Source organism: Mesorhizobium sp. 131-2-1, assembly GCF_016756535.1.
In the GTDB taxonomy this organism is placed as follows: Bacteria; Pseudomonadota; Alphaproteobacteria; order Rhizobiales; family Rhizobiaceae; genus Mesorhizobium.
The window spans coordinates 5557424-5614534 of the sequence record NZ_AP023247.1; the positions used below are offsets into that span (position 1 = coordinate 5557424).

Here is a 57111-nt window from a genome sequence, read left to right on the forward strand (position 1 = left end):
CCGACGATCGCAGCCGCAGGCTGCTTCGCTTCGAACTGGAGCTGGGCGACGTGCTCTACGCCGCGCAAGGCTACGTGACGGGCGAAGGCAGCGCCGCATATCAGCGGGCCATAGCACTGAGCGGAAAGCTCGGCGAACCGGAATCGACGATCAGGGCGCTCGACGGGCTTTTCGGAACCCATTTCAACTCGGGCCAGTTTGGCGAGGCCCTTGCAGCCAGTGATGAGTTGATACGGGTTGGCGAGGATGGCGGCTACCTGAACGCGCTCGTCATAGGTTTGCAGTTCAAGGGGATGACTCTGTTCTGTCAGGGCGAGTTGGTGGCGGCCCGGCAATATCTCGAGCGCGCTCTCAGCCACAAGGACAGCGCGGACAAGGTCGGCAGCGACTTTCCGAGCATGGCCATGATCTACCTTTCCTGGACCTTGCATATCCTGGGATATCGCCGTCAGGCGCTGAAACTCTACCTCGAGGCGGAAGCGACCGTTCGGCAGCAGTCTCCGTATCGCTTGGCCGCCTGTCTGGGAAACGGGTGCGTGTTGTTCGCTTTCCGCGAAGAGAGCAGTTTGATCGCTCGACTGGCGGACGAACTCCTGCCGCTGGCGCAGGAGAACGGCTTCAATCTCTGGGCAAGGGTGGCGCGCTTTTTTGGCGGCCTGGCTGCATCGGCCCTCGATGACAATCTGGCGGGAAGCCACATGATGGCATTGACCGAAAATGACCTTGAAGATCAGGAGGTCGACAAGTCGTGTTATTTAGGTCTGCTCGCCAAGGCTTTCATGAACTCCGGGCAATTCGACATAGCGGCAGAGACCGTTGAGAAAGGTCTTCGCGAGGCCGAAAAGATCGGCGAGCATTATTTTACAGCTGCCTTGCTTCGCATTCGCGGTGAGATCGAACTTGCAAATGGAACAGGAGACAGAGCGGCGGAGGCTTCTTTCCGCGAGGCGATTGCCTTTGCGCGGCGGCAGAACGCCAGGAGTTGGGAGCTGCAGGCGACCAATAGCCTGGCGAAGCTATTGCGGTCACAGGGTAGGTTCGAAGAGGCCCGTGCGGAATCGCGGGAGGTCAACGATTGGTTCGTCGCAGCAGACGTGGCGTAATCAACGTTTTGTGCCGGATACAATCGGCCTGCGGGCCGCGTGCCGTTCCGAGCCTCCTGGACAGACTGTCGGACAACCGGTGAATCCAATCCATTCGCATCGCGCTGGTTTTTTAGTAGGCTGTCGCGAGACAAGGTTGAGGATCCGTCGTGACGGCAGTCAACGATCGTCTTCTCGAAAGCAAGATGACCAAGGTGGAGCAGTCGCGAGCCTGGAGCCCGCGTGTCATCTCGAAATTCGAGACGCTGATCAGGAGCGCCGACGACCACTCCCTCTATCGCGTTAATCCGCTGACCTTTGCTCGCGACCGCGCAATCGCCGAGCCTGAAGCAATCGACCTCTTCCTTCATGCCGCCCACTGTGGCTTGTTCGACATGAGCTGGGATGTGCTGTGTCCCCAGTCCGGGATGGTGCTCGATAGTTTCGGCGCCCTGCGCACGCTGAAGACCCACTACGTCTGTGGCCTGTGCGATGTATCGGGCGATACCGACCTCGACGACTTCATCGAGGTCAGTTTCTCGATATCGCCGAAGTTGCGGCGCCTGCCGTACCACGATCCCGAGACGCTCGCTGTCGAGGATTTTCACTGGAAGCTCCACTTCGGACATGACGGGCGGCTACCGGGGCAAGACGTTCGCTTTCTTGACGTTCTGCGCGGCTTCGTTCGGGGCATGACGTTTCTGCCGCCCGGCACCACCACAGTGCTCCGCGCCGACCTGGGACCGGGCGCCCTTGCGGGCGTCAACGTGCAGACGCAGGCCGCATTCGCCGTGCCGATATCAGGCGATCCGGTGTCGGCGCCGACACTTCTGAAGATCGACTATGACGGCAAACGCTTCTTGCCGGCGTTGCCCGCCGTGCCACCCGGTCCGATTGTCATCGAGGTCGCGAACAGGGGACCGGTGAGAGGTTCGCTGCTTGCCATCAACTGGCCGCCCGAGCTTGTCGCGCTGACCACCAAGCCGGCCCTCGATTTCGAGCCATATGTTTCCGGTGGAGCGCTGCTTGCGCGGCAAACCTTCCGCCAGCTCTTCCGGTCCGAACGCGTCGACGAGAAGGAGGGGCTCGGCATCCGGCAGATCACCTTCCTGTTCACGGACCTCAAGGGTTCGACCGCCATGTATGAGCGCCTTGGCGACCTCAACGCCTATGCCTTGGTCCGCGAGCATTTCGCTCTGGTCAACGCGGCGGTCCGGCAACATTCCGGAGCGGTAGTCAAGACGATCGGCGATGCGGTGATGGCGGTATTCTCGCAGCCATCGGATGCGATCTCGGCTGCACTCCACATCTTTGAAGACATCGATCGCTTCAACGGCGACCATGACGGGCCGGGGATCATCCTCAAGATCGGTGCCCACTGCGGACCGTCGATCGCCGTGACGCTCAACGACAATCTCGACTATTTCGGCCAGACCGTGAATGTCGCCGCGCGCGTGCAGTCCCTGGCAGAAGCCGGGCAGGTCTGCATTTCCGAGGCGCTCCATTCCGCGCCCGGGGTTAGCGAAATGCTTGCCGGCCATCGTGTCGTGGCTTTTGACGCGCCGCTTCGAGGTGTGGAGGGTGAGGCAACTGTCTATCGCATTGTGCGGGGATAGACACGATTGGGTGCCAACTCCCCTTTCGCACCGCTCTGGAATCGGAGCTTATGGTGCCCGTCTGGTCCCGCAGTTTGTTCACCGAAGCACCGCGTTCCGCTTTCGACAAGGTCGATTGATAGGCGAATGGCCGCATTTGCCAATCCTGCCAAGGTCGAAACTCCGACCCGCTGGCCGCTCCAGGCCTTGACGAAAATCGGTGCGCCTGTTTGAGACCGGGGGCAATCGGGACTTTGCTGCATGGGGAGTCGAACCGGCGGTGGGCAAGCTGTGAAGCGCGTTTTTCGATTGCTTGCCGCGGTGACAATGGCATCCGGGGTGACCGGTTGCACAAGCATTTCCTACTACGCGCAGTCATTGGAGGGCCATGTGCAGATCATGGCGGCGCGCGAAAATGTCGGAAAACTGATCCATGATCCTTCGACGCCTGAGGCATTGCGCGCCAAGTTGACGTCGGCAAGCACCATAAGACGGTTTGCGACAGACGAACTGGCACTGCCCGAAAACAACAGCTACCGCAGCTATGTCGACATCCATCGGGACGCTGTGACCTGGGCCGTTTTCGCCGCGCCGCAATTCTCGCTTGCGCCACGAACATGGTGCTTTCCGGTTTTCGGCTGCGTTCCGTACCGGGGTTACTTTGCCCGGAAATCAGCGGCTGAAAGCGCCGTCGAACTTCATCGGCAGGGGCTGGACGTCTATGTCACGGGCATCACCGCATATTCCACACTGGGCTGGTCCAGTGACCCGCTGCTAAGCACGATGCTCGGTCAGGACGACACGTATCTTGCCAGCCTTATTTTTCATGAACTGGCGCATCAGCGCCTCTATGTGAATGACGACTCCGCCTTCAATGAGGCTTTCGCGGTTGCCGTCGAAACCAGCGGCGTGAGGAAATGGCTCCGCGCAACTGGCAATCGCGCCGGATTGCGCCGCTACGAAGCCGATCGCAAGCGCAGGGCCGATTTTCTTGAACTGCTATCGAAAACCCGGGACGAATTGGGCCACGTCTACGAAGGTTCCCTTAGCTCGGAGCAGAAGGCGCCTGCCAAGGCAGCCGCGATCGACGGGCTGCGGATGCGCTACCGGCAAATGCGCGACAAGCGCTGGGCCGGATACCGGGGATACGACGCCTGGTTCGATGCTCCGATCAACAACGCAAAGCTCGCCGCGACTGCCGTCTACGGCGAACAGGTTCCGGCGTTTCTTCGCTTGTTCGACCTATGCTCCGGCGACTATCCAAGGTTCTACGCTTCCGTTCGACGCATCGCGGATCTGCCCAAACCTTCCCGCGCCGAAGCGCTTGAGGCCGCTGCTACGTGTGATTGACTTGAACAAGCATAGAGGTCCGCAGCGGTGCTGTCGCTGATCGGCCGGGGAAGCGGATGTGGGTGGTGGTCCGGACCTGTCAGAAACGTTGACCTGCTAAAAGGCGATCACGGCCTTGATAAGCCCCGACTTCTGATATGCCCAACGAGGAATATCGCGCGGGCTGTCCTGAACGGTGGTGTGGTGCGTTATGAGCTTGCCTACGGGTATGGCGCCATCGTGCATTGCCGTCATGACGTGGTCGAAGTCGACGCGAAGCGCGTTGCGGCTGCCGATCATCATCATCTCGCGTTTGTGAAATTCGGGGTCGGAGAAGCTGATCTCGTCCTTGACGACGCTTACCATTATCAAGGCGCCGCCATGGGCCACGTAACCGAACGCGGCTTGGATCGAGGCCTTGCTGCCGGTCGCATCGAAGACGAGGTCAAAACAATCACCACCGGTTCGCTCCCGCACCAGATCGACAGGTGAAACCGAAGCACTGTCGATGACGGGAAACCCGAGTTGGCTTTCGGCGAAGTCGAGCCGTTCCCTGCTGGTGTCCATGATCGTCACCGCCTGGCCAGCAATGCGCGCAAACAGTGCCGTACCCAGTCCGATAGGCCCGGCGCCGATGACCAGCGTACGTGCGCCCTCAGCAAGCCTGGAGCGTCTCACGGCATGAGCGCCGATCGCCAGGAACTCGACAGCAGCCGCGTGAACGAGCGGCAGCCCTGCGACCGGGTAGAGGTTGCCGGCAGGCACCAGCAATTCCTCACACATGCCGCCGTCGCGATGAACGCCCAACACCTCGATCGATACGCAGCAATTCGGCTTGCCGTGACGGCACGCAATGCATTTGCCGCAGGCAAAATAGGGATTTACGACGACCCGCTCACCGACCTCGATGGTGACGCCTTCGCCTACCGCGGTCACGGTGCCAGCGAGTTCATGCCCCATGATACGTGGATAGGCCAGGTAGGGATGCTTGCCCTCAAAAATGTGGTAATCGGTGCCACAGATGCCGACATGGCTGACGCTGACCAGCACCCATCCGGCGCCAGGCGGGCCGGGCGCCGGGCGATCCTCGAAGATCAATTCGCCAGGCTTTCGGCATACGAGCGCTTTCATGCGAATTATCTTCCTGAAATGATCCAAAAAGAACCCGGCGGCGGGAGATCACCGCCGGGCCAAGGTGTGGAGCCTATTCGAAGTCTTTGACGTTCTGCAGCGTCACCAGTCCTGCACCGGTATCCACATTGGCTTCGACGGGTTCCCCGCGGATCGCCTTGACGACGGTATCGATGCCAAGCTCGCCCATTTTTGCCGGAAATTGCGCAACGCTGGCATCTTCCGCTCCGGACTTGATCGCTTCGATTTCACCACAGCAGGCGTCGAAGCCGACCAGGATGATCTTGTCGTTGGCGATCCCCGCATTGCTGATCGACTTGACGGCTCCCGGGATTGGCGGTCCGCAGGCTGCGTAGATCGCCTTGAGATCGGGATTGGCGGTCAGGATGTCTTCGGTCACCGACGTGCCAAGTTCGAGCGTGCAATTGGTCGCGCCCTTGCCGACCACCTCGACCTTGACGTCGCCGAGGCCCTCCATCATGCCGGTGACCCGGTCGTCCAGCGCCGGCACTCCGGGGACGCCTTGCAGAATGCCGATCTTGTCGCCGCTCTTGAGCACGGTCTTCAGGTACTCTCCGGCGATCTTGCCGCCGTTGAGGTTGTTGGTCGAAACCAATGCCGTCTGGCCTTTCCAGCCAGGGATGCTGTTGTCGACCAAAACCACCTTGATGCCGGCAGCGACCGCCTTGTCGAGCGACGGCGCGACCGTAGGATCGACCGGGGTGATCGCCAGTCCCTTGACGCCTTGCGTGATCATGGACTCGATGAGCGCAATCTGGCCCTCGATGTCGGTTGCCGCCTGGCCCTGGCCGGTGACCAGTTCGACTTCAGGATGAGCGGCCGCGTATTTCTTGGCGGCATCCTCCATGGTTGAGTAGAACGGCACCGGGAATTTCGTAATCAGGCCGACCTTGATCTTGTCGGCGGCCGAAGCCGGCATCGCACACGCAACGGCGAGCGCCAGCCCAGCGAACAGTTTTCGGTTCATTGGCATTCCATTCCTCCCTTGGAATTGAGGCGGCTTCCGACGGAAGTCGCTTCAGTCATTTGCGGACCGTAACGGTCCCCAAATCTCGAACGGATCAGGCTCCAACGATCAAGGAGACCAGCTCCTGCTTGTTGTCCTTGGTCGGCACCAGTTCGCCGACCTTGCGGCCCTGGCGAAGCACCACGGCGCGATCGGCAAGCTCGACGACATGCTCCATGTTGTGGGTTATCAGGATGACGGCGTTTCCCTGGTCGCGCAGGGCAGCGACCAGGTTGAGCACTTGTCGCGATTCACGCAGCCCAAGTGCGGCGGTCGGCTCGTCCAGGATCACGACCTTGCGGGCAAATACGGTCGAACGGGCCACTGCAATGGCTTGCCTCTGTCCGCCCGACATCATGGCAACGACGGCGTCCAGCCTTGGCAAGGTGACTTTCAAATTGGCGAGCAGAATGCGCGTTTCGGCATCCATCCTGCGCTGTTGAAGAAATCGCATGCCGCGAGGAAGCCATTGCGGCCACGCCAACTCGCGACCGGCAAAGAAGTTCTGTCCCGGCGTCAGATTGTCGAACAACGCCAGATCCTGGTAGACGGTCTCGATGCCGGCGAAGCGCGCATCCGCAGGGGAGCGTATCTGCGTTGGCGCACCGTCCAGAAGGATCGCGCCGGCATCGAGTTGGTGCACCCCACTGATGCATTTGGTCAGCGTCGACTTGCCAGCGCCGTTGTCGCCAAGAAGCCCCAGGATCTCGCCGCGTCGGACCTCGATGCTGACGTCGTCCAGCGCCACAACCGAGCCGAAACGCTTGGTCGCACCGCGTACCGCAAGGACAGGATATTCCGCGGTGCCTGCATGATCGACGCTTGCAGGAACGGCACTCACGACTGTCTCCCGGCCTGCATGACGCGCACGCGCCCTTCGAGATAGTTGCGCAGCACGTCGGACTCGACCGCTATGACGATGACCACGCCGATAACGATGAGCTGGAAGAAGACGTTGACGTTGAGCAGGTTGAGCGCGTTGCGGATGACGCCGATCATGATGGCGCCGATCAAGGCATGGCCCAGATGGCCGCGGCCGCCGAGAAAACTGGCACCGCCGATGATCACCGCCGCGATCGTATCCAGTTCCAGCAGATTGCCGAACAGGGGTGAGCCGGCGTCAGTGCGGCCGGCAAGGATTACCGCACCGATGCCGGCGCACAGCCCCGAGATCACATAGACCGAAACCAGGACCCAGGAGACGGGAATGCCCATGCGCACGGCCGCGTCGGGCCGGCCGCCGACGGCATAGATCCAGCGGCCCCAGACCATCGTCTTGGCCATGACGAAAATTGCCGCGGCAACGCCCGCGACCACAAAGACCGATCCCGGCAGACCCCAGACCGCCTCGCGGCCAAGCGCGTCGATGGCATCCGGCATTCCGGGGATGGCCCGCCCGTCAGCCAGTTGGAGCGCCAACCCCTTGGCGATGCTCAATGTCGCCAGCGTGATGATGAACGGATGCGGCAACCGGCCGAAGACGTAGAAGAGCCCGTTGATGGCGCCGACCGCCGCACCGCAGCCCACCATGACCGCGATGACCACGGCGGCGGGAGCGCCGGCATGGAAGCTGAGCGCGCCGACGACCGAAGCCAGTGCCACGTTCGAGCCAACGGAGAGATCGATCCCGCGTGTCAAGATGACCAGATGCTGGCCCATCGCCACAACCGAGATGACGGCAGTCTGGGCGAGGATGTTGCTGAGGTTGCGCCCCGTCAAGAAATAGGGTGACAGAAAACTGAGAACGACAATCAGCAACGCCAGGATGACAACCGGACCAGCACTCAGCAGGGCCAAGCCGAGCGCAAGGCCGGGAACGGCGTCTTGCTTCCTTGGTGCTCGCAATGCGGCCTCGCCGACAGTGGTGCCGGTGTCTCCCGTTTCAGGCAAGTTCCCCTCCCCGCCGGGGCCTGCGTAAGCCTCGTCGTCAAAAAACTTATGCTGTATTTTAGCTTCCTCTTATCGATAAAAAACAACCGGCATCACTTGGTCAAGTTGTTTTTTATGGATAAAGTTCACGCTGGAAAGAACAAGGTGTTGCTTTGAGGTAGATCCGATGCGAACCGACACTGTCTACAAGAAGGCTTTCAACCGCGTCGCCAGTATGCTGCGCGACGGACAATTGAGCGGCGAGCTTCCTTCCGAGAATGAGCTTCGACGGCGAATGGGAGGCAGCCGCACGACTGTCCGAAAGGTCCTGAGAGAACTTGCCCAGCGCGAACTTATCGCCGAGCGCAGCGGCGTCAGGACGGCAGGCCGTGCGGTCGAGGAGAGCGATTACTATCCCGACGCCGAAACCACGTCACGGGCCAAGCACGTGGAACAGCAGTTCATGGAGTGGATGCTGCGCGGTGACACCAGACCCGGCACCAGCATCAACGAGCTCGAGCTCGCACGGCAGTTCGGTGTCGCAACCAACGGAATTCGCGAGTTCCTGATCCGCTTCAGCCGGTTTGGGCTGCTCGAAAAAAGGCCGAACACGGGTTGGCTTTTCAAGGGCTTTACGGAAGATTTCGCACTTGAGCTGTTCGAGATCCGGGTGATGTTCGAGCTGCGGTCGGCGCATCTGTTTTCACGACAGCCCGACACTTCTCCCCTGTGGGAGAAGCTGGCCGTGCTCAAGATTGCCCACACCGAACTGCTGAAGCGGATTGAAAGCCGATTTCACGACTTCTCGGGCCTCGACAACCGGTTTCATCGGCTCATAAACGAGGCTTCGCCGAACCGCTTCATCGACGATTTCTACGATATCATCAGCTTCATTTTCCACTACCACTATCAGTGGAACAAGCATGATGAAAAACAGCGCAATCAGGCGGCGATCCTGGAGCATCTCGCCTATATCGATGCGCTCGAAAGCCGTGATTCAGAGCGCATCAAACGGGCCTGCCAGGCGCATCTCGCTTCGGCAAGAGCAACGCTGATGCGTTCGCTGACCTGGACCTGACGAATGACGGAAGTTGGACGCCGTGGGGAGCCCGACGCATCCCCTCAGGAATGCGTCGAGGCAAAGTTTCAGGCGTGGCGGATTTCCGTTCCCAGCACCTTCAGGCATTCACGGATGAACGCCGCAAGCGCGGTCCAGCCTTTGGCCGAAACCATCGTCCCATCGACATAGGCATCGGTGGGAGACAGGTCGATGTAAGTGCCGCCAGCCAGCGTCACCTCCGGTTCGCAAGCCGCGAGCGCGCCGACCTTCTTGCCGCGAACGACGCCGTCGACCGCAATCAGGATCTGGACGCCATGGCAGATCGTGAAGATCGGCTTTTTGGCCTCGTGAAAATGACGCACCATCGCCTGCACGCGCTTGTCGGTGCGGATGTATTCCGGGCCACGACCGCCGGCGCAGTAGACGGCGTCGTACTGGCTCAGCTGCTTCTCGGCGTCGGAAAAGGTCTTGTTGATCAGCGCATTGTGACCGGGCTTTTCGGTGTAGGTCTGATCCCCCTCAAAATCGTGTAGCGATGTCTTGATCACGTCGCCGGCTTTCTTGTCGGGGCAGACGACATGAACAGTATGGCCGACGGCCTCCATCGCCTGCTGGTAGACGAAGATTTCATATTCCTCGGTGAATTCACCGGTCAGCATCAGTATCTTTTTGCCTGGCATGGTCTTCCTCTCGGTTTGTGGCAGGGCGAGGTGCACTTGGCGCCTCGCCAGGAGATCGCGATGGCTACTCGAACGCAGGCAGGAGCCGGTCCCGCGAATTCTCGATGTGCACACGCATGGCTTTTTCGGCGGCTTCCGGATCGCCCGCGGAGAAGGCAGCGAGAATGGCCTCGTGCTCGTCGAGCGCCTCTTCGGTCACCCGCGAGTGATACATCAAGCGGAAGATGTGGAAGTGGGTATGCTGGTGATTCAGCGTCTCGCGAATGAGCTCATTCTGGGCGAACTCGACGATCTTGTCGTGGAAGATCGCGTCCTGACGGGCGAAGTTCGAATAACGCAGGCGCTCGTCTTTCCCCACCCGCCGGGCCATGACGCCAGCTGCTTCCCGCAGCACGGTCAGGCGCTCGCTATCCAGAGTAGCGGTGGCTTTGGCCGCGGCAGCAGGTTCAAGCAGTAGGCGCAGCTCGTAGAGCTCGTCAAAGCGGCGGCGGGTGATTTGCGGGGCGGCCCGATAGCCGATCAGGTGGGTCTTCACCACCAGGCCCTCCCCCTCCAACCGGCCAAGCGCTTCGCGAATGGGCGTATGCGAGACGTTGAATTCCTTCACGAGATTGTCGACCGTGATGCGCGACCCCGGAGCAATTCTCAAAGACATCAGCTGCGCGAAGATTGCCTCGTAAACGTCGCCAGCCAGGCTGTTGGCGCGCTGGATACGGCCGGTCGGGCGGGCTTCATTTTCAGCGGTCAGGTCCGGATGCTGCATAGCTTTGCCTCTTGACAGAAGCGCTCACTAACACGATGCTCCGCGCAATTCAATCCTATATCCTATACGATTTCCTGGAGGATATCGCATGAGAATGACCCGGAGCGTCGGGGCTGGTCTCTTGGATGAAGCCAATTCTCTTGGCTCCCGAGCCGCCTTCGAAGGGTCCTGTGCATGACCTTGTTTGCAGCGGCGCGCCTGCCACGCGAGATCCTGTTTGGCAAAGGCCAGCGCCAAGTACTGCCTGCCGTTGCCGCCAAATTCGGCCGGCGCGCGTTCGTCTGCACCGACGAGCGTTTCGCGGCGACATCGCAGTTCGCCGAAATTCTTGCTGGCTTGCGCAATGCCGCGATAGAGACGCTGGTCTACGACCGAACGCTGCCCGATGTGCCTCGCGACAGCGTCGCCGCCTGCATTGCGCAGGCGAAGGATTTCAAGCCGGACATGGTGATCGGAATGGGCGGAGGCAGTTGCCTCGATATGGCCAAGAGCGCTGCACTTCTGCTCAGCCACGGCGGCGAGCTTCAGGACTACTATGGCGAGTTCAAGGTGCCCGGCCCTACCCTTCCCGTGATCGCAGTGCCGACCACGGCCGGTACAGGCTCGGAGGTGACCCCCGTCGCCGTGATCTCCGACCCGGATCGGACGTTGAAAGTGGGGATCGCCAGTCCCCATCTCATCGCCGCTGTGGCGCTTTGCGACCCGGATCTGACGGCGACATGTCCACCCTCGCTGACGGCGATCGCCGGCGCCGACGCGCTGACCCACGCAATCGAGGCCTTCACAGCGGGGAAACGCAGCGCTGATCCGAATTTGCCGCAGCAGCATGTCTTCGTCGGCAAGAGCGCTCTGACCGACCATTTCGCGCTTCTGGCCATCAGGCTGCTCGGTCGCAGTCTCGAAAATGCATATCGCGACGGATCGGATGAGCATGCGCGCGCCGACGTCATGATGGGAGCGATGGCCGCAGGCTGCGCCTTCGGCACTGCAGGAACCGCCGCGGCGCATGCGGTGCAATATCCCGTCGGAGCGCTTACCCATACTCCGCATGGTCTGGGCGTGGCCACCATGCTGCCGTATGTGATGACCTACAACCTCCCCGCCGCTGCCGCGGAGATTGCCGAAGTCGGCGCCGCTCTCGGACTTTCCCAGCAGGGCGGCGACGATGCCGATGCACTGGCGCATGCCACCATAAGAGAGGTGCGCCGGTTGTTCGGTGCCATCGGCATCACACCGACATTGGCTGAACTTGGTCTTCCGGAGGACAAGATCGACTGGACGGCCGAGCAGGCACTCGGCATCGACCGACTGATCAAGAACAATCCGCGCCCGTTCGACCTCGCCCAGATGCGACGGCTGGTCAGGGGTGCCTATGACGGCGACATGTCCGCCACCATGATGTGATCGACCAGGAGCTCATCCCATGAATATCGCCGCAGCCATATCCGACGAGGATCAGGACATGTTCGACTACGCCACGGTCTCGCACGGTCTCTACATCGGCGGGCGCTGGCAGCCTGCGTCGGAGGGCCGTGTGATCGAAGTGGTCGATCCATCAACCGAAGCCGTGATCGCGGCTGTTCCCGACGCCACGCTTGCCGACGCCGCCTCGGCCGTCGACGCAGCCGCGAAGGCAGCCGTTGGTTGGCGCGAAACCCCACCGCGCAGGCGTTCGGAAATCCTGCGGCGCTGCTTCGAACTGATGACCGAACGGGCGGAGATATTGGCTGCGCTGATCTCGCTGGAGAACGGCAAGGCGCTACGCGATGCGCGCAGTGAGGTCGCCTACGCAGCTGAGTTTTTCCGCTGGAACGCCGAGGAGGCGGTCCGCATCAGCGGCGAGTTCGGCCATGCACCCTCGGGCGCGAACCGGATCATCGTCGACTACCAGCCCATCGGCATTTGCGTGCTGATCACGCCATGGAATTTTCCGGCCGCCATGGCGACACGCAAAATCGCGCCGGCGCTGGCGGCCGGCTGCACCGTCATCCTGAAGCCCGCCAGTGAGACGCCGCTGACCGCCTATGCGCTTGCAGCGCTCTACGAGGAAGCCGGCGTGCCCCCCGGCGTCGTCAACGTCTTGACGACCTCGACCCCCGGGCCGGTGACGGCTGCCATGCTGGCCGATCCACGCGTGCGAAAACTGTCCTTCACCGGCTCGACCGGTATCGGCCGCGCGCTCCTTGCCGAAGCCGCAAAACACGTCATCTCCTGTTCGATGGAACTTGGCGGCAATGCTCCGTTCATTGTCTTCGACGACGCCGACCTGGAAGCAGCGCTCGACGGTGCGATGGTTGCCAAGATGCGCAACGCCGGCGAAGCCTGCACGGCTGCCAACAGGCTTTACGTGCAGGCCGGCATCCATGATGCCTTCGCGGATGGACTGCGCAAACGCATGGCTGCCCTCACTGTAGGTCCTGGCACAGACGCGGAAACCGAATGCGGCCCGATGATCACCAGGAAGGCCACAGACAAGATCGACCGGCTCGTCCAGGACGCGGTCGCCCGTGGTGCCAAGGTTCTGTGCGGCGGAGCGATCGCCGAGGGCAAAGGCTACTTCTACCCGCCGACGGTGCTTCGCGACGTTTCCGCTGACGCCGCGATGGTCCATGAGGAGATCTTCGGTCCGGTGGCCCCGATCATGCGCTTCGACAGCGAGGCGGACGCCATCGCGAAGGCCAACGACACCGAATACGGTCTCGCTGCCTATATCTACACGCGTGACCTGGCCCGGGGGATGCGCGTGGCATCGAAGATCGAGTCCGGGATGATCGCCCTGAACCGTGGCCTGATGTCGGACCCGGCGGCTCCTTTCGGCGGGGTCAAGCAGAGCGGACTGGGCCGCGAAGGTGGTCAAAAGCACGGCGTTGCCGAGTTCATGGAGGCGAAGTACATCGCCGTGACCCTATGAGCGGACACGCCAAAGATCCGTTTCGCATTCGCGATCATGTGGTCGAGTTCGACGACATCGTCGCCGAGATCGTGCGCAGAAGCGAGGATACCAGGACGAATGTTCCAATGGTCGCCGATGTCGCCTACGGAGATGACGCCACCGAGACCATCGACCTGTTCTTTCCCGAGGGCAAACGGGACCGCCTGCCGGTGCATATGTTCATCCACGGCGGCTATTGGCGCATGTTCTCCAAGCGTGATTATTCCTATGTCGCCGAGACCGTTACGAGCGCAGGAGCGATCGCGGTCATTGTCGACTATGCGCTGATGCCGGCAGTCAGGATGGCCAGGATCGTCGACCAGGTGCGGCGCGCCAAAAGATGGGTGCTTGACCATATCGCAGACCATGGCGGCAATCCCGGGCTGCTGACAGTTAGCGGCCATTCCGCCGGCGCGCATCTGGCAACGATGCTTTTCGACGGCGACAACCGGCCTTCCGGCATCAAAGCTGCGCTGCTGCTCGGTGGCCTCTACGACCTGAAGCCATTGCAGATGTCATTCCTTGCCGCCGAGATTGCGATCACCGATGAAGAAACCCGCCGGTTCTCGCCGATCAACCACAGCTTCGATCCATCCGTGACTGTAGAGATCTCGGTCGGCGCCGATGAAACGCCGCCCTTCCAGAGCCAGGCCGCGATCTTCACGCACCAGTTGGAAAAACAAGGGCTGGCTGTCTCGCGCACAACTCTGGCGGCGGCCAATCACATGAGCAGCGTCCGCGACCTTGGCGTGGCGGGCACCGACGCCGCGTCACTGTTGGCTCGCGTCGTGGCCGGTCGTTCCTTTTAGAGCGCGATCATGAGCCCAGTGAGCTGTCTGGGCTCGCGCCAGCGTCGGAGGTGCCATGAGTGGACCACTGTTCCACAAGATCGATTGCGTGATGCTCAAGGTGGCGGACCTGGACGCCGCCCTGGGGTTCTACTCCAAAACCCTTGGGCATCCGCTCCTCTGGCGATCGCCAGCTGCAGCCGGGCTGGGAATGCCGGGAACGGACACGGAGCTGGTCCTGCACACCGAGCTTGGTCCCGAGGTGGATCTGCTTGTGGACAGTGTCGACGCCGCGCTGGAGCGTTTTGTCGACGCGGGTGGCGCGATTATCAAGAAGCCGTTCGACATCCCGATCGGCCGTTGCGCGGTCGTGCGCGATCCGTTTGGCAATACCCTGGTGATGCTTGACCAAACCAAGGGCAGCTTCGTCACCGATGGAACCGGGCGGGTGCTGCGCGTCGAGCCGTCCTGACGGCAGAAGTCGGCGGATGCTCCGAAAAACAGCGTCGATGCCCGCTGCTTCGAGCCGACCCCTACCATCCCGAACGGCACCCTGAGCCTAGTAGCCGTAGTAGAGGCCCAGGCCGCGCTGCAGGGCCGACGCCAGATGCGCCTGCATCGCCGCCGCTGCTGCCTCCGGGTCGCGTGCCTTGCATGCCAGGATGACCTGCATGTGCTCGCGCAGGGATTGCAGCACTAGAGGCACGGTGACTTTTCTGTCCAACCGGATCAGCCGGACGTAATTGTGAAGCCGCTTGTAGGAACTGTCGATCAATGGATTGTTCAGGCTGGCTATGATGGAGTGATGCAGCAAGGTCTCGAGTTGCTCGAGGTCGGCTCTGACCTGGTCAGTGAGCCCGCTGCGCTCGATCTCTTCGATGACCGCCAGGTGCCGTCGTTCCAGTTCCGCCAGGTCCGCCTCTTCGGCGGTTTGCGCGTAAACCCCTGTCGCCGCCCGCTCCAGAATGCTGCGAAACTGGTAGGTCGACCTGGTCAGTTCGAACCCGGGCTTGACGAACTGGATGCCCGAGCGCGAATGGATGATGACGATCCCCTCCGCCTCGAGCAGCTTGAGCGCATCGCGCAGCGGCGCAACAGGGATTTGCAGCATTTCGACAAGATCGCCTTGCGACAGAAAGGCCCCCGCGGGGATCTTCCGCTCAAACAGCGTCTCGAGAATTCGCGTGTAGGCACGATCGCCAAGGCGTTGGCCCGCTGCTGCTCCGGCGGCCGCGTCGGGCTGATCTTCGTGCTGAGCCACTTTTCTTGCCTCCGCATCTGAAATATCTAAACAGGATTCTGAAACATTACCTGTCGTGCACATCCTAGAATATCGCATTGCCGGTTATCAATTCACTCGTGCCGGATATGGCTGACCGGGGCTCATCGCGCAGCGCGCAACCGGTATCCTGAGCTGTTTGGAGTTCGTCGCTCTGCACAGATCTCTTGCCCCACCTCCCAGAACGCTTGGTGAATTCGCGCACAAGCCCGGTCGACAAAGGCATTGCCCGCTGTACTGGCGTGCTGTGGGCCGTCGTTTTGTGCCTAGCCGCTTGCCTCTTTCCCAAATCTGAAATATCTAAATCGCCTTCTGACATATCAGAGACCCAGTATGCGCATCGCAGACTATCGCATTACCCGCTATCAATTCGCTCGTGACCGGACCATCGGTGACAGTCAGGTTCGCATCGATACGGCACACGTGGCCGCGCTTGAGCTCGTTGCCGAGAATGGCCTGGTCGGGCTGGGCTTTATCCAGAGCTTGTTTCACCCCCTGCCGGACCAGGCGGAGATCGTTCGGGTTTTTGACGAGGAAGCCTGGCCCGGTCTTGTCGGGCAATCGCCTTTGGCGCTTGTGCATCGGGTCCAGCGGCCTCGCGGCGGAAACCGGCGCGCCTTCGGCTTGCCTTTCGAGGAAGCCCTCCAGGTTGCGTTGTGGGATCTAGGCGCAAAGCTGGTCGGCCTGCCGTTGCACGAGCTGCTGGGAAGCCGGCGCAAGCGCGTGAAAGCCTACGCATCCGGTCTCGATTTCCACCTCAGCGACGATGAATTCCAGGCGTTCTTTGCCCATGCCGATGCCCTTGGTTACCGCGCGTTCAAGATCAAGGTGGGGCATCCCGATTTCGACCGGGATCTGTCCCGGCTGGAACTGTTGAGAAAGACAGTGCGGCCCGGCTCGTCGATCATGATTGATGCCAACGAGGCTTGGGGAGCCAAAGAGGCATCGGTAAAACTGCAGAAAATTCATAGCCTTGGCTATGATCTGCTATGGGTCGAGGACCCTATCCTGCGCCATGACTTCGACGGTCTTCGCAACCTCAAGGCGGCGACGCCCTGGACGATGATCAATTCAGGCGAATACCTCGATGCGGCCGGCAAGCGCCTGTTGATGCAGGCCGGGGCGACCGACATGCTGAATGTCCATGGGCAGGTGACAGATGTGATGCGGATCGGCTGGCTGGCAGCCGAACTTGGCGTTCCGGTGACGCTTGGCAATACGTTTCTCGAAATCGGCGTCCACATGGCCTGTGCGCTGCCCGAAGTGGAGTGGCTCGAGTACTCGTTCCAGAACTTCGATCACCTGGTCGAGCAGACAATCGAAATTCATGACGGCTGGGTTCATGCGCCCGATCGACCGGGCCATGGGCTGGTTTTGTCGGAAACTGCCCGTCTGGATTGGACGCGCCCCGAAATCCTGTCGCGCGAAGAACTTGGTGATGCGCCGGTCAACCCGCGGGTTGATGGGCGTGCCAACCTCGCGGCGAGCGCTGGATGAAGCGAAAGCTTGTTAGACAACAAAGGGAGGAATGACGTGCAGAGACTGAAGATATTGACCGCTATTGCAACCATGATGGTGGCCTCGCCCGTGCTGGCACAGGAGATCACCGTATGGGACGTCAACGTGGACGATGCCGCCCACGCGACGTACTACGATCATGCGAAGGCCGCATTCGAGGCCGCGCACCCGGGAGCAACTCTCAACCTCCTGTCTCAGCCGGACGCCGAGTACTATACGCTGCTGGGCACGGCGCTCGCTTCGAAGGCCGGCCCCGACGTCATCTGGGCCAATGGTGGCGCCCAGGCCAAGGCCCTGGTCGGCGGGCTGATCCCGCTCGACGACAAGCTGCCCGAACTGGTCTCGAAGCTCGTTGGAAAGTCGGCGTTCACCGGACCTGACGGCAAGCTGTACTTCATCCCGACGACGCTGCAGGGTCACGTCGTCTATTACAACAAGGCGCTTTACAAGGCCGCGGGGCTCGATCCGGAGAAGCCGCCGACGAGTTGGGCCGAACTGAGCAAGGTCTGCGACGCCTTCAAGGCGCAGGGTAAACCCGCCTGCTTCATGATGGCCAACAAGGAGGGCTACAACGCTGAATTCTTCCTGTCGGAAGCCGCGAACCAGTCACTGACCGCAAAGCAGCAGGCCGACTGGCTGGCGGGCAAGCTCCACTGGTCGGATCCGCCGATCAAGGCGATCCTGCAGGCCTGGGTCGATACCGCCAAGAATGGCTGGTATCAGGAGGGCGGTAACTCGCAGACCATGTTCATGGATGAGTTCGCCCTTTTCGAGCAGGGCGTCGGGGCCAACGTGATGGGTCTGCTCTCCAACGTCGCGCATTGGAAGCAGTTCGAGACCAACATGGGCGTCGACAAGGTCGGGGTCTATCCCATGCCCTCGCCGACCGTTGCCGCCGACCAGCATGAAGGTGCTCCCGGCGTTCCGCTTGATGGCGGCGTTGGCTACGGCGTGAACAAGGACTCTGCGAACATCGATCTCGCCGTCGACGCGGTGCGAATCCTCGCTTCGCCGGAAGTCCTGTCATACCTGGTCAACGACACCGGTTCGGTGCCGGCAAACACCGAAGTCAATACATCCGGCATCGACAGCCCTGGCCTCAAGCAGATCATGGGCTGGCTTGCGACCAGAGCCGTTCCGACCACGCATGCCAATTCTTCGGCGGCCGAGCTCGATGAATGGCACCACCAGAGCCAGCTTCTGTTCAACGGTGAAACCACCGTGGACCAGGCCGCGGCTGCTCTGGACAAGGTCCAGGCGGAAGCCAAGCCGCAATAGCAATCTTCCCACGGACAGGGGGCGCTACGACGCGCTCCCCGTCCCCGCATCCAGTGACGTGCCCATGAGTGCCAATTCGCTACACCAGACAGGCCAGGCCGCGCGGCCCCGTACCCGCCCAGGTCGGAGCCGCCGAGCAGAGGCGCGCGTTGCGGTGCTGTTCCTGCTTCCAGCCATCCTGCTCGTTCTGGTGTTCCGCATCTTCCCACTGTTCTGGGGGTTTGGCATCTCCCTGACCAGTGCGACTTCGACCGATCCGGGCCAGTTCATTGGCGCCGGCAACTATCTGCGCGCGCTGGACGACCCGAATTTCCGCTCCGCCATGGCCAACGCCGTCGTGGTGCTGCTATCGGTGCCGATCTTTGTGACCATCCCGATGCTGCTGGCCATCCTGATCCACCAGGGCGTGCCGGGACGCACGTTTTTCCGCTCCGTCTATTTCTTTCCCGCCATTCTCTCGAGCGTCATCATCGGTTCTATTTTCAGCGTGGTGCTGAGCTTCAATGGCAATCTGAACGCGTTGCTAAACCTCGCGGGGATCAGCGGTGTGGACTGGCTGGGGCACTCGGCGACCGCACTTCCGGTGACACTGGCGATCCAATGCTGGTCGACCTTCGGCATGGGCGTGCTGATCTTCCTTGCCGGTCTGTCGACCGTTTCCAAGGAAATGGTCGAAGCGGCACGTCTCGACGGCGCCAAGATGTGGCAGATCTGGTGGCATGTCATCATCCCGGAGCTTCGCCCGATCATCGAGTTCTCGACGGTGATCACGACCATCGGCCTGCTGACTTCGATGTTCGGCCTGATCTACGTGCTGACCGGCGGCGGGCCCGGCACGGCGACGACGGTGCCCGAATATCTGATCTGGGCGGCACAGGGCAAGCTCAACCGACCCGCCTACGCCGCGGCCATCTCGATGGTCCTGTTTGTCATGACGAGCATTCTCGCCTGGCTGCAGATTCGCATCATGTCACGCAACGCGAATATCTGAGGGGGGCGTCGTGTCAGGAGCAGGAAAACGACAGCGGCTGACCCTCAGGATCGCGGCGATCCCGATGGGGTTGCTGGCCGTGAGCTGCCTTTACCCGATCTTTTTCGCGGTCAACAACGCACTCAAGACACGTCACGATTACATGCTCGACCGCTTCGGGCTGGCCATGCAGCCCACGCTCGACAACTTCGTGCAGGCCTGGACCCGCGCGCACCTCGATGAGTACTTCCTCAATTCCGTGATTGCGACGCTCGGGGCGGTCATCCTGTTGATGGTCGTGTCTTCCATGGCCGGCTTCGCCCTCGCCTCGCTGCGCTTTCCCTATCGGCGCTTCCTGTTTGCGGTAATCCTGTCGTCGCTGATGATCCCCGTGCAGGTCGTGCTCGTGCCCTTCATGCGCACGATGCTTGCCCTCAACCTCGTCAACACGCACATCGGGCTCATCCTGTCATACACGGCATTTTTCCTGCCTTTCTCGGTCTACATGATGACGGCTTTCTACTCGGGGCTGCCGCGCGAGCTGATCGAAGCGGCGCGGATCGACGGGGCCACGCTGCTGCAGGTCTGGTGGCACGTGATGCTGCCCCTGGGGACGCCGGCATTGGTGACGCTGGCTATCCTCAACACCCTGAGCTGCTGGAACGACATTCTGATTTCCCTGCTGGTCATGCAGAAGCACCGCACCCTTATGGTGGGGATTTCCGCGCTCAAGGGCCAGTACTCGGACCAGATACCCCTGTTTACCGCCGGCATCGTCATCGCTGCGGCTCCGATCGTGGTTCTCTACATCCTGTTCCAGCGGCGAATTGTTTCGGGCATCGCCGTGGGCGCAGTGAAAGGTTAGTCGATGGCGCGTGTCGAACTGAAACAGGTCAGCAAGAGCTTTGGATCGACGGACGTTATCCGCGATGTCTCGCTTTCGATCGAGGAGGGCGAGTTCGCAGTATTCGTGGGCCCGTCGGGCTGCGGAAAATCCACCCTGCTGCGCATGATTGCCGGGCTCGAAGAGACGAGCGGGGGCGAGATCTTCATCGGCGGTGACGACGTGACCGATGCCGAGCCTGCCGACCGGGGCGTGGCGATGGTGTTCCAGTCCTATGCGCTCTATCCGCACATGACGGTGGCGGACAACATGAGCTTCGGCCTGCGGATGGCGCACCGCCCGAAGGAGGAAATCGCCAACAAGGTCGGGCGCGCGGCCAAGGTCCTGCAGCTCGAAGACTATTTGCAGCGCAAGCCGGCTCAGCTCTCGGGAGGACAGCGCCAGCGGGTCGCAATAGGACGCGCGATCGTGCGCGACCCGAAGGTGTTTCTCTTCGATGAGCCGCTTAGTAATCTGGATGCCGAGCTGCGGGTGCAGATGCGCGTGGAACTGGCCAAGCTCCACCGGGTGCTTGGCAACACCATGATCTATGTGACGCACGACCAGACTGAAGCCCTGACCATGGCCGATCGGATCGTCGTGCTGCGAAGTGGGCGCATCGAGCAGATCGGCACACCGCAAAACCTCTATCAAGATCCCGACAACGCGTTCGTCGCGGGCTTCATCGGCTCTCCCCGGATGAACTTTCTGACCGCCATTGTGCAGCCGGGGGGCCGTCTGGCGTTTGGAGGCCGGGAGATGGACAGTCCGGCACAGACCACGCTTGAGCCCGGACGGAAACTGCAGCTGGGTTTGAGGCCCGAGCATCTCGACCAGGACAAGGGCATCGACCTCGAGGCGAACGTGGAATTCGTCGAAGCGATGGGCTCCACGTCCTATGTCCATGCCACGCTGGCGACCGGCGAGACCATCATCGCGGAGCGGCGGTCGTCGCAACCAAGGACCGGCGACAAGATCATCCTGCATTTTGCGCCCGCATCGGCGCGGCTCTTCGGCGAAGACGGAGAACGCATCCGGTGAGCGTTACATATTCTTCAACAATCTTGCGGTTACGCCCCGGCGCGGCCCGCTCCCCATCTGCACCGGCAGGCAGCGTGATTGATCGAGCAGATGAGCGACGGGCCTGATGAACCAAGGCGGCTCATCACCGTTCAAGGCAGGGCTTTCGCCGGAAATCTAAGCAGCACGCTACCGCACTTTTGTTGCCACTTTCCCGACATCCGGCAACTCTGACACGGTCTTGCCCAGAATCCATAACTTTGTCGGCTTTGGCAGTATATGCGCCAGCCGAATTAACCAGCGCATGACAAAGGGAAAAAGGTAGTCGGCCTTCTCTTTCCTGAGCGCGTACATGATGTGGTCGACAGCCTTTTCAGTGGAGATTTCCAGTGGCGCCGGCATGCCATCGTTGGAGGTTGCTTCGGTGGCTACGAAACCCGGGTATACCGTGATGAACTTGATGCCATAACGGGCGAATTCGATGCGGCAGGTGTCGATCAGAAGCATCGCCGCGCCCTTGGCCGCCGAATAGGGACCTTGAAGTGGCACGCCGAGAAACCCGGCCAGCGAATTGGTGTGTGCCACATAGCCACCGCCCTGCTGCATCATCTGCTTCGAAACCGGGAATAGGTAGTTGACGACCACGTCGTAGTTCGAACGCATGTAGGCATTGACGTCGCTGGCGTTCATCACCCGCATGTCGAGAGCCGGAGCGCCGCCTGCATTGAGATAAACCATATCGATGCGGCCATAGTGCTCCACCACCTTTTTCACGACATCTGCGGCGGCGGCGGCTTCGGTCGCGTCGGCCGCTATTGGCATGCATTGGCCGCCTGCTTTGCGGATTTCCTCAGCCAATTTGATTAGCATCGGTTCGCGCCGCGCCGTGACGATGACCTGGGCGCCCTCGCCGGCCAGCCTCTTTGCCAGAACCCGGCCCATGCCGCTGGAGGCGCCAACGATCAAAATAATCTTTCCCGAAAATTGCACGATTGATCCTCTGTGCTTGGTCAAGCCGCCTTAGCTCGATGTTGTTCCGCCCAATTGCCATACTGGTCTGCCATCCGGACGCTCGCCGTCTTGTTGGCGCTTCCCAGAACATCGCGGGTGCCTTCCGGGAGGGTCAACCGCCCCCGGTTGTTCAGTATCCGGCCTTCATGATCGACCGCTCGCCCCGAAGATGGTGTGCAGCGGCATCCTTCTGATCTTTCTTAAGACGTCCGTTGGCGATGAACTTGATTAGCCACGGAATGTGCTTGACGTTGACCGTGGCACTTTGCGCGAGAACGAAGCATTCCGCGCATTTTTCGAGGATTTCAATATTGAGCAGCAGGCGCTCTAGGCCCATGCCGAAGCACAGGGCCATGTCATCGAGACAATAGGCGTTAGCACCGTTTGACAGGGCTGCTATCAGTCCATCCGTCGACCGCATTCCAACCCCTTTCGCCTCAACGCCGAGATGGCGAACTTGCTCATCGAAGACCGGCGGGAGGGACATGTCCAGCCGCGCCAATAGCGATGTCCAGGTAAGCCCGCCGGCGGCGATAGCTCCGACATCAGGGCGGGACAGATAGATCCGGTGATGCAATTCCCTGGGCGTCCCGGAAAGGCTCGTCCATTCGAAGACGTCGGGAACATCTTGCCTTGCATCGATCCGGACACTGACGAAGGCATCTTGTTCCGGGATACGCTGGGAAAGTGTATCCCCTGGCTTCAGAAGCCCTTTTTTGGCGGCGAGCCTCGCTGCTGCCAGGCCGAGGGCCTCCTCGATCTGTGAGTTGTCGACTTTCACCAGCATGTCACACCAGACGGAACACAGCTTCAAAACGTTCAAGCGCATCGTCGATCACGTCGTCGGTGTCAGCCATGCTGGTGTAAATGCGACTGCCTGCGAGCGTGAGAATGCCATGGGCGAGATAGGCGGCGCCCATTTCCTCCATCAGGTGTTTGCGTGCGTTGGCCTCCCGCATCAGCTTGATGGGGTTGCGCATGCTCATCAGAAGCACGGCCGAGGTTTGGAGATGCACGATGGAACCCATGTTGTAGACGACATACGGCAGGCCGAGCCGGTTGAGGATTTCCTTCAATCCCTTGGCAAGTCGGTCTCCGGCCCGGCCGGCAAGAACAGGTGCATTCGTGCGTGCCATTTCCTCGATCGCATAATAGCCAGCGACGCAGGAGAGTGGGTTCGCAGAGAGAGTACCGCCGACGAAAGCACGTTTGCTCGACGTGCCGATGCCGCCGACCAGCGTCATCATGATTTCCTTCCGGCCACCGATGCCGCCCGCCATCAGATAGCCACCCGTGAGGCACTTGCCAAACACGGTGATGTCGGGATTCACGTTGAAATAGCCTTGGGCGCCACCCATGCCGACGCGGAAACCGGTAACGACCTCGTCGAAGATCAACAATGCGCCAAATTCATCGCAAAGCTTTCGGACTTCACGGTTGTATTCGGGAGTTACAGGCCGCGTACCGCTTTCTGGCCCTAGAGGTTCCACGATGACAGCGGCTGTCCCACCGCGAATACGGTTCAGCATCAGCTTTCGGCGCAGCGTGCCAAGCTCGTTGGGGAAGACTTCTTGCGTATAGGCTGTGGCGCCTTTCGGAATACCCGTGGCTTCGCGCCGACCGGTGCCGGGCACACGCATGCCGTAGACCATCTGATCGCTCCAGCCGTGATAATCGCCGCCGACCTTGATCACCCACTTCTTGCCGGTATAGACCCGCGCGAGGCGGATCGCGCCCATGCACGCCTCGGTGCCAGACCCGAGCATGCGGAACATCTCGATGCCCGGCATGTATTGCCGAATGATCTCGGCGAGCTTGAATTCGTATTCGTGCAGAAGGCCGGTAACCGGGCCGCATTCGTCGATCAACTGATGGGCCTTCTCGCGCACTGGCCGGTAGTTGGAACCAAGGAGTGTCGGTCCGCCCGCCTGCAGAAAATCGATGTAGCGGTTGCCATCTGCGTCCCACATATGGGCGCCGTCGACCTTGGCGGCGGCGATCGGGAACGGATAGTTGAAGGCGAGGTTATGCTGGACCCCACCGGGGATAACCTCGTTCGCCCGCTTGGCCCAAGCCTTGGAGGTCGAGCATTTCTTTTCGAAGTAGTCGATCACCTTTGCCATGTTGGCCTTGGAAATTCCGCGCAGCGGCTGCTTGAGCAGGGCGTTCAAACGATCCATGAGGTCTTTGTTGTCTGGCCAGGCGCTGATGCTATAGGAAGGCTCCTGGGTACGAGCTGCCATGTCCATTTCAGGCTCCCTTGATCTCGGCTTTGTCCAGGGTGTTCAGAATGAACGCCTGAAGTTGCTTGTCGAGCTTGACGCGTTTCTTGATGCGATCGCGAAGATGAACGGCGGACGCCGATTCGATCTTGCGGATCATGCTGGTTGCGGCCTTGAGATCGACCCCGGCGCAGATGACGCCGTGACTTGCCAGAAGATACGCAAAGATGTCTGGCCGCAGGGCCTTCGCGAAAGCCTTGGCCAACATTCCTGTGCCGGAAGGCCTGTACGGAATGAGGGCGACATGGGGACCCAGAGTCGTAAGGTCGCTTCCCTTCGGCCAGGGCAGAATTTCGTGCAGCAGCGCTACCGCGCTTGCGATCGGTTGGTGGGTATGAACGCTGGCATTGCGACCGGGATGGGTCCTGAGCAACCGCGCATGCAGACCCTTTTCGATGGTGGGTGTCCTGTCACCTTCCACAACCTCGAGCGTGTCGATGTTGAGGATCACCACGTCTTCTGCCCGCACGGAGTAGTAGTCCGTGGCCGAGGGCGTGGCCGCCATCAGCTTGTGGTCGACGCGAACGCCGATATTTCCACCCGTTCCGGCAAAATAGCCTTTATCCGCGAAGTAGCGGCACATATCGGCAATCTCCTGCCGCTGCGCCATGAATCTAGCCATGAACCTTTCCCTTCGAACTGTTCAGACGTCGATAAAGCGGCGCCAGGCGCCGGTGGAGTTCTGTGAAAATCCCGAAACGTTCGTCGTAGAGCCGGCGCACGGCCGTGTCTGGCTCATAGACCCTGTCGATAACGACGTGACGCGCAGCCTCCTCGAGCCGGATCAGGCCGAGACCGGCCGCACCGATAAAAGCCGCACCGCGCGCATTCGCCTTCATCGGATCACGCGGTCGGCGGATCCGAACCCCCAGAACATCGGCGAAGATTTGGCACCAGGAATGCGACATCGCGCCGCCGCCGATCATCGTGATCTCTTCCGGCCTGCGTCCCAGGAAGCGGCTCACCGGTTTCATCATCCACCGGGTGTTGAGCGCAACGCCTTCGAATACGGCCCTGACCAGCGTCTCCCGATTGTGCTCGATGCTCATGTTGAAGATGCCAGCCCGAAGCGTTGGATCGTCTACCGGGCAGCGCTCGCCGAAAAGCCAGGGCAGATACATCATGCCGTCGGCACCTGCCGGCGTGCGCGCCGCGATCTCATCGAGAATCCTGTAGGTGTCAGGCGTCGGCTCGGAGTCGATCAGCCCGTCGTCGTGGAAGACGATCCGATCCTTCAGGAACGCGATGTTGCTCGCTCCGCTCGATTGCATGGCGATCATGAGATACTTCGCCGGAACCGGACAAGGGACAGACGTGATCTGATCCATCACGCTGGTCTTCTTGAAGGGTACATGCGTAGATATCCACGACGATGAGCCCATGTAGAGATGGGTGTCGTAATCGGCGAGCGTCCCCGCCCCGATCGCGGCCGCCGAATTGTCGATCGCGCCAGCGACGACCGGCGTCTTCGGCGAGAGACCAAGCAACGCTGCAACGGAAGGAAGCAGGGTTCCCACCACGTCCGTACAGCGCACCAGGTCCGGAAACTTTGCCTTGTCGATGCCGCTTGCGGCAATCAGGCCATCGTCATACCGGATACGGTCGACATCGCGGTTGTCTGTCACCCACGAGGTAAGGATCGAATCCTGGGTGGCGCAGAACCGGCCAGTGAGCCGCAGGTTGAAGAAATCGAGAACGTTGAGGAATTTGTAGGTTTTCTCATAAATCTCCGGGAACGCATCGCGGATCAGGAGCATGTGGCCCGCGGGGTCCTTGCCCGACAAAGCCGGCGCCCCGCCGCAGAGCCTCAACCATTTCTGCAGCTTGATCGCATCATATCCCGCTACCTTTAGCGCGCCGCGCATCTCCTTTTTCAGGTAGCGCGCGCCGCGCATGTCGAGCCAGATAACTGCATTCATCAGTACATTGCCGTCGCGATCAACGGCAATGGTGCCCTCGCCCTGAGTTGACGAGCAGACCGCGACGATATTCGCGCGTGGCACAGTATTCTGGCCAAGCACTTCCCGAGATGCTTCGATGAAAGCTGTCCACCATTGAAATGGGTCCTGCTCGGCCCCTATCGTGTCTACCACCAGCAACGGAACCGGCCGAAATGCCCAGGCAACCACCTCCCCGGTGATCGAAACCAGCCCGACTTTGCAGCCGCTGGTGCCGAGATCAATCGACAGGACGTATTGGTCGGACCTGGCCATTTATTGCTGTGCACCAACCCGGCATCGATCGCCGGGCCGCTCCCCATTGTTATTGGATGCTGTGCCAACGATAGTTGAAGCCCGCGTATTACGCGTAGCGGCAAAGCTGTCCTTTTAGGGGTCTATTTCGGCCAAACAGTAGACAAATCGGCTCGCAGCGCGCCAGGCGTCGCGCCTGTCCACCGGCGAAAGGCACGCCGGAAATTATGGGGGTCCGAGAAGCCGACGGCAAATGCGATCTGCTCGACCGACATGTTCTGGTTGGCAAGCAGTTCGAGCGCTCGGTTCTTTCTCAGCCCATCGAGAAGCGATTGAAAGGAGACCCCGCTTTCAGCAAGCCTGCGACGCAGCGTTCGCTCGCTCATACCAAGCGCCCGCGCGACCTGAGAAATATGATTGCGGCCGTGGAGCTTTTGCCTCAACACCCTTTCGACAGACGCGATAATTTCGGCCGCCTCCCGGGTCCGCGCGCGATTATAGGCCAGGAATTCGAGGATCTGACGGTGGCTGAAAGGATCGGCCGTTACCAGCGGGCGCTTGTACCAAGCGGGATCATAGACGAAGGCGTTTTCCATCTGGCCGAACCGCACCGCGCAGCCGAACACTCTTTGGTAAACCTCTGCATGGGCGGGTGCCGGATAAGCAAGGTCAACACGTGACGGCTTGAACTCCGCGCCGACAAGGCCGGTGGCGATCCCCATGAAGCTCGCGAAAGCCTCCTCCACCAGGAAAACATATATATCGGGGTCGTGAAACCGGCTTGCAGCGGTGACGACAACACCTTCCGGGCTGACCCTGGCGTCGAATTCCAGCATGCTGCCCGTATCTTTCTGTAGATCAAGGCCGAGTTTGACCGCATCGCCAACGGTGCTCGCTGTCAGCATCGCATGGCCGACAAGGCCAACGGACGTGATCTTCTCGCGAATCCCGGTTTCGAGCCCCAGCGCCTTGCCCTTGGTCATCTTCATTGCGCGCAGGATCGCTTCACGCCCCTGGCGAAAGGAAACCCGGCAGGCTGGATCCGCGAGATCCTCCATCGTGATGCCGAGGCCAACGGTCAATCGGGAGGCGTTCAGACCGAAATCGCTGAGCGTCGCGACAAGGCTTCGAATGAGAAAGGCGGGAATGTTGGCGGTGACGTAGCGCGCATCGACTGTCTTCATATGACCCCTTTATGGGCGACCTTCCTTTCGCCCTTCTCCGCCGCGCCCCTGCCCTTCCGCCGTGCATCGTGACAATGGTGGAACAACTGCGGGCATTTGAAAAGCAGCCCTGATCGCACGCATCGCCCGCCGGCCCGGCGCCGGCACCGGCTGGTCGCTCGGGCTGGCATGACGCCCGATCAGTCGAAGAACCCGGCGTCCTCTTCCAGCAGATATTTCTTGGCACCCTGGGCGTCGATGTCGAGGCCGAGCCCGGGAGCTTCGAGCAGATCGATCATCGAATCCTTGACCACCTGCTTGGGCAGGCCGATGACGATGTCGTTCCACCAGGGGTCCGAGGCGCTGGGATATTCGAATGCCACGTAATTGGCGGGCAAGGTGGCGCAGACATTGATCAGCGCGCCGAGGCCGAGCAGGCCGTTCGCGGTGCCGTGCGGCGCCATCAGGATCGAGTGCATATAGGCGTGCTCGGCGACCCATTTGAGCTCGGCAATGCCGCCAATATCGGCCGGATCGGGGCCGATGACGCGCACCGCCTGCGTCTCGATCAGCTCCTTGAAATTGTGCCGCAGGTAGATCTGCTCGCCGGTATGGATTGGCGTCGAGGTGGAGGTCGTCAGTTCCCGATAGGCCTGCGGATTGACCCACGGCACATAGTCGCCGGTCAGCATGTCCTCGAGCCACATCAAATTGTACTTCTCGACCGCGCGAGCGAACTTGATCGCATCGGGCAGCATCCAGCCCGGGCCGCAGTCGAGCGCCAGGCTGACCGTGTCGCCCAGCACTTCCTTCATCGCGATCACGCAGTCGAGCATGTGATTGAAACCGCGCTCGCTGATCACTCCCTGATCCATGGCGCCGTGGTAGCCGGCCTTCTTCTGCATCACGCCGTAATGGAAGCCCTCGACGGTGTCCTTCATGTTGGAGTGGAACGAGATTCCCTGCTTGATCATGAAGAAGTTCTGCGGTTGCTCCATCATCCATTTGACGTCGGCGGCGTAATCCTCCGGCCGGTCGCCGGCGCGCTTCTGACGGATCGAGCCGTTGTAGACGCGCACCTTGTCGCGCACCTTGCCGCCGAGCAGCTTATAGACCGGAACGCCGGCCGCCTTGCCGGCAATGTCCCACAAAGCATGCTCGATGGCGGAGACGGCGGCGCCATAGGGCTTGAACGAGCCGCGCTGGCGGATCTTCAGCATCACGCGCTCGACATCGGTCGGGTCCTCGCCGATCAGTGCCTCGCGGAAATGCAGCACAAAGGGCTTGAGGTAGGTCTTGGTGAACTCGACTTCCCCAAGGCCATAAAGGCCCTCGTCGGTCACGATGCGGACGATCGGGTGCTTGCCGATCACAGCGCAGCGCAGGTCGGTGATCTTCATGGCGCAGTCCTATTTCACAGACGAAAAAGCTGTCGGCGTGAGCATCTGGCTGCTGATATTGGCAATGATCTGCCCGTCGCGCTCAGACTCGTCCCGGGCCCCGTGCCATGCTGGATCGGTGACGAAAGCCGCCCATTTCGCCTCACGCTCGGCCAGCGATTCCCAGGCGATGAAATAGGTGAGGCGATTGCTGTTTTCGCCGATCGCCGTGGTGAAAAACCCGGCTTGGCGGATGCCATGCCTCTCCCAGATGGCCAGCGTTTGGTCGGAAAAGCGCTTGAGCAAAGCCGGCAGCCTGCCCGGCAGGCAGTCATAGATACGCAGTTCGTAGATCATGGTTTCGTCCGCTTCTTTCTTCGCCTCTCCCTTGGGAGAGGTCGACACGAATGGTCGGTCGTTGGCCCTGTGAGCCTGGGGGAATGAGGGAAGAGGGTCTGGGCTAACTCCAGGTCCGGTCCCAGCTATATTCATTGTCCCAATGCTCGGTGGATTGCCATATCCCCGTGACACCCGGTTGCAGGTGCCGCGAGATTACCTCGTCCACCACGTCGTCAATCCCCAGGCCCGGCTTGTCCGGAACAGTGATAAAGCCGTCCTTGACGAGCGGCTTGGGCAGGCCGGTGACGATATCGTCCCACCAGTCGACATCGGCGGAGTGGTATTCGAGCGCCATGAAGTTTTCGGTCGCGGTCGCAACATGCGCGGCGGCCATCGCGGCGATCGGGCTTTCTGCCATGTGGATGGCCATGGCGACGCCGTGGTCCTGCGCCATGTCGCCGATCTTCTTGGTCTCGAGGATGCCGCCGCTGGTGAGCAGGTCCGGGTGGATGACCGAGAGGCCGCCGCTCTTCAGCAAAGGCTCGAAAGCTTCCTTGAGGTAGATGTCCTCGCCGGTGCAGATCGGCACCGTGGTGGCCTCCTGCAATTGTCGGTACTGCTCGGTGTACTGCCACGGAATCACGTCCTCGAGCCAGGCCGGAACGTATTTCTCGATACGGCGCGACAGGCGTATGCCGTCCTGCAGCGAGATGTGGCCGACATGGTCGATGGCGAGCGGGATCTCGTATCCGATCACCTCGCGAACCTCGTGGATATATTGCTCGAGCAGGTCGATCCCTTTTTCGGTGAAATGCAGGCCAGTGAACGGGTGCTGCACGTTCTGCGCGTCGTAGGCAAGATTGCGCGCCTTGCGCTCCTCGAGCGCGCCGCCACGGCCGCGTGGATTGGCGTGAAACCCTTCGAGCGCGCCGGCGGGTGCGTTCACGGCGCCCGGGACATGGGCGACCTGCATCAAGCCCAGGTCCATCTTGAGGAAGGTGAAACCGCGGTCCATGCGCTGCTTGAGGCGCTTTCCGGTTTCGGTGCCGCTCGGTTTCTCGGCGTCGGTATCGCAATAGACGCGCACGTGATCGCGAAACTTGCCGCCGAGCATCTGGTAGATCGGCACGCCATAAGCCTTGCCGGCGAGATCCCAGAGCGCGATCTCGACCGCCGAGACGCCGCCACCTTGCCGACCGTGACCGCCGAACTGCTTGATGCGGCGAAACAGCCGATCGATGTCGCAAGGGTTCTCGCCAAGCAGCCGGCTTTTCAGCATCAGCGCGTAGGTGGCACTGGCGCCGTCGCGCACCTCGCCAAGCCCGACGATCCCCTGATTGGTGTAGATCTTGAGCAGCGACGAGGTGAACGGCGCGCCGACAATTTCGGCCACCCGCATGTCGGTGATGCGAAGGTCGGATGGTTTGGAGTTCGCGTTGACCCGATTGAGAGCCTCATCGGCTCCACCCGTCTTTGGCATGACTTGTCCTCGTTCTGGTCGGGGGCTTGCCGCGCCAAACGCCGGCCGGCACGGAGCATTGCTAACTCAGCTCAATCTCGTGCGCCTGCAGGTAATCGCGGTTCATCTCGACGCCGAGACCGGGCTTCGACGTCAGCTTGAGGCTGCCCTTCGAAACGTCGAGGGGTCTGTCGATGAGGTGATCGTACTTGCCCAGGTTCCACTCCGACGTTTCGAGTTTGTAGAAGTTGGGAACGGTCATCATCACCTGCGCTCCCGCAACCACGTTGATCGGCCCCGCGGCATCATGTGGCGAGACCGGGATGTAGTAGGCTTCGCACAGGGCGGAAATCTTCTTGAGCTCGGTAATGCCGCCGGTCCAGGTAACGTCCGGCATGATGTAGTCAGCGAGCTTGTTCTCGAGCACCGGCACGAAATCCCATTTCGTGTGGCCACGCTCGCCCCACGAGATGGCGGCGCTGACCTTCTCGCGCACCTGTTTGAGGGCGTTAAGGCTTTCCGGCGGACAGGGTTCCTCGAACCAGTCGATCTGGCCGGCCTCTTCGAGGCTTCGGCAGAGGCGAATGGCGGTGGGAACGTCGAAGCGGCCATGCGCATCGATGAGGATGTCGACATCAGGGCCAGCCGTTTCGCGGATCAGAGCTGTGAGTTCGGCCGCTTCGCGCTCGTCCTTGCGCGTCATGCTGCCGTCGAGGTAACCGTCCCGCTGTTCGCGCGACTGCCCATCGGGGCTGCGGCCCTGGTGCGGGAAGGGGTCGAACTTCAGCCCTGTGTGCCCGGATTCGACGATATCGCGAATTTCGCGGACCACAGCCTCCTTGCTGGTAAACTTGGCCTGGTTGGGATGGGTGTAGAGCGCGATTTCATCGCGTACCGGTCCGCCCAACAGCTCGTAGATCGGCTTGCCAAGGACTTTGCCGCGGATGTCCCAGAGGGCTATGTCGATGGCGCTCACGCATTCGACGGCGGCGCCGCGGCTACCCATGTAGGTGAAGCTGCGGAAAATCTTGTGCCACAGGTGCTCGATGCGCGCTGGATCCTCGCCGGTCACGGCGATGCCGATCTGCCGAAGGATCGTGCAGAGCGCGCGGTTGGCGAGCCTTGTCGTGGTGGTGATCTCTCCCCAGCCACTCACGCCTTCGTCGGTCGTCACTTCGACGAACAGATACTCTCCCCAATAAGAAGCATCGGACTTGATCAGCCACGGCCGGATGCTCGTGATTTTCATCTCAACTGCCTTTGTCTGAAGTGGTCGGGACGATGTTCCAGACCGGAAATTCTACCCTGCCCGAGCGGCGTTGCGCGCGCGCATGTGTTCGAGGACATGCCGCCCGGAGCCCTCGACATGGCGTGCAATGAGTTCGGCTGCCTCGTCGGCATTTCCCGCCTTTACATGCGCGATGAGCTCGCGGTGCTCGCGCAGGATCGCGGCACGCCGGGCGAGCGTGAAATTGAAACGCCGGCTCACGGCGCGCAGCACTTCGCGATGCTTCCACCAAAGCTCGGCGGCATGGCGGTTGTAGTGCCTCTGGTACATCACGGTGTGGAAGGCGGTATCCAGCTCGCTGTGCCTGAACGTGTCGGCAAAGTTGTTCTCTTCGATCAGGCCCTGGATACGTTCGAGTTCGGCAATGTCCTCGACGGTAGCCATATTCACGAACCATCGCGTCAGTGCCGGCTCGATCAGGACTCCGATCTCGTAGATATCCCGGACAAAATCCTGGTCTATAGGCCGGACGCGCGCGCCTCGGTTGGGAACGAAGGTGACAAAGCCCTCGCCGCGCAACAGCTGCAGAGCTTCGCGCACGGGGTTGGTCGAGGTGCCGTGACGCCGGGCGAGATCGGTGACCACAAGGCGTTCGTTGGCCGCGAGCCGTCCTTCGATGATGTCTTCCCTGATCAGTTGATAAAGCGAGGCGCCCTCGCTGGAGGCCCCGAGAGCGTCAATCCCTTCGGGTGGTTCCGCTTTGAAATCGCTTGTTTCTGCCAAGGCCCGCTCCCCATTCAATACACATTTTGACCGATATCACGCACGGTTCCGATAAACAATGTATGATTTATCGCGTTGACAGACAATCCGCGATCTGAAAACGTACAAAATGCTCGAAGGGATACATTTGAACGAGATATCCCATGGCCGACGAGCAAAGACCGCTCGCCTCGATGCTGAGCGGCATGGGAGAGAAACCTGGAGGATACCTATGACGAGGATTACACTCGGCGGTGCCGTCCTGCGCGGCACTGTCTCCATTGCACTAGTGGCATCGTTGATGTCCGCGCCGGCGCTCGGTGCGGCGCCGGTCGATCTGAGCAAGTGGTCGCCGGAATATGTGCGCTCCATTGCGGGCACACAGGAATTTGACACCGCGGCCGATTGCGGCAAGGTCACCCCGCTCGACTACAAGGGGCGACTGACGTTCTGGTATCAGGGCGTGTTCGAGGGCGACCCCGATCTCCTGCGCCAGTACTACAAGGATTTCTTCGAGACCTTCCGCAAGACCTATCCGAACATCCAGCTCGAGGAACAAGCCCTCACCTATAACGATCTCCTGGACAAGTTCCGCACGGCGCTCCTTGGCAATGCGGCGCCGATGGCGGTCCGCCTGCAAATCCTGGGTGGCACCGAGTTCGCATCGAAGGGCTATCTGCAGCCGCTCAAGCCTGAGGATGTCGGGTATTCGACCGAGGATTTCTGGCCCGGCGCGATGAAGGCCGTGACCTGGGACGGCGTGACCTACGGCATCCCAACCAACAATGAAACGATGGCGTTCATCTGGAATGCCGACATCTTCAAGCGCGCAGGTCTCGATCCGGACAAGGCTCCGGCAACCTGGGACGACGTCGTGAAGTACTCCAAGCAAATTCACGACAAGCTCGGCATTGCCGGTTATGGCCTCGTGGCTCGCAAGAATGCCGGCAATACCCCGTACCGCTTCATGCCTCAATTGTGGGCCTATGGCGGCGGCGTCTTCGACGAAGCCACGGCGAACCCGACCTATAAGGAGATCGAGCTCGCCAGCCCGCAGAGCAAGGCGGCGCTGCAAGCCTCTTACGACATGTATGTCCGCGACAAGTCGGTTCCGGTTTCGGCGCTCACCAACCAGCAGGCCGACAACCAGCCGCTGTTCCTCGCCGGCCAGCTCGGCATGATGATCTCGCACCCGTCCGACTACAACGTCATGCTCGACCTGCAGAAGAAGGCGACCGGCACCGACAAGGACAAGGCGCAGACCGTCATCGACAACATGCGCTACGGCCTGATTCCGACCGGCCCCGACGGCAAGCGCGCCGTCGTGTTCGGCGGCTCGAACATCCACATCCTGAAGCCCGAATATGTCGAGGGCGGCAAGGTGGATGAGCCGGCTGCGAAGGCCATCATCTGCATGTGGACCAGCCCTGAATGGTCGCTGAAGATGGCCTACGCCGGCTCGAACCCGGGCAACCTCAACGGCTTCAAGACCAAATGGATGAAGGAGCGTCTGGACAGCATCAAGTTCCTCGACGTCACCACCTCGATGCTGCCATACGGTATCCCGTTCCCGGCGCTGCCGCAGTCCCCCGAGATCATGAACATCATCGTCCCGGACATGCTGCAGAACGCACTGACCGGAGCAATGACCGTCGACCAGGCAGCGGACGACGCGGCCAAGAAGGTGAAAGACCTGATGGGCGGCGGACTCTAGCCGAAGCCTGACCCGATCTTGCCGGCTGCGCCGAGAGCGCAGCCGGCTCGTTCCGAAAAACAAGGGCACGCCAAAGTGACGATCGTGGCCGGCAAGACCGGGGCTCGGCAGAGATTGCGACCCCTGCTGCGGAAGGTTTGGGAGCATCGCGCTGACTATGCGTACGTGCTTCCTGCGATTGCCGTGATGCTCATCGTCATCGCCTATCCAATCTATTACACGATCGAGCTGTCGTTCTTCAACACGCCGCCTGGCCTGCAGCTCCGCGACAAGATCTTCGTCGGCTTCGGCAACTACACTTCCATCCTCACCAGCCCGGTGTTCTGGAAGGTCACCTCCAACACCCTTATCTGGACACTGGCATCCACCTTCATCTCCTTCGTCCTGGGATTTGCCTGCGCGCTGGCGCTCCATCGCGAGTTTGTCGGCCGGGGCGTGCTGCGCGCCATCCTGATCATTCCCTGGGTCATCAGCGCGGTCGCCGCATCCTATATCTGGAAGTGGATCTACCATTCGGACTTTGGGATCATCGGCGCGGTGCTGGTCGGCCTCGGATTGGCCGACCGGCCGCCGAATTTCATCGACAGCGTCAGCACGGTGCTGCCCTCCCTGATCGTCGTCAATATCTGGCGGGAGTTTCCGTTCGCCATGATCATGATGATGGCCGGTCTTCAGACAGTCCCCGAGCAGTTGTTGCGCGCCGCAAAAGTCGACGGGGCCAATGCATGGCAGCGCTTCTGGCACGTCACCTTCCCGCATTTGAGAAACGTCTCTACGGTGACGATCCTGTTGCTGGCGGTGGCCAACTTCAACTCCTTCATCATCCCCTGGATCATGACCGGCGGCGGGCCGTCGAACGCATCGCACATCTGGATCACCCACATCTATGAGCTCGCTTTCGGCCGGCAGCGCTGGGGGGTGGCATCGGCCTATTCGGTGCTTCTTTTCCTCATCCTGATGACGCTCGGCTACTTCTACGTCCGTGCGCTAAGCGGCAACGAACGGAAGGATGCAAGCGCATGAGCACGATTGCCGAGATAGCCCCTCGCAGCCAGATCCGTCGACGTGCGCGCATCGACGGATGGCGGTGGGGCGGGCGCATCTTCCTTGTATTCATGCTGCTTTACACCGCGTTGCCGATGGTCTGGATGCTAATCACCTCAATCAAGTCGGGCTTTGCCGCGATGCAATTCCCGCCGCAATGGTGGCCGGACGAGCCTACCCTCGCCAGCTACCAGAAGCTGCTCGATCCGCAGAACAGTGTCGGCCAGGACTTCCTCCGCTTCTTCTGGAACAGCCTTTACGTCTCCACTGCCACCACTATCCTTTCCGTGATCGTGGCGGTTCCCGCGGCCTACGCGTTTTCGCGATTCACCTTCCCGGGCCGGAACTTCCTGTTCTTCGCCGTCTTGCTTCGCAACATGTTCCCGGCGGTGATCTTTCTGGTGCCGCTCTTCATCCTGATGCGCGCGATCGGGCTGGTGAACACGCATGGCTCGCTCATTCTCACCTACCTCACATTCGGCCTGCCGCTGGCAATCTGGCTGCTCAAGGGCTTCTACGACAACATCCCGGTGCAGCTCGAACAGGCGGCGCGTATCGACGGGGCGACGCGGTTCCAGGCCTTTATCCTGATCGTGATGCCGCTCTCGGCGCCAGGCATCATCGCCACGGCGATCTATTCCTTCATCGGCGCGTGGAACGAGTACATCTACGCATACACCTTCCTCTCCAAGAACGAGCAGCTGACCTTGCCGGTCGGCATCCAGCGCTTCTTCTCGGAAAACACGACGGACTTTCCAGGTCTGATGGCGGCCAGCTTCATGATGAGCGTGCCGGTCGTGGTGCTGTTCCTCGTCCTGCAACGATACTTCGTACGCGCCCTTACAGAAGGCGCGGTCAAGCACTAGGGAGCTGCCGATGGCCCACGTGGTCCTCAAAGATTTGATCAAGACCTATGGCAGCTTCAAAGCCGTCAACGAGGTTTCGCTGACGGTCAATGACGGCGAGTTCGTTGCGCTTGTCGGCCCTTCAGGCTGCGGCAAGACAACAACACTCAACCTCATCGCGGGCCTGATCCCGGTTACATCGGGCGACATCCGCATCGGCGACCGGGTGGTCAACGACCTCGATCCCAAGGACCGGGACATCGCAATGGTGTTCCAGAACTATGCGCTCTATCCGCAAAAGTCGGTCTATATGAACCTCGCCTTCCCGCTGCAAATGCGCAAGCTGCCCAAGAGCGAGATCGACAGGAAGGTCAGGGAAGCGGCGCGAGTGCTCGACATGACGCAGCTGCTCGAGCGCAAGCCGCGCGAACTTTCAGGCGGGCAACAGCAGCGCGTGGCCCTGGGCCGCGCCCTCGTTCGAGATCCGGCGGTGTTCCTGATGGACGAACCGCTCTCCAATCTCGACGCAAAGCTGCGCGTGCAGATGCGGTCCGAAATCAAGCGCTTCCATCAGGACCTCAAGGCGACGATCGTCTATGTGACGCACGACCAGCTGGAGGCCGTCACCATGGCAGACAGGATGGCTGTGATGAACGGCGGCTTCCTGCAGCAATACGATTCTCCGGCGCAAGTTTTTGCGCATCCCGCCAACATGTTCGTCGCGAGCTTCGTTGGCAGTCCGGCGATGAGCCTTATCCCGCTACAGGCATCGACGGCCAACGGCGGCAATGTGTTGACGAGTGCGGAGGGTTGGAGCCTCGCACTGTCGCAACCCAATGCGCGCAAGGTCCAACGAGCGACCTCCAGGAAGGTCGTGCTCGGTGCGCGACATTCGACGATCAAGCTGCACAAGAGCGCCGTTCCCGGCGCCATTCCGGCCAAGGCCTATACGGTGGAACCAACCGGAGACGTCACCTTCGTGCAGGCGTTTCTTTCCGGTGCCATCGTCAACATCAGCGTGTCGCCCAACATCGCCGTCACACCCGACGAGCAGATCTGGCTCGAGTTCGACCAGGAACGCATCCACCTGTTCGACGGCGAGACGGAGATGGCCCTCGAGGCCAACTGAGACAGGGCGGATACGCGTGGAACGAGTGTGAATGATCACGAAACTCAAGATCACGGCGATCAAGCCCTATCCAGTGTGGGTGGGGACTCGCAACCAGATGCTCGTCAAGATCGAGACCGATCAGGGCATCTTTGGTTGGGGCGAGAGCGGCTTGAGCGGTCGCGAGAAGGCCGTGGCCGGCGCCATCGAGCACTATCGCGAGTTCCTTGTCGGCCACGACCCGATGCAGATCGGCCGGATCTGGCAAGAGGTCTATCGCAGCCAGTACTTTGAAGGCGGGCGCGTTCTGCAGGCGGCGATTTCAGCCATCGACATCGCCCTTCACGACATCAAGGGCAAGGCGCTGGGGGTGCCGGTCTACGAGCTGCTGGGTGGCAAGCAGCGCGACCGCATCCCCACCTTCGCCTCGACCGGAGACGAGGCCGAGGGGGATGCTGCCATCGAACGAGCCCGCGAACTGCGCGCGCAGGGATGGCAGGCGATCCGCTTCTTCCCCGCCGGGCAAAGCAGCAGGGACTTCTTCGAGCCGCGCGAGTCGATCGGCGCTACCGCAAGGATGCTAAACAAAGCACGCGAGATGCTGGGCGACGAGGTGGTCCTCGGCATCGACTATCATCATCGGCTGTCGGTGGCCGAGGCGGCGAGCTTCTGCAACAAGCTCGGCCGCGGCGTGCTCGATTTTCTCGAGGAGCCGATACGCGACGAGACACCGGAGGCCTACGAGTCGCTGCGAACGATGACCGACATCCCATTCGCCATCGGCGAGGAATTTGCCAGCAAGTGGCAGTTCCTGCCCTATATCGAGCGCGGCATCCACCAGTTCAACCGGATCGATGTCTGCAATGTCGGCGGGCTCACCGAAGCGATGAAAGTCGCTGGCTGGAGCGAGGCGCACTATGTGGACCTGATGCCGCACAATCCCCTTGGTCCGGTGTGCACGGCAGCGACCGTCCATCTCGCCGCCGCTGTAGCGAACTTCGCGTGGCTCGAGACCAGGGTGCCGGAAAGAAAGCTGGGCTTCGACAGTTCGGAGTTCTTCCCGGTGCAACCACAGCTCGACGGCCCCGATTATCCGGTCAGCGATCTGCCGGGGCTCGGCGTCGAGATCAACGAGGCGGCGATCCAGGCGCAGAGTTTCCGTTTCTGGGAAGCGCCCCACCTCAAGCGCCGCGATGGTTCTGTCACGAACTGGTAGCTCGATTTCAACCGGAGTCCACCATGACGCATACCCCCGATATCACCCGGCCGTCCAAGGACCTGATCGACGCGCTAAAGGAGATCGGCGCCGCGACGGTTGCCGGCACGCTTGGCCACATGGGCTTCCGCAATCCGCATATGGTCGGTCCGGTGGCGCAGAACCACGGCAAATCGATCGTCGGGCCGGCGCTGACGCTGCAGTTCCTGCCGCAGCGGCCCGACCTCTTCAACGAGGGAGAATATGCCGATCCAGAGACACAACTGCACCGGCACGTGCTCTACCACGCTCAGGAGGGCGATGTGGTCGTGGTCGACGCGCGCGGTGACATGAGTTCGGGTGTCTTCGGCGATATGATGTCGACCTATTTCAAGGGCAGAGGCGGCGCGGGCATCGTCATCGATGGATGCATGCGCGACCGGCCTAATGTCGAAAAGCTCGATCTGCCGCTATGGCTGCGCGGCTGGACGCCCAACTACCATGTGCAGACCAGCATCTATCCCAATGCCATCAATGTTCCGATTGCCTGCGGTGGTGTCACGGTGATCCCCGGCGACATCATCGTTGCCGACGATGACGGGGCGGTGGTGGTCCCCGTCACAATGGCCCCGAAGGTCATCGAAGAGGCGCAGAAGCATCACGATTGGGAGGAATTCTCGCGAGAAAAGCTCATGCAGGGCGGGTCGTTGCAACGCTATTATCCGCTGCATGACGATGCCCGCGGGGAATACGAGGAGTGGCGAAAGGCCAAATCTTGATAGACGGGGCGCTGGCTGTTTCTTGCTACACGTGTAGTTTTTGAACGGACAAGTAAGCGAGGCTCATTCCGACTTTGCCAGCCTTGGTGTCAGATCGGAAGATTGCGGCGTTGTGGACCAAAAACGGTAGCGGAGGCGATGTCCTTGAACCGTCTCAGCGGCTCGTCTGAACGCTCCACTTTCATGCGCAGGATCGCGCCTTCCCAGGAGGCAAGGAGAAACTCCGCCAGGTCCCCTGGAGTGAACGTGCTGTCAATTTCCCCGGCAGCCTGGGCCTCCGCGATGCACTCGCTAAAGGGCCGAAGCCACTCCCTGTAGATCGTGATGAGATGTTGGCGCAGCGGCTCGCTCTCCTGGACCACTTCCAGGCTGAAGTCGCCGATTAGACAGCCCCTCACATAGCCATCGGCAGCAAGCCGGTCCGAGATGATGTCCAGGTACCGCAGCAGTCGCTCCCGGGGCGCAAGACCAGCGTCAAGGAGGGATTGGGATATCCGCTCCTGGATCGAGGCGAAGTACAGGTTCAAAACCTCGGCGGCGAAATCCTCTTTTGATCGGAAGTGGTTCGTAAACGAACCCTGGGCAACCCCGGCCTCCGCAACGACATCCCTCACGCCGGCGCCGTGATAGCCCTGGCGGAACATCACGGTCAGGCCAGCTTCGACAAGCTTGCTTCTTGCGGACGGTTTGGGCATGCCTGGTAAACTACGTACGACCGTATTTTTGTCAAGCTCGATTGACATTAATACGTACGTACGTATTATCGCTGATTGAGCGAACTTAGTGGAGGAAGTGATGCTATCCGATCAGACACTACCCGTTGTCCGCGTGAAGGATTCGACCATGGCTTATCGGGAGGCAGGTGAGGCCGGCTTGCCGGTGGCCCTATTTCTCCACGGCAACCCAACATCGTCCTTCATTTGGCGGCACATCCTTCCGATCGTGGCCAGATCGGCGCGCTGCATCGCGCCTGACCTGATCGGGTTCGGCCAATCCGGCAAGCCCGAAATCAGCTATCGGTTCTCCGATCACGTGGCCTATCTCGATGCATTCCTCGAGGCCATGGGGATCGAGGCCGCCTACATCGTCGCTCAGGATTGGGGCACCGCCCTGGCCTTCGAATTGGCAGCGCGGCGACCCGACATTGTGAAGGGAATGGCTTTCATGGAGTTTATCCGGCCAGTCCCGACATGGAACGATTTCCACCAGAGCGAGGTCGCGCGGGAGACTTTCAGAAAGCTTCGCACGCCGGGAATCGGCGAGGAGATGATCCTTGGACAGAACATGTTCGTCGAGCGCGTGCTTCCTGGATCTGTGCAGCGCGGGCTGAACTCGGACGAGATGGATGTCTACCGTGCCCCCTTTGCCACGCCCAAGTCGCGCACCCCGACCTGGCGCTTTCCGAACGAACTGCCGATTGCGGGCGAACCAGCAGACGTCTGGCAGACGCTGGACAGGGCACACGCCGCGTTGCGGGTATCGGATTATCCGAAGGTGCTGTTTGCCGGCAGCCCGGGCGCTCTCGTTTCGCCCAGCTATGCCGAGGCGTTTGCCGCTGGGCTCAGGAACTGCCGTTTGATCAAACTGAACTCGGGCCTGCACTACCTTCAGGAAGATGAACCCGAAGCAATCGCCGCCGGCGTCATTGACCTGATCGTGGATGCCGAGCACGCAGCCGGCCCGGGAAAAGCAGAAGCCGAGCCCCGTGAGCGGGTCACGATCATGTATTGCGGGCCTTGCGGATATGAGAGCCGCGCCACCCGCGCCGCCAAGCGCTTGACTGATGAACTCGGCCTCCCCGTGGATTTGATCGTTGGCAAAGGGGGCGTATTCCAGGTCGCGGTGGCCGGTCAGGTCGTGACGTCGAGGCGGAAGGGATACTTTCCCGACGACGCTGACATCGTGCGCGCGGTAAATGAAGCTCTCCAACGGCGTCACGAGACCGACCAGGGGTAGGATCGCGGTCGCCTCGAAATCGATAAGGTAGCCGGGATTGGCGGAGACAATGGCCGTGGTCATGGTCGGAGGATGCGCCAGGCTGCCGGCGCGCGTCATCCAGGCGCCGAATGCAGCTTTGAGGTCGGCGTCACCGCGAAGAGGCCGCGCGGACAAGATTTTCGAGCTTACGTCCTGCGGCTTCCAGCACGAAGCGGGCCCGGTATTTAGCCCAGACTGACCACAACCTTGCCGAACGGCCCGCGCCGCTGGTGCTCGAACGCCTCGTGGACCGCCTCGAACGGGTAGACGGCATCGATCACCGGTCTGATGCTTAGCGCCTCGATTGCCGCGTTCATGCGCTCGAACTGCCGCCGCGAGCCCGTGGCGATGCCCTGAAGTGTGATGCGGTTGCGCGTGAGCACCGGCGTCGGCACGGACAGCTCGGTACCCGCAAGCTGGCCGATGAGGGATACTCGCCCGCCGGCTGCCACTGTCTCGATCGATTGCCGCAGATTGGCGGCGCCGATCAGCTCCAGTACATGGTCGACCCCGCGCCCGCCCGTAAGCGTCCGCACTTGTGCGGTCCAGTCGGGGTTGGCGCTGGTATCGACGCAGAGCTTTGCCCCTAGCATCCGCGCGCGTTCGAGCTTGTCGGCATGGCGCGACAGCAGGATAGGGACTTGCCCGAAAGCCAACGCGAATTGCAGCGCAAATAGTGCCACGCCGCCGGTTCCTTCGATGAGCACAGTCGTGCCCGGTCGCGATTGGCCGGACTCGACCATGGCCGACCAGGCGGTGAGCGCCGCGATCGGCAAAGTCGCGGCCTCCTGGTCGCTGAGTGAACCCGGCGCCATCACCGCCGCGTCCTCACCGAACACCACATGGCGCGCCAGCACGCCAGGCAGCGATATCCCCAGTGTCTGCTTGTGAAGCACTGGCGGCCCGTCACCGTCGGCCCAATCGGCAATCACCTGCCCCAACACGCGATCGCCGACGCGGAAGCGCGTCACTTCGGGCCCGATTGCGACCACCTCGCCCACTGCGTCCGACGCCGGCACGAAGGGCAGCGACATCACCGGCAGCTTGCCATCGATCAACAGCAGGTCCTTGAAGTTGAGCGCCACCGCGCGCACCGCGACCAATAGCGCGCGCCGGCCGAGCGACGGCAACGGCACCGCCTCGCGCACCAGCTTGTCGAGCCCGAACCCGGTCATGCGCCAGGCCTCAGTCACGTCACCCATTTCGCTTCTCCATAGCTGGCAGCCTTGAAGGTGCCCTCGCCTTTGTCCAAGCCGTCGATGCGGGCAGCTTTACTGCAGCTGCGGCGCGGCTGCGGCTGACCAAATCGGCCGTCGGTCGCAAGGTGCTGCAACTCGAGCAGCGGCTGGGCGTGCGGCTGCTCAACCGGACAACTCGCCGCTTGAGCCTGACGGCGGACGGCGAGATCTACTACGAGGCCTGCCGGCGCGCGCTTTGGGGGCTCAGCGAGGCACAGGACGTCATCGCTGCAGGACGGCAGGCGCCGGCGGGCGTGGTGAGGCTCGCTCTGCCGCTCGCCTTTGGCCGCCGCTGGGTGGCGCCGGTGCTGTTCGGGCTTGCCAAGGACCACCCGGCGCTTCGGCTCGAGATCGGCTTCGATGACCACCGCACCGACCTTGTCGACGACGGCATAGACCTCGCCGTGCGCCTCGGCCCTCTCGAAGACAATGCCTCACTGACCACCCGACGGCTGGGCACGCAGCGCTCGCTGTTGTGCGCCAGCCCGGCCTACCTGGCGACTGCCGGAGCACCCGCCGATATCCCGGGGCTGACCCAGCATGCGCTGCTGGTCTACGGCCGGCGCGACTTCATCAACCCATGGCCACTGCCCGATGGCGACGGAACCATGCTCTACCAGCCGCAAGCCAGGCTGATGATCGGCGACGGCGATGCGCTGTTGCAGGCGGCGGTCGCCGGCTGCGGCATTGCCTTCCTGCCCGACTGGCTCGCGCGCAACAGCCTGCGTCTCGGCGAGCTGGTGCCGGTGCTGATGAGCTCGGCTGTGGACACCGCGCCCATCCACCTGCTGTGGAGCGCCGGCCGCGTCGTGCCGCCGCGCATGCGGGTGATCATCGACGCGTTGGTCGCCCACGCCGCTTTGCTGCACGAGTAGTCATGAGCTGTCGCTACACGCAGGTTCGGATCAGATTTCCAGATCGTCGATGATGCGGGAGAGCGTCGAGCGGCCAAGCGCACTCATGGCGGGGTTGGTGTTCCGGTAATACCAGACCAGACCCATGGCCTGCTGGAAGGCCCATGCCGCTCCGCGCTGCCACTCGACTTCGCTTGATCCAAGATGGCTACGCATGGTTTCGCGCCGACTGCGATCAAAAAGATGCCATGCGGCAACAAGATCCAAGGCCGGGTCGGCCGGTCCGAAGCTGCCACTGTCGAGCACACCGACAAGGCGGCCCCCCCGCACGAGGAGATTGGCCGGAATAAGATCGCGGTGGCTCATAACGTCGGGGCCGGACAGCGGCAGTTCGCGCAGCCGAGCCCAAATGCGACGGAGCCGAGACACGTCCAGGAGGCCCTCGCTGTTCTTGAAACAGATCGACATCCAGTCGTCGTGGTCAGGAAGACTGCCGCCCCTCCCTTGCCCGTCAAAACGACGGCCATGCGTGTTCGCTGCTCGTAGCGACGCAATCAGCTTGGCAATGTCGAGTGCGAAGTTCGTGGAAGCAGCAAGCCCATCGTGCGTGGCAACGTCACCTTCTATCCAGCTCTGCATTGCCCAAGGCAACGGATAGAGCCGACCCGGTTGACCAAGCCCGATCGGTCGAGGACAGGCAAACGGAGAGTGCGCAGCAAACTCCGTCATGGCCGCTGCTTCGTTGCGTAGCATACTGGCGCACTTGGCTGGCTCCATTGCGCGCAGGGGGAATCTTGCCGCTACACTCGATCCAACCCTGAAGATTGCATTGACCGTACCGATCACGCCAAGCTGCGCGATCCGCTCGTGGCGATACTCTGGGAACTGGTCGAAGATCATCTCGCGAACGATATCCGCGTCGATATGGACCTGGTCCGAGTGCATCATCGTGCCGATGTCTCCTTGCATGCTGCCGGGCTGCGCCGCCACTCTACCGTGTCCGAACCGGCTGAATGCGCGTTGACGGCGTGCTGCGCGAACAGAACCTGTTCGGACCTGCTGGAACTAGCCTATTTGCACGCCATAGTGCGTCATACCCTCCGTGGGGCCAAACGGGATTTACTTCCGAAGCAACGACATGTCTGATCAGCCAAAACGGTCAGGAAGGAGCGCAGGAACGCTAAATGACATCTGGTGCGCACTGAAAAGAGAGGGCAAAAGGCCTGCCGAACGTCTCCACTGATGCCGCTTTCCCCTACTCCCACTCGATTGTTTAAAACCCATCTAGGCCATTGATCTAGCTGGGTCTTTTCTTGTTTGCGGCGTACAACGCCGGCCTATGGGTCGTCAAAAAACTAAGCTTATGATTTTAAAGGGAAAATCGCCGCAGAAGATACTTTTGAGGTTTCACCAACGACGGCGCGACGTGGCCCGTCTCGCAAAGTACCGTCATCGCTCGAACCAGGGCATTTCTTCGTTGCAAATCAATGGTCATAGCGGGCCCCGAGGATGCGTATAGCCCATTGATTTCGTTGACTTTTTCGTGGGCCAAAATCAGAAATCTTCCCGTATCGTTTCGCACGGTCCCGCGCCTGATCATTGTCGGTCGACTTTGCTCTCGATCAATGAATGCCCGGTTCGAACTGGTAGGCTTGCGGGCATCAACCGAAGGGGTATCTGGAAGACAGAAGCGGCAAAGAACGACTATCGATAGGCCAGAACATAGACGATGCTCCCTTTCTAGTTCTTCCGACGAATTGACCGCGGAACGATTGAAAGCGGAAAATCAGGCGCAATGCTAACGTAGCCCTGTCTTGCAGCTGACCTGGTCCAGGAAAGAGTGAGGGAATTGGGAGGATACCATGGGCGAGGATCTATCCGGTCATCATGCCGACCGCATTCAGGCCGCGATCGCTTCAGACGCGGCGGCGAAATCCGCGCTGGTTGCCTCCTGGCGGCGGTCTTCCAGTTTGCACCGGCTCGATCCAGCCGATCGCAGCCCTCCCCGCTATCTGACGGAAGCTGAACTGGGAGAAGCCCGGCAACGTGTCGAACCGCTCATCCGGGCTGCCCAATCGAGTCTCGACCGTCTCTATCTCGCGGTAGGCGGCGTCGGGTGCTGCGTCCTGCTCGCCGACCGTAACGGCGTGCCGATCGAACGGCGCGGCGCGCTTGTCGATGACGAGACGTTTCATTCCTGGGGTCTTTGGACTGGATCCGTCTGGAACGAAGAGAGCCAGGGTACCAACGGCATCGGCACCTGTCTGGTTGAGCAGCGTGCCCTGACAATCCACCGCGACCAGCATTTTCACACCCGCAACACGGAGCTGAGCTGCACCACTGCTCCGATCTACGATCATGAGGGGAATCTTGTAGCCGCGCTCGACGTCTCCTCCTGCCGGGCCGATCTGACCGAAGGCTTCGCCAATCTCATATCGGTGGCCGTGATCGACGCGGCGCGCCGGATCGAGGCGGAGAACTTCAAGATGGCATTCCCGAAGGCGCGTATTCTGCTGGCGCCGGTGAGCGACAAAGGTTCCGGCGCGCTGATCGCCGTCGACGCCGACGACCTTGTGGTCGGCGCGACCCGCTCGGCCCGGCTGGCGCTTGGCATTACACAACAGTGTCTCGACAAGCCGATGCCTGCGACCGATCTGCTCGGCTGGGGCGAGAGCGGCCCCGAAGTCCTCGCCGAGGCGGAGCGCGGGGTCCTGCAGCGGGCGCTGGCGCGCGCAGACGGAAATGTCTCGGCGGCGGCTCAGGCGCTTGGCATCAGCCGCGCAACGCTTCATCGGAAGCTCAACCGGCTGGATGTTCACCGGTCTCACTGACCTTTTTCGTATCCCCGCCTGACTGTCGCAATTCTGCGACACATCCCGCCCGCCCGCTGTCCCCGGGGCGATGACATTGGCCGTATATATTAGCAAGTCTCTCTTCCGAAGCGTCGCATCCCGCGACGTCACCTTTGGGAGGAAGACACATGAACAAGGTTGAATTCTCACGCTCGGTCAAAGCGCCCTTCAACAAGCGCTACGGCAATTTCATCGGCGGCAAATGGACTGAGCCGCGCGCCGGCCGCTACTTCGAGAACCACTCGCCGGTGAACGGTCAGTTGCTGTGCGAGGTGGCGCGCTCGGATGCCCAGGACATCGAGGCGGCCCTGGACGCGGCCCATGCCGCCAAGGATGCCTGGGGGCGCACCAGTGTTGCCGAGCGGTCGCTCATCCTCAACCGCATCGCCGACCGCATGGAGGAAAACCTCGATCTCCTCGCCTGTGCCGAAACCTGGGACAACGGCAAGCCGATCCGCGAAACGACAGCCGCCGACCTGCCTCTGGCCATCGACCATTTCCGCTATTTCGCCGGCGCGGTGCGCGGCCAGGAAGGCAGCCTTTCCCAGATCGACGACGACACCGTCGCCTATCACTTCCATGAGCCGCTCGGCGTGGTCGGCCAGATCATCCCCTGGAACTTCCCGCTGCTGATGGCGTGCTGGAAGCTTGCTCCAGCGCTTGCGGCCGGAAACTGCGTCGTGCTGAAGCCTGCCGAGCAGACCCCGGCCGCCATCCTGCTATGGGCCGATCTTATCGGCGATCTGCTGCCGCCGGGCGTCCTCAACATCGTCAACGGCTTTGGTCTCGAGGCGGGCAAGCCGCTCGCGTCGTCGCCGCGCATTGCCAAGATCGCCTTCACCGGGGAGACCACGACGGGCCGGCTGATCATGCAATATGCCAGCCAGAACCTCATTCCCGTCACGCTGGAACTGGGTGGCAAATCGCCAAACATCTTCTTCAAGGACGTTGTCGCCGAGGACGACGACTTCTTCGACAAGGCTATCGAAGGCTTCGTCATGTTCGCGCTGAACCAGGGCGAGGTCTGCACCTGCCCGAGCCGCGCGCTCATCCATGAATCGATCTACGATACGTTCATGGAACGCGCCCTCAAGCGCGTCGAGGCGATCGTGCAGGGCGACCCGCTCGATCCCGCGACGATGATTGGCGCCCAGGCCTCGTCCGAGCAGTTGGAGAAGATCCTGTCCTACATCGACATCGGCCGCCAGGAGGGCGCGGAGGTGCTGACAGGTGGCGCACGCAATGTTCTGCCTGGTGATCTGGCGGGCGGCTATTACGTCAAGCCGACCGTGTTCAAGGGGCACAACAAGATGCGCATCTTCCAGGAGGAGATTTTTGGGCCGGTGGTTTCGGTCACGACCTTCAAGGACGACGACGAAGCGCTCAGTATTGCCAACGACACGCTGTACGGCCTCGGCGCCGGCGTCTGGACGCGCGACGGCAACCGTGCCTACCGCTTCGGCCGCGCGATCCAGGCCGGCCGCGTCTGGACCAACTGCTACCACGCCTATCCCGCGCATGCGGCCTTCGGCGGCTACAAGCAGTCCGGCATCGGCCGCGAGACACACAAGATGATGCTCGATCATTATCAGCAGACCAAGAACATGCTGGTCAGCTACAGCCCGAAGAAGCTCGGTTTCTTCTGATAGCCTCATTGCCCATAGGCGCGGCTCCGCGAGGGGCCGCGCTCTGGATTGGAATCGGAAAAGTCCATGCATGCGAAGGTCACGGCGACGCCGGCAGCGCTTGAACTGATCGCGGAAATCGTTGCCGAGCACGGTCCGGTGCTGTTTCATCAATCCGGCGGCTGCTGCGACGGCTCTTCGCCGATGTGCTATCCGTGTGCCGGCTTCATGGTCGGCGACCAGGACGTGCTGCTCGGCCACATCGGCGACGCGCCGTTCTACATCGGCGCCTCGCAATTCGAGGTCTGGAAGCACACCGACCTCATTATCGACGTTGTGCCCGGCCGCGGCGGCATGTTCTCGCTCGACAATGGGCTGGAGAAGCGGTTCCTGACGCGGTCGACGATCTGCGCCGTTCAGGCCTGAGAGGGTGTACTAGCTACGCTGCTTCTTCTTTGTCTTGGCGCAACGAGCATCCCGCAAAGCGGATGCAACATGTCCGCATCCAGACGCGGGCAAGTGCCATGAAACACAAATTCAGCGACGATGCGACGATGGACGAAATCATGCACAAGTCGCCAGCGGCCATCCGGGTCGTGCTGCAGAACGGCATGCTTTGCGTCGGCTGCCCGATTGCTTCGTTCCACACCGTTTCCGACGCGGCACGAGAACACGATCTGAACGAGGAACAACTCAGCTGCGATTTGCAGGCTGCAATCGAGAGTTCTGACTCCGACTAGCTTTTCCCGGCGCGGCCCTCCGCGATCAGCAGGAGCCGGTGAGGTTCGACCACGGTCACCCTCTGGCGCCCGCTCTTGACCAGTCCCTGGTCTTCCCATGCCGACAGCAGACGGCTCACCGTATGGAGCGTCGTGCCCGTCATCTCGGCAATGTCCTGGCGTGAGATCGGGAAGTCGATCAGGATTCCTTCCTCTGTCTTCTTGCCCGTCTGCTTGACCAGCTTGAGCAGCGCATGGGCGACGCGCTGGTCCACCTGCTCGGTGGCCATCTCGATGACGCGCGTGTGAGCGTCCTGCAGCCTGCTGCCGACGGCCTTGTAGGTGTTGGCGCCGAAACTCGGGAAATCGGCCGCGAATGTCGGCCATAGGTGGCTTGGCCAGGCAAGAGTCACGCAGTCGACGGCGGCGATAGCATTCGCGGGATAGGTGGTGCGGCCAAGCGCGTAGGCGATGCCCATCAGCTCGCCTGGACTTATGTATCGCACCGTCACCTCATGACCATCAGGCGTCGATTTCACCACGCGCACATGGCCGTCGAGCAGCAGGAAAAAGGAATGCGCCTCCTGCTCCTGCTCGAACACAGGCTGGTCCTTGGCAATCCTCAGCGACCGAGCCTGGCCGACGATCCGGTCGAGATCCGCCGCAGCCACGCCCTCAAAGACAGGAAGCCCGGCAATCAGCGAGCGATCGAGGCTTGCCAACTGCCTTTCCTCCCTGGCTTCAACAATCCGATCCCAGACTGTGTCACGGACGACCGCCTCTCGACAAGGTGACGCCTCCTGTTTGCCGTCGTTTGCGATCTAGGCATTGTTTGCGCTGGGGCAAATTCCATCGGTCAGCCACAGGATAGAAAACAACGATGGACATCCCTGCCCGATTTTCAGCGAGGCATATCATGGCAATCCCGCGGACACAGCCAAGCGCTTATCCCGCAATTCTTTCCTATGGCTTCCGGCCCTTCTTTCTGCTCGGCTCGCTCCAGGCTGGCGTCGCAATACTCTTGTGGTTGCCTCTCTACTACGGCAAGCTTGCAACCCTCAGCCTATTCCTGCCTGTGGACTGGCATATCCACGAATTGCTCTTTGGCTATCTGACGGCGGTCATTACCGGGTTTCTGCTCACCGCAATCCCCAACTGGACCGGACGACTGCCCGTTCAGGATTTTCGCTTGCTTATGCTGGTATCGCTCTGGATGGCGGGCCGAGTTGCGGTGTTCTTTTCGCAGGAAACCGGATGGCTCCTGAGCGCCGCCATAGACTGCTCATTCCTGCTTGCCGTGGTGATTGCCGCCGCGACTGAAATCATCGCCGGTCGAAACTGGCGGAACCTGAAGGTGCTGTTGCCGGTCGCGACCCTCCTGGCGGCAAACGTCCTGTTTCATATCGAAGCCCATTACGTTGGCATGTCCGATGCAAGCCGCCGCCTCGGCCTGGGAGCAGTCGTCATTCTCGTCATGGTCATCGGCGGCCGCATCATTCCAAGCTTCACCCGCAATTGGTTGGTTCGCGAGAAGCCAGGGCGGCTTCCGACGCCATTCGGCAGATTCGACATCGGAACGATCGCGCTTTCCGCGGCGGGGCTTGCGGCGTGGACGATCTTTCCTGACGCCAAAGGAACCGGCGTTCTGTTGATCACCGGCGCTGTCTTCAATGCCACCCGGCTCGCCCGCTGGGCGGGCAGCCGGACGCTGTCCGAACCCTTGCTGGTGATCCTGCACATCGCTTTCGTCTTTGTGCCGGTCGGGCTTCTGCTGGCCGGGCTGTCCACCTTCGCCCCGGAGACCATCCACATGGCGGCCGGAATTCACGCATTGGCGGTGGGCGCGATTGCCTGCATGACGCTTGCCGTCATGACCCGCGCCACCTTCGGCCATACCGGCCGCGAATTGAAAGCAAGCGGTGGAACATGCGCAGTGTTCGTCGCGATCGTCATGGCCGCCATCCTGCGCGTGGCAGCTTCCATGGCGCCTTCCTTCGCAATGCTCCTTCATGTCTCGGCGCTGCTCTGGGTGGCCGCCTTCGTCGGCTATGCGGTCCAGTTTGGCGGCATGCTCATGCGGCCGCGTCTGCATGCGCGCGGCAAGGACGCTCCCTGAAAGGGCCAGGCCGGCTCGCGGTCTATTCTCGCCAGTGATTTTTCATCAGCCAATTTGCGCCAGCGCAAATCGCGAGGTCGCGAGCCAGCATACAAGCACACACGACGGTCGATGCCGTGATGAACCTCAAGAAAGGATTTCCAAATGAAACTGCCCCTGGTCGCCGCGGCCGTTGCCCTGCTCTCCCTTGCCGGCGCCGCAAATGCCGAAGAACACGTCGTGCAGATGCTGAACAAGGGCGAGAAAGGCTCGATGGTCTTCCAACCCGCCTTTGTTCGGGCAGCACCCGGCGACACGATCAAGTTCGTGCCGACCGACAAGTCCCACAACGCCGAGAGCATCAAGGATATGATCCCGAACGGTGCTGAAGCCTTCAAAGGTAAGCCAAACACGGAAATAGCCGTGACCCTCACCAAGGAGGGCGTCTATGGCGTCAAGTGCGCGCCCCACTATGGCATGGGCATGGTTGCCCTGATCGTTGTCGGCAAGCCGGTCAATCTCTCCGCGGCTGAGGCCGTGAAGCAGGTTGGCAAGGCCAAGACCGTGTTTGCCGAACTGTTTGCCGAGGCGGGCAAGACCGCGTCCAACTGATCGACTTATCCGAGACTGCCTTCGGCAACGGCGGGCTGAAGGCACAGGCCGGGCGGACCAGGGGAGAGGTCCGGCCGGCCTTTTTGTGCAAACCGTCCTTTGCGGCGGCGCAGCGCGCTGTTGCCGAAGCGCCCTCTCGCTCCACCCAAGTTCCTCAAAGAAAAGCCAATTTAGCAGCATCGGATTTGCGCCAGCGCAAAGACGTGGCCATCGCAACCGCTATCCTGGTGCCATCGAATGGTCGAAACCGAAGGAGACTGAGATGCTTACGAGACGCGAAGCTTTGTTGGGTTCTGTCCTCACCGCGGCCGCCGTCGCCGCCATCGGCACAACACCGGCGATGGCGGGCGCCAAGGCGCAGGATGTCGCCGGGCTGCCGCGCGAAAAGGTGACCCTGGTGGCGCCGCCCTTCGTTCACCCTCATGAGCAGGTCGCCAAGGGCGGTCCGAAGGTCGTCGAATTCACCATGACGATCGAGGAGAAGCCGATGGTCATCGATGCCGACGGCACGCAGCTCAATGCGATGACCTACAACGGCTCGATCCCTGGTCCTCTGATGGTCGTGCACCAGGACGACTATGTCGAGCTCACGCTGATCAATCCCGAGACCAACACGCTTGCCCACAACATCGACTTCCATGCGGCCACCGGCGCGCTCGGCGGCGGCGCGCTGACGCTGATCAATCCCGGCGAGCAGGTGACGCTGCGCTTCAAGGCCACGCGCCCCGGGACATTCGTCTACCACTGCGCGCCCGGCGGGGCGATGATCCCCTGGCATGTCGTGTCGGGGATGAGCGGCGCCGTGATGATACTGCCGCGCGACGGCCTCAAGGACGACAAGGGCAAGCCGGTCCGCTACGACCGCATCTACTATATCGGCGAGAACGACTTCTACATCCCCCGCGACGAGCAGGGAAAATTCAAGAAGTACGAATCGGCCGGTGACAACTATGACGACACCGTGAAGGTGATGCGCGGGTTGATCCCGACCCATGTCGTGTTCAACGGCAAGGCGGGATCGCTCACCGGCGACAACGCGATGAAGGCCAAGGTCGGCGAGACCGTCCTGATCGTGCACTCGCAGGCCAATCGCGACACCCGCCCGCACCTGATCGGCGGCCATGGCGACTTTGTCTGGGAAGGGGGCAAGTTCGCCAACCCGCCGGCCAAGGACATGGAAACCTGGTTCATCCGCGGCGGCTCGGCAGGGGCGGCGCTGTACACCTTCCTGCAGCCGGGTGTCTACGCCTATGTGAACCACAATCTGATCGAGGCGGTGGAGCTTGGCGCGACCGCGCACTTCACGGTCGACGGCAGCTGGGACGACGACCTGATGATGCAGGTAGAGGCGCCCAGGGCGATCGCTTCGTAGGCGGGAGATCGGAACCTCGGTGCAACCCCGCGGCGGAGCCAAAGGGTTGCACTCACGGCCGGATTTGATGCGATGTCCTTTGACCCTGTCTTTGCCTCCGGAACGATTGCTGCCGCCGCGTTGATCGGCATGGGCATAACCCATGCGCTCGACACGAGTTCCTTGGAGACCCCTCAACCGGTGGCGGTGAGCGAACTGGTGGTGCTCGCACCCGGCTCGTTCGATCACCCACAACCCGGGGAATTCCTTAAGGAGAACCATTCCGTCGCAGCACCCGTCGTGCGAGAGGTCATCGGCGCGCCACTGGAGATCATGAAATACCAGGTGAGCCTGTCGGAATATGCGCGCTGCGTGGCCGACGGCGCCTGCAAGCCCGCCGACTCGCGCAGCAGGATCGGCAATGCTCCGGTCACCGGCGTGAGCCATATCGATGCTGAAACCTATGCGGCCTGGCTGTCATCCCGCACAGGTGAGGCATGGCGGCTGCCCACGGATGTCGAGTGGGCCTATGCCGCCGGCGAACGGTTCCGGGCTGACATAGAGGGCGGCGAAAGCGACCCGAACAACCCGGCGCGCCGCTGGTTGACGCAGTACCGGACCGAGGCCGCGCTTGCACGCAAACCCGACCCTGAGCCGAGAGCTCAAGGGGCCTTCGGCACCAATTCCAAGGGTCTGGCGGACATTGCAGGAAATGTCTGGGAATGGACCTCGACATGTTATTCCCACGCCACCATAGGCAGCGATGGAAGGCGCATGGCGAGTTGGATCGACAATTGTGGCGTGCACGCCGTGGAAGGCTTCCACCGCACCTACATGTCGAACTTCATTCGGGACGGCAAAAGCGGCGGCTGCGCCGTCGGAACGCCGCCTGACAATCTGGGCTTCCGGCTTGTTCGCGACCGACCCGGTCTCGTGCAGACCGCCCTTCGGCGCCTGGGCCTATCGTGACAAGCAACACAAACGAAAGCGAATGATTGTGAAATCAGTTTTGGTCGACAGGGCGCGCCCCGTCGCGGAACAGCCGCTGGACCGCGCCGGCGTCGATCGGGCGTCGATAGGAGGACTGGTCCGCGCGTTCTATGCCAAGGTGAGGAACGACGAGCGGCTCGGGCCGATCTTCGCGCGCGAGATCACCGGCGATTGGGAGCCACACCTGGAGAAAATGACCGACTTCTGGTGCTCCGTTATCCTGAAGGCCGGCGATTATCATGGACGCCCGGTGCCCGCTCATCTCAAACTCAAGGATGTCACCGAGGCCGATTTCGAGATCTGGCTGGCTCTGTTTCGCCAGACGGCGGCCGAACTCTTCGCCCCGGAAACGGCAGCGGTGTTCGTCGATCGCGCCGAACGGATCGCGACAAGCCTGAAACTGGCGATGTTCTTTCGCCTCGCTCCCGCTGCAGCAAGGCAGAGGCCAATAGTTGGCTTCGGCGAAACCTGAACCGGTTACTTCAAGGCTCAAAGGCCAGCGCCAGGTTTGATCTTACGCAAGGCAATCGCCGCTGGAGGTTCCTAGTTTCATCGCATGGCTCTCAACCTCTTCGTCGGCACGATCGTCATAAGCATGACGGTCGTCATTCATACCTTCGGCCTCATTGTGGTCACCCATGCGATGAAACATCTGGTGGCGCAGTTCCGCATGCATGGTCGGCGAAGCCGCGTCCTTGCGATGATCAGCGTCGTGATGGGCCTTTTTGCAGTCATGACGGCGGAGGTCTGGCTGTGGGCTGGTGTTTATCACCTGCTCGGCGTTTTATCCGACTTCGAAACCGCGCTCTACTTTTCGACCATCACCTTCTCGACAGTCGGTTATGGCGACGTGGTACCGGCTCATGACTGGCGCGTTCTGGCGGCCCTGGAAGGGGTGAACGGCTTTGTTCTGATTGGTTGGTCGACTGCCTACCTGATCGCGGCCGGAACGCGCGTCGGCCCGTTCAGGCTTGGCGAACACTTTTAGAGCAACGACCGGCGCGGCCGTCTCAATCAGACTGCCTGGGAATGTCTGCCCGTCCCGGTCTGAAGGTATTTGTCGAACTTCGCTGCCACGATCCTGACAAGCGGGCGGCTCTCCTGCGGCACGACGAAGTGTTCGCCATCGAGCAGAAGCAACCTGTCTGCACCGTTGATGGCGAGACGGCTTGCTGCAGCCAAGAGTTTCTGCCCGACATCGCCGAAACGTTCGACCAGTTCGATCGCCGAAAAGGTAAAATGGCACATGAGGCGCTCGATGATCCATCCTCTTGCCAGATCATCAACGCTGAATTCGATGCCGCGCGCCGTCGCCAACTGTCCGGAATTCACAGCCTTCTCATACTCGCCCGTCGCAACGATGTTCTGCGTATAGCCTTGTCGGAACCGGCTGATCGATGATGGTCCAAGACCGATCAGGGTCTCGCAATTGTCTTCGGTATAGCCCTGGAAATTGCGACGGATCTTGCCGACACGAGCCGCAATCGCGAGCCCATCGTCGGGCTTGGCGAAATGATCGAGCCCCAAGGCCTCGTAGCCGGCTGCCACGATCAGCCGCGAGGCGAGCTGCGATTGCGCAAGCCGTTCGGCGGAATCGGGCAGCCAGGCCTCATCGATCATCGTTTGATGCTTCTTGAACCACGGCACATGCGCGTATCCAAACAGCGCAATCCTGTCGGGCTCCAGCGTCAATGCCTGGGCCACGGTCGCGGCGACGCTCTCAAGGGTCTGGTGCGGCAGCCCGTAAAGCAGGTCGAGGTTTACGGAATCCGCGCCCCGCGCGCGCACAGCGTCCACCACGCTCTTGGTCAGCAGGAAGCTCTGTTCGCGATTGATAGCCTTCTGCACCTTGGGATCGAAGTCCTGCACGCCAAGGCTCGCTCTTGTCATGCCTATTGCGGCGAAGGCGTCGAAGCGACCTTCGTCCATGTCGTTGGGATCGATTTCGACGCTGAGGTTGGCATTGTCGACGAAGTCGAAGCGGTCCCTCAGGGCTTTCCCAAGTGCCAGGATGTCCTCTGGCTTCAGCATGGTCGGCGAACCACCACCGAAATGAACGGCGCGCACCCTGCCCTTGCCATTCACGAGGTCGCCGACCGTTTCGATTTCCTTGTGCAGCGAACGCAGGAACGTTGCCACGGGCGCATAATGCCGTGTCTGCTTGGTATGGCACGCGCAGAACCAGCACAGCCTGTCGCAATAGGGGACATGCAGGTAGAGCGATATCTCATCATCGCCTTCGAGCGCATTGATCCAGCCGCGAGCCGTGATGGCATCGACGCCGGCGTGGAAATGCGGCGCAGTTGGATAGCTCGTGTAGCGCGGCACGTTTTCGCCTGCCGCGACGGTCAAATTTGCCTGGTTATTGTTGGCCGCATTTGTCTGCATGAGCGGCACGCTAGAAACGCCAGAGCGCTGCGTCCTTGATCTTCGTCAAAGTGCTGACGGCAAGGACAAACTGCCGCAACGATTCTCGTGGCGTCAGTGGTATTCTGCCGGCATCTTGACCTCGAGCGATGAAATGACTGTCAGACAGGACGTTCACAGCGCCAACATACCCGTGCTTTGCCAGGCCTGCGAAGCGCGGCATCGCGGCGTCTGCGGCGCGCTCGATCCCGACCAGCTTGTCGGGCTCGCCAAGACCTCGTCAAGGCACAGTGTCGAGCCGGGGGCCGAACTGATCGGCGACGCCGAGGCCATCGACAGCTATTCGAACATACTTTCCGGCGTGGTGAAGCTGACGAAGAGCCTTTCGGATGGACGCCAGCAGATTGTCGGCCTCCAGTTCGCGCCGGATTTCCTGGGACGGCCATTCAAGGCGGAAAGCCAGATAAACGCGGAAGCCGCAACGGCTGTCTCGCTTTGTTCGTTCCCGAAGTCGGCCATCGAACGGATGATGAAGGAATCGCCGGAGCTCGAACATCGCCTGCTCAAGCAGGCGCTGAACGAGCTCGACGAGGCGCGCGACTGGATGGTGACGCTGGGCCGCAGGACCGCATCCGAGAAGGTGGCAAGCTTCCTGCTGATGATCGCCAGGAACATCGATCCCACGGTCGACCCGGCGGCCAGATCGGCGACTTTCGATCTGCCGCTG

General features: G+C 61.3%; 55 protein-coding genes and 1 pseudogene (2 of these 56 only partly in view). 33 read left to right on the top strand and 23 right to left on the bottom strand.

The genetic code is table 11. The annotated features are described in order from the left end of the window. From JG743_RS26910 to JG743_RS26920, 3 genes are all read left to right on the top strand, one after another. On the top strand, positions 1-1103 hold the 3' portion of the coding sequence (locus JG743_RS26910) for an ATP-binding protein (protein WP_202294529.1). 1984 nt of this gene lie to the left of the window's left edge; only the last 1103 of its 3087 coding nucleotides appear in the window; its start codon lies off the left edge, out of view; its stop codon occupies positions 1101-1103. 149 nt (positions 1104-1252) lie between these two features. Further along, the gene (locus JG743_RS26915) at positions 1253-2698 is read left to right on the top strand and encodes an adenylate/guanylate cyclase domain-containing protein (protein ID WP_202294532.1); all 1446 of its coding nucleotides are present in this window, start codon (positions 1253-1255) and stop codon (positions 2696-2698) included. 306 nt (positions 2699-3004) lie between these two features. Next, positions 3005-4027: an aminopeptidase gene (locus JG743_RS26920; RefSeq protein ID WP_202302997.1), complete on the top strand. Its 1023-nt coding sequence runs from the start codon at positions 3005-3007 to the stop codon at positions 4025-4027. Between the two features lie 96 nt (positions 4028-4123). Here JG743_RS26920 and JG743_RS26925 read toward each other — a convergent pair whose 3' ends face one another. The 4 genes from JG743_RS26925 to JG743_RS26940 all read right to left on the bottom strand — a co-directional run bounded on the left by JG743_RS26925 (position 4124) and on the right by JG743_RS26940 (position 8054). After that, on the bottom strand, positions 4124-5137 hold the full coding sequence (locus JG743_RS26925) for a zinc-binding alcohol dehydrogenase family protein (protein ID WP_202294535.1): 1014 nt from the start codon (positions 5135-5137) through the stop codon (positions 4124-4126). 73 nt (positions 5138-5210) lie between these two features. Further along, positions 5211-6125, bottom strand: a complete 915-nt coding sequence (locus JG743_RS26930; RefSeq protein ID WP_202294538.1) for a sugar ABC transporter substrate-binding protein — start codon at positions 6123-6125, stop codon at positions 5211-5213. Positions 6126-6219: 94 nt separating this feature from the next. Further along, complete coding sequence (locus tag JG743_RS26935; protein ID WP_202294541.1) at positions 6220-7005, bottom strand: ATP-binding cassette domain-containing protein; 786 nt, start codon at positions 7003-7005, stop codon at positions 6220-6222. After that, on the bottom strand, positions 7002-8054 hold the full coding sequence (locus JG743_RS26940) for an ABC transporter permease (protein WP_244672920.1): 1053 nt from the start codon (positions 8052-8054) through the stop codon (positions 7002-7004). The genes JG743_RS26935 and JG743_RS26940 overlap by 4 nt, the downstream gene beginning before the upstream one ends. 166 nt (positions 8055-8220) lie before the next feature. Here JG743_RS26940 and JG743_RS26945 point away from each other — a divergent pair, with 166 nt between their 5' ends. After that, a complete protein-coding gene (locus JG743_RS26945) occupies positions 8221-9111 on the top strand; it encodes a GntR family transcriptional regulator (protein ID WP_202294544.1) in 891 nt (296 codons plus the stop codon). Between the two features lie 68 nt (positions 9112-9179). On the opposite strand, the gene JG743_RS26950 is transcribed toward JG743_RS26945, so the two are convergent. Beyond that, positions 9180-9773: a DJ-1/PfpI family protein gene (locus JG743_RS26950; protein ID WP_202294547.1), complete on the bottom strand. Its 594-nt coding sequence runs from the start codon at positions 9771-9773 to the stop codon at positions 9180-9182. 64 nt (positions 9774-9837) lie between these two features. Continuing rightward, a complete protein-coding gene (locus tag JG743_RS26955; RefSeq protein WP_202294552.1) occupies positions 9838-10536 on the bottom strand; it encodes a GntR family transcriptional regulator in 699 nt (232 codons plus the stop codon). A gap of 174 nt (positions 10537-10710) precedes the next feature. On the opposite strand from JG743_RS26955, the gene JG743_RS26960 reads away from it, so the two are divergent. From JG743_RS26960 to JG743_RS26975, 4 genes are read left to right on the top strand one after another with little or no spacing between them, the layout of a single operon-like run. After that, entirely contained in the window at positions 10711-11940 is a 1230-nt protein-coding gene (locus JG743_RS26960; protein WP_202294555.1) for an iron-containing alcohol dehydrogenase, read from the top strand. A gap of 58 nt (positions 11941-11998) precedes the next feature. After that, a complete protein-coding gene (locus JG743_RS26965; protein ID WP_244673225.1) occupies positions 11999-13447 on the top strand; it encodes an NAD-dependent succinate-semialdehyde dehydrogenase in 1449 nt (482 codons plus the stop codon). Continuing rightward, a complete protein-coding gene (locus tag JG743_RS26970) occupies positions 13444-14277 on the top strand; it encodes an alpha/beta hydrolase (protein ID WP_202294561.1) in 834 nt (277 codons plus the stop codon). Before JG743_RS26965 ends, JG743_RS26970 begins: the two co-directional genes overlap by 4 nt. A 55-nt stretch (positions 14278-14332) precedes the next feature. Further along, entirely contained in the window at positions 14333-14728 is a 396-nt protein-coding gene (locus JG743_RS26975) for a VOC family protein (protein ID WP_202294564.1), read from the top strand. A gap of 87 nt (positions 14729-14815) precedes the next feature. Here the strand turns inward: JG743_RS26975 and JG743_RS26980 are convergent, their stop codons facing one another. Further along, positions 14816-15517 (bottom strand): GntR family transcriptional regulator, encoded by a 702-nt coding sequence (locus tag JG743_RS26980; protein WP_244672921.1) that lies wholly within the window; start codon positions 15515-15517, stop codon positions 14816-14818. 351 nt (positions 15518-15868) lie between these two features. Here JG743_RS26980 and JG743_RS26985 point away from each other — a divergent pair, with 351 nt between their 5' ends. The 5 genes from JG743_RS26985 (at position 15869) to JG743_RS27005 (ending at position 21225) form a co-directional block, all read left to right on the top strand. Beyond that, positions 15869-17032 carry a mandelate racemase/muconate lactonizing enzyme family protein gene (locus JG743_RS26985; RefSeq protein ID WP_202294570.1) on the top strand — a complete coding sequence of 388 codons (1164 nt, stop codon included), beginning with the start codon at positions 15869-15871 and terminating at the stop codon, positions 17030-17032. A 36-nt stretch (positions 17033-17068) separates the two neighbouring features. Then, a complete protein-coding gene (locus JG743_RS26990) occupies positions 17069-18331 on the top strand; it encodes an ABC transporter substrate-binding protein (RefSeq protein ID WP_244672922.1) in 1263 nt (420 codons plus the stop codon). Positions 18332-18485: 154 nt separating this feature from the next. Beyond that, complete coding sequence (locus JG743_RS26995; protein WP_244672923.1) at positions 18486-19322, top strand: carbohydrate ABC transporter permease; 837 nt, start codon at positions 18486-18488, stop codon at positions 19320-19322. Positions 19323-19332: 10 nt separating this feature from the next. Next, positions 19333-20166: a carbohydrate ABC transporter permease gene (locus JG743_RS27000; RefSeq protein ID WP_202294576.1), complete on the top strand. Its 834-nt coding sequence runs from the start codon at positions 19333-19335 to the stop codon at positions 20164-20166. 3 nt (positions 20167-20169) lie between these two features. Further along, positions 20170-21225, top strand: coding sequence for an ABC transporter ATP-binding protein (locus JG743_RS27005; RefSeq protein ID WP_202294579.1), 1056 nt, complete (start codon positions 20170-20172; stop codon positions 21223-21225). 168 nt (positions 21226-21393) lie between these two features. Here JG743_RS27005 and JG743_RS27010 read toward each other — a convergent pair whose 3' ends face one another. The 11 genes from JG743_RS27010 to JG743_RS27060 all read right to left on the bottom strand — a co-directional run bounded on the left by JG743_RS27010 (position 21394) and on the right by JG743_RS27060 (position 33040). Continuing rightward, on the bottom strand, positions 21394-22218 hold the full coding sequence (locus tag JG743_RS27010) for an SDR family NAD(P)-dependent oxidoreductase (RefSeq protein WP_244672924.1): 825 nt from the start codon (positions 22216-22218) through the stop codon (positions 21394-21396). Between the two features lie 127 nt (positions 22219-22345). After that, positions 22346-23038: a hypothetical protein gene (locus JG743_RS27015; RefSeq protein ID WP_244672925.1), complete on the bottom strand. Its 693-nt coding sequence runs from the start codon at positions 23036-23038 to the stop codon at positions 22346-22348. Next, the gene (locus tag JG743_RS27020; RefSeq protein WP_202294582.1) at positions 23004-24464 is read right to left on the bottom strand and encodes an aspartate aminotransferase family protein; all 1461 of its coding nucleotides are present in this window, start codon (positions 24462-24464) and stop codon (positions 23004-23006) included. The genes JG743_RS27015 and JG743_RS27020 overlap by 35 nt, the downstream gene beginning before the upstream one ends. 1 nt (position 24465) lies before the next feature. Continuing rightward, positions 24466-25119 carry a class II aldolase/adducin family protein gene (locus JG743_RS27025; RefSeq protein WP_202294585.1) on the bottom strand — a complete coding sequence of 218 codons (654 nt, stop codon included), beginning with the start codon at positions 25117-25119 and terminating at the stop codon, positions 24466-24468. Then, entirely contained in the window at positions 25112-26710 is a 1599-nt protein-coding gene (locus JG743_RS27030) for a xylulokinase (RefSeq protein ID WP_202294588.1), read from the bottom strand. The genes JG743_RS27025 and JG743_RS27030 overlap by 8 nt, the downstream gene beginning before the upstream one ends. A gap of 122 nt (positions 26711-26832) precedes the next feature. Beyond that, entirely contained in the window at positions 26833-27873 is a 1041-nt protein-coding gene (locus JG743_RS27035; RefSeq protein ID WP_202294590.1) for an AraC family transcriptional regulator, read from the bottom strand. Between the two features lie 179 nt (positions 27874-28052). After that, on the bottom strand, positions 28053-29252 hold the full coding sequence (locus JG743_RS27040; RefSeq protein WP_202294593.1) for a mandelate racemase/muconate lactonizing enzyme family protein: 1200 nt from the start codon (positions 29250-29252) through the stop codon (positions 28053-28055). A 9-nt stretch (positions 29253-29261) separates the two neighbouring features. Next, on the bottom strand, positions 29262-29588 hold the full coding sequence (locus JG743_RS27045) for an NIPSNAP family protein (protein ID WP_202294596.1): 327 nt from the start codon (positions 29586-29588) through the stop codon (positions 29262-29264). 103 nt (positions 29589-29691) lie between these two features. After that, positions 29692-31050, bottom strand: a complete 1359-nt coding sequence (locus tag JG743_RS27050; protein WP_202294599.1) for a mandelate racemase/muconate lactonizing enzyme family protein — start codon at positions 31048-31050, stop codon at positions 29692-29694. 61 nt (positions 31051-31111) lie between these two features. Continuing rightward, the gene (locus JG743_RS27055; RefSeq protein ID WP_202294602.1) at positions 31112-32278 is read right to left on the bottom strand and encodes a mandelate racemase/muconate lactonizing enzyme family protein; all 1167 of its coding nucleotides are present in this window, start codon (positions 32276-32278) and stop codon (positions 31112-31114) included. A gap of 51 nt (positions 32279-32329) precedes the next feature. Then, entirely contained in the window at positions 32330-33040 is a 711-nt protein-coding gene (locus JG743_RS27060) for a GntR family transcriptional regulator (protein WP_202294605.1), read from the bottom strand. A gap of 211 nt (positions 33041-33251) precedes the next feature. Between JG743_RS27060 and JG743_RS27065 the strand changes: the two genes are divergently transcribed. The 6 genes from JG743_RS27065 to JG743_RS27090 all read left to right on the top strand — a co-directional run bounded on the left by JG743_RS27065 (position 33252) and on the right by JG743_RS27090 (position 39704). After that, positions 33252-34733 carry an ABC transporter substrate-binding protein gene (locus JG743_RS27065; protein WP_202294608.1) on the top strand — a complete coding sequence of 494 codons (1482 nt, stop codon included), beginning with the start codon at positions 33252-33254 and terminating at the stop codon, positions 34731-34733. Between the two features lie 75 nt (positions 34734-34808). After that, a complete protein-coding gene (locus JG743_RS27070; protein ID WP_202294611.1) occupies positions 34809-35756 on the top strand; it encodes a carbohydrate ABC transporter permease in 948 nt (315 codons plus the stop codon). Continuing rightward, positions 35753-36643, top strand: coding sequence for a carbohydrate ABC transporter permease (locus JG743_RS27075; protein WP_202294614.1), 891 nt, complete (start codon positions 35753-35755; stop codon positions 36641-36643). Before JG743_RS27070 ends, JG743_RS27075 begins: the two co-directional genes overlap by 4 nt. Before the next feature lie 10 nt (positions 36644-36653). Further along, the gene (locus JG743_RS27080) at positions 36654-37751 is read left to right on the top strand and encodes an ABC transporter ATP-binding protein (RefSeq protein WP_202294617.1); all 1098 of its coding nucleotides are present in this window, start codon (positions 36654-36656) and stop codon (positions 37749-37751) included. A gap of 31 nt (positions 37752-37782) precedes the next feature. Next, positions 37783-38946, top strand: a complete 1164-nt coding sequence (locus tag JG743_RS27085) for a mandelate racemase/muconate lactonizing enzyme family protein (protein WP_202294620.1) — start codon at positions 37783-37785, stop codon at positions 38944-38946. 23 nt (positions 38947-38969) lie between these two features. Next, on the top strand, positions 38970-39704 hold the full coding sequence (locus tag JG743_RS27090; RefSeq protein ID WP_202294623.1) for a ribonuclease activity regulator RraA: 735 nt from the start codon (positions 38970-38972) through the stop codon (positions 39702-39704). An 89-nt stretch (positions 39705-39793) separates the two neighbouring features. Here the strand turns inward: JG743_RS27090 and JG743_RS27095 are convergent, their stop codons facing one another. Beyond that, positions 39794-40399, bottom strand: a complete 606-nt coding sequence (locus JG743_RS27095) for a TetR/AcrR family transcriptional regulator (RefSeq protein WP_202303007.1) — start codon at positions 40397-40399, stop codon at positions 39794-39796. 100 nt (positions 40400-40499) lie between these two features. On the opposite strand from JG743_RS27095, the pseudogene JG743_RS27100 reads away from it, so the two are divergent. Continuing rightward, positions 40500-41372 (top strand): annotated as a pseudogene (locus JG743_RS27100) (haloalkane dehalogenase); the annotation flags it as partial. A gap of 54 nt (positions 41373-41426) precedes the next feature. Continuing rightward, positions 41427-41660, top strand: a complete 234-nt coding sequence (locus JG743_RS27105) for an Rdx family protein (RefSeq protein ID WP_202303009.1) — start codon at positions 41427-41429, stop codon at positions 41658-41660. Positions 41661-41866: 206 nt separating this feature from the next. Here the strand turns inward: JG743_RS27105 and JG743_RS27110 are convergent, their stop codons facing one another. Continuing rightward, positions 41867-42883 carry a zinc-dependent alcohol dehydrogenase family protein gene (locus tag JG743_RS27110; RefSeq protein WP_202294626.1) on the bottom strand — a complete coding sequence of 339 codons (1017 nt, stop codon included), beginning with the start codon at positions 42881-42883 and terminating at the stop codon, positions 41867-41869. An 11-nt stretch (positions 42884-42894) separates the two neighbouring features. Here JG743_RS27110 and JG743_RS27115 point away from each other — a divergent pair, with 11 nt between their 5' ends. Beyond that, entirely contained in the window at positions 42895-43794 is a 900-nt protein-coding gene (locus JG743_RS27115; RefSeq protein ID WP_202303011.1) for a LysR family transcriptional regulator, read from the top strand. A 30-nt stretch (positions 43795-43824) separates the two neighbouring features. Here JG743_RS27115 and JG743_RS27120 read toward each other — a convergent pair whose 3' ends face one another. Next, positions 43825-44763: an aminoglycoside phosphotransferase family protein gene (locus JG743_RS27120; RefSeq protein ID WP_342215675.1), complete on the bottom strand. Its 939-nt coding sequence runs from the start codon at positions 44761-44763 to the stop codon at positions 43825-43827. 872 nt (positions 44764-45635) lie between these two features. On the opposite strand from JG743_RS27120, the gene JG743_RS27125 reads away from it, so the two are divergent. The 4 genes from JG743_RS27125 (at position 45636) to JG743_RS27140 (ending at position 48990) form a co-directional block, all read left to right on the top strand. Then, positions 45636-46604 carry a helix-turn-helix domain-containing protein gene (locus tag JG743_RS27125; protein WP_202294629.1) on the top strand — a complete coding sequence of 323 codons (969 nt, stop codon included), beginning with the start codon at positions 45636-45638 and terminating at the stop codon, positions 46602-46604. Between the two features lie 149 nt (positions 46605-46753). Then, positions 46754-48271 (top strand): aldehyde dehydrogenase, encoded by a 1518-nt coding sequence (adh, locus tag JG743_RS27130; RefSeq protein ID WP_202294632.1) that lies wholly within the window; start codon positions 46754-46756, stop codon positions 48269-48271. 66 nt (positions 48272-48337) lie between these two features. Continuing rightward, positions 48338-48676 carry a DUF779 domain-containing protein gene (locus JG743_RS27135; RefSeq protein ID WP_202294635.1) on the top strand — a complete coding sequence of 113 codons (339 nt, stop codon included), beginning with the start codon at positions 48338-48340 and terminating at the stop codon, positions 48674-48676. A 98-nt stretch (positions 48677-48774) separates the two neighbouring features. Continuing rightward, a complete protein-coding gene (locus JG743_RS27140; protein ID WP_202294638.1) occupies positions 48775-48990 on the top strand; it encodes a DUF1858 domain-containing protein in 216 nt (71 codons plus the stop codon). On the opposite strand, the gene JG743_RS27145 is transcribed toward JG743_RS27140, so the two are convergent. Beyond that, positions 48987-49691 carry a Crp/Fnr family transcriptional regulator gene (locus JG743_RS27145; protein WP_202294641.1) on the bottom strand — a complete coding sequence of 235 codons (705 nt, stop codon included), beginning with the start codon at positions 49689-49691 and terminating at the stop codon, positions 48987-48989. The genes JG743_RS27140 and JG743_RS27145 overlap by 4 nt on opposite strands. 194 nt (positions 49692-49885) lie before the next feature. Between JG743_RS27145 and JG743_RS27150 the strand changes: the two genes are divergently transcribed. From JG743_RS27150 to JG743_RS27175, 6 genes are all read left to right on the top strand, one after another. Beyond that, positions 49886-51085 (top strand): NnrS family protein, encoded by a 1200-nt coding sequence (locus JG743_RS27150; protein ID WP_202294644.1) that lies wholly within the window; start codon positions 49886-49888, stop codon positions 51083-51085. A 144-nt stretch (positions 51086-51229) separates the two neighbouring features. Then, the gene (locus JG743_RS27155; RefSeq protein WP_202294647.1) at positions 51230-51676 is read left to right on the top strand and encodes a pseudoazurin; all 447 of its coding nucleotides are present in this window, start codon (positions 51230-51232) and stop codon (positions 51674-51676) included. 262 nt (positions 51677-51938) lie between these two features. Then, on the top strand, positions 51939-53048 hold the full coding sequence (gene nirK / locus JG743_RS27160) for a copper-containing nitrite reductase (protein ID WP_202294650.1): 1110 nt from the start codon (positions 51939-51941) through the stop codon (positions 53046-53048). 180 nt (positions 53049-53228) lie between these two features. Further along, the gene (locus tag JG743_RS27165; protein WP_342215676.1) at positions 53229-53996 is read left to right on the top strand and encodes a formylglycine-generating enzyme family protein; all 768 of its coding nucleotides are present in this window, start codon (positions 53229-53231) and stop codon (positions 53994-53996) included. A gap of 22 nt (positions 53997-54018) precedes the next feature. Beyond that, on the top strand, positions 54019-54489 hold the full coding sequence (locus tag JG743_RS27170; protein ID WP_244673226.1) for a group III truncated hemoglobin: 471 nt from the start codon (positions 54019-54021) through the stop codon (positions 54487-54489). An 84-nt stretch (positions 54490-54573) separates the two neighbouring features. Beyond that, positions 54574-55005, top strand: coding sequence for a potassium channel family protein (locus JG743_RS27175; protein WP_202294669.1), 432 nt, complete (start codon positions 54574-54576; stop codon positions 55003-55005). A gap of 26 nt (positions 55006-55031) precedes the next feature. On the opposite strand, the gene hemN is transcribed toward JG743_RS27175, so the two are convergent. Next, positions 55032-56405, bottom strand: coding sequence for an oxygen-independent coproporphyrinogen III oxidase (gene hemN, locus JG743_RS27180; protein WP_202294672.1), 1374 nt, complete (start codon positions 56403-56405; stop codon positions 55032-55034). A 133-nt stretch (positions 56406-56538) separates the two neighbouring features. Here hemN and JG743_RS27185 point away from each other — a divergent pair, with 133 nt between their 5' ends. Further along, on the top strand, positions 56539-57111 hold the 5' portion of the coding sequence (locus JG743_RS27185) for a Crp/Fnr family transcriptional regulator (RefSeq protein WP_202294675.1). 156 nt of this gene lie beyond the right edge of the window; the window shows 573 of its 729 coding nt (coding positions 1-573); the start codon lies at positions 56539-56541; its stop codon lies beyond the right edge, outside the window.

Bases quoted from the DNA above. Each gene is read 5' to 3' on its own strand.
- JG743_RS27105 (WP_202303009.1), top strand. From the start codon at position 41,427: ATGTATTGCGGGCCTTGCGGATATGAGAGCCGCGCCACCCGCGCCGCC.
- JG743_RS27170 (WP_244673226.1), top strand. From the start codon at position 54,019: ATGATTGTGAAATCAGTTTTGGTCGACAGGGCGCGCCCCGTCGCGGAA.
- JG743_RS27025 (WP_202294585.1), bottom strand. From the start codon at position 25,119: ATGGCTAGATTCATGGCGCAGCGGCAGGAGATTGCCGATATGTGCCGC.
- JG743_RS26930 (WP_202294538.1), bottom strand. From the start codon at position 6,125: ATGAACCGAAAACTGTTCGCTGGGCTGGCGCTCGCCGTTGCGTGTGCG.
- nirK (WP_202294650.1), top strand. From the start codon at position 51,939: ATGCTTACGAGACGCGAAGCTTTGTTGGGTTCTGTCCTCACCGCGGCC.
- JG743_RS26925 (WP_202294535.1), bottom strand. From the start codon at position 5,137: ATGAAAGCGCTCGTATGCCGAAAGCCTGGCGAATTGATCTTCGAGGAT.
- JG743_RS27085 (WP_202294620.1), top strand. From the start codon at position 37,783: ATGATCACGAAACTCAAGATCACGGCGATCAAGCCCTATCCAGTGTGG.
- JG743_RS27055 (WP_202294602.1), bottom strand. From the start codon at position 32,278: ATGAAAATCACGAGCATCCGGCCGTGGCTGATCAAGTCCGATGCTTCT.
- JG743_RS27050 (WP_202294599.1), bottom strand. From the start codon at position 31,050: ATGCCAAAGACGGGTGGAGCCGATGAGGCTCTCAATCGGGTCAACGCG.
- JG743_RS27020 (WP_202294582.1), bottom strand. From the start codon at position 24,464: ATGGACATGGCAGCTCGTACCCAGGAGCCTTCCTATAGCATCAGCGCC.
- JG743_RS27140 (WP_202294638.1), top strand. From the start codon at position 48,775: ATGAAACACAAATTCAGCGACGATGCGACGATGGACGAAATCATGCAC.
- JG743_RS26985 (WP_202294570.1), top strand. From the start codon at position 15,869: ATGCGCATCGCAGACTATCGCATTACCCGCTATCAATTCGCTCGTGAC.
- JG743_RS27065 (WP_202294608.1), top strand. From the start codon at position 33,252: ATGACGAGGATTACACTCGGCGGTGCCGTCCTGCGCGGCACTGTCTCC.
- JG743_RS27040 (WP_202294593.1), bottom strand. From the start codon at position 29,252: ATGAAGATCACCGACCTGCGCTGCGCTGTGATCGGCAAGCACCCGATC.
- JG743_RS26920 (WP_202302997.1), top strand. From the start codon at position 3,005: ATGGCATCCGGGGTGACCGGTTGCACAAGCATTTCCTACTACGCGCAG.
- hemN (WP_202294672.1), bottom strand. From the start codon at position 56,405: ATGCAGACAAATGCGGCCAACAATAACCAGGCAAATTTGACCGTCGCG.
- JG743_RS26945 (WP_202294544.1), top strand. From the start codon at position 8,221: ATGCGAACCGACACTGTCTACAAGAAGGCTTTCAACCGCGTCGCCAGT.
- JG743_RS27080 (WP_202294617.1), top strand. From the start codon at position 36,654: ATGGCCCACGTGGTCCTCAAAGATTTGATCAAGACCTATGGCAGCTTC.
- JG743_RS26955 (WP_202294552.1), bottom strand. From the start codon at position 10,536: ATGCAGCATCCGGACCTGACCGCTGAAAATGAAGCCCGCCCGACCGGC.
- JG743_RS27005 (WP_202294579.1), top strand. From the start codon at position 20,170: ATGGCGCGTGTCGAACTGAAACAGGTCAGCAAGAGCTTTGGATCGACG.
- JG743_RS26970 (WP_202294561.1), top strand. From the start codon at position 13,444: ATGAGCGGACACGCCAAAGATCCGTTTCGCATTCGCGATCATGTGGTC.
- JG743_RS27045 (WP_202294596.1), bottom strand. From the start codon at position 29,588: ATGATCTACGAACTGCGTATCTATGACTGCCTGCCGGGCAGGCTGCCG.
- JG743_RS27175 (WP_202294669.1), top strand. From the start codon at position 54,574: ATGGCTCTCAACCTCTTCGTCGGCACGATCGTCATAAGCATGACGGTC.
- JG743_RS27095 (WP_202303007.1), bottom strand. From the start codon at position 40,399: ATGCCCAAACCGTCCGCAAGAAGCAAGCTTGTCGAAGCTGGCCTGACC.
- adh (WP_202294632.1), top strand. From the start codon at position 46,754: ATGAACAAGGTTGAATTCTCACGCTCGGTCAAAGCGCCCTTCAACAAG.
- JG743_RS26975 (WP_202294564.1), top strand. From the start codon at position 14,333: ATGAGTGGACCACTGTTCCACAAGATCGATTGCGTGATGCTCAAGGTG.
- JG743_RS27030 (WP_202294588.1), bottom strand. From the start codon at position 26,710: ATGGCCAGGTCCGACCAATACGTCCTGTCGATTGATCTCGGCACCAGC.
- JG743_RS27035 (WP_202294590.1), bottom strand. From the start codon at position 27,873: ATGAAGACAGTCGATGCGCGCTACGTCACCGCCAACATTCCCGCCTTT.
- JG743_RS27110 (WP_202294626.1), bottom strand. From the start codon at position 42,883: ATGGGTGACGTGACTGAGGCCTGGCGCATGACCGGGTTCGGGCTCGAC.
- JG743_RS27075 (WP_202294614.1), top strand. From the start codon at position 35,753: ATGAGCACGATTGCCGAGATAGCCCCTCGCAGCCAGATCCGTCGACGT.
- JG743_RS26965 (WP_244673225.1), top strand. From the start codon at position 11,999: ATGTTCGACTACGCCACGGTCTCGCACGGTCTCTACATCGGCGGGCGC.
- JG743_RS27090 (WP_202294623.1), top strand. From the start codon at position 38,970: ATGACGCATACCCCCGATATCACCCGGCCGTCCAAGGACCTGATCGAC.
- JG743_RS27135 (WP_202294635.1), top strand. From the start codon at position 48,338: ATGCATGCGAAGGTCACGGCGACGCCGGCAGCGCTTGAACTGATCGCG.
- JG743_RS26950 (WP_202294547.1), bottom strand. From the start codon at position 9,773: ATGCCAGGCAAAAAGATACTGATGCTGACCGGTGAATTCACCGAGGAA.
- JG743_RS26960 (WP_202294555.1), top strand. From the start codon at position 10,711: ATGACCTTGTTTGCAGCGGCGCGCCTGCCACGCGAGATCCTGTTTGGC.
- JG743_RS27125 (WP_202294629.1), top strand. From the start codon at position 45,636: ATGGGCGAGGATCTATCCGGTCATCATGCCGACCGCATTCAGGCCGCG.
- JG743_RS27150 (WP_202294644.1), top strand. From the start codon at position 49,886: ATGGCAATCCCGCGGACACAGCCAAGCGCTTATCCCGCAATTCTTTCC.
- JG743_RS27155 (WP_202294647.1), top strand. From the start codon at position 51,230: ATGAAACTGCCCCTGGTCGCCGCGGCCGTTGCCCTGCTCTCCCTTGCC.